This window comes from Neorhizobium tomejilense (assembly GCF_964254135.1).
Lineage (GTDB): Bacteria > Pseudomonadota > Alphaproteobacteria > Rhizobiales > Rhizobiaceae > Neorhizobium > Neorhizobium tomejilense.
Map to the genome: position 1 here is coordinate 1,814,633 of NZ_CAXUSO020000002.1, position 55,794 is coordinate 1,870,426.

The 55,794-nt window shown below is 62.9% G+C and carries 52 protein-coding genes and 1 riboswitch (2 of these 53 only partly in view); of the genes, 32 read left to right on the forward strand and 20 right to left on the reverse strand.

Going from position 1 to position 55,794, the window contains the following annotated elements; genetic code table 11:
* Both ACSQ3G_RS31350 and ACSQ3G_RS31355 read left to right on the forward strand, forming a co-directional pair.
* On the forward strand, positions 1-1,001 hold the 3' portion of the coding sequence (locus ACSQ3G_RS31350; RefSeq protein WP_037086004.1) for a galactarate dehydratase. The gene continues 187 nt to the left of window position 1, outside the view; 1,001 of the gene's 1,188 nt are visible here — the last part of the coding sequence; its start codon lies off the left edge, out of view; its stop codon occupies positions 999-1,001.
* On the forward strand, positions 988-1,881 hold the full coding sequence (locus tag ACSQ3G_RS31355) for an aldose epimerase family protein (protein ID WP_436113117.1): 894 nt from the start codon (positions 988-990) through the stop codon (positions 1,879-1,881). Before ACSQ3G_RS31350 ends, ACSQ3G_RS31355 begins: the two co-directional genes overlap by 14 nt.
* 27 nt (positions 1,882-1,908) lie before the next feature.
* On the opposite strand, the gene ACSQ3G_RS31360 is transcribed toward ACSQ3G_RS31355, so the two are convergent.
* Positions 1,909-2,487 (reverse strand): GntR family transcriptional regulator, encoded by a 579-nt coding sequence (locus ACSQ3G_RS31360; RefSeq protein ID WP_436113118.1) that lies wholly within the window; start codon positions 2,485-2,487, stop codon positions 1,909-1,911.
* Between ACSQ3G_RS31360 and ACSQ3G_RS31365 the strand changes: the two genes are divergently transcribed.
* Positions 2,431-2,946: a ferritin-like domain-containing protein gene (locus tag ACSQ3G_RS31365; protein ID WP_436113119.1), complete on the forward strand. Its 516-nt coding sequence runs from the start codon at positions 2,431-2,433 to the stop codon at positions 2,944-2,946. The genes ACSQ3G_RS31360 and ACSQ3G_RS31365 overlap by 57 nt on opposite strands.
* A gap of 127 nt (positions 2,947-3,073) precedes the next feature.
* On the opposite strand, the gene ACSQ3G_RS31370 is transcribed toward ACSQ3G_RS31365, so the two are convergent.
* The 7 genes from ACSQ3G_RS31370 to ACSQ3G_RS31400 form a co-directional block, all read right to left on the reverse strand.
* The gene (locus ACSQ3G_RS31370; RefSeq protein WP_436113120.1) at positions 3,074-4,069 is read right to left on the reverse strand and encodes a Gfo/Idh/MocA family protein; all 996 of its coding nucleotides are present in this window, start codon (positions 4,067-4,069) and stop codon (positions 3,074-3,076) included.
* The gene (locus ACSQ3G_RS31375) at positions 4,066-4,947 is read right to left on the reverse strand and encodes a sugar phosphate isomerase/epimerase family protein (protein WP_436113121.1); all 882 of its coding nucleotides are present in this window, start codon (positions 4,945-4,947) and stop codon (positions 4,066-4,068) included. Before ACSQ3G_RS31375 ends, ACSQ3G_RS31370 begins: the two co-directional genes overlap by 4 nt.
* Positions 4,948-5,002: 55 nt before the next feature.
* The gene (locus ACSQ3G_RS31380; protein ID WP_105401751.1) at positions 5,003-5,833 is read right to left on the reverse strand and encodes a carbohydrate ABC transporter permease; all 831 of its coding nucleotides are present in this window, start codon (positions 5,831-5,833) and stop codon (positions 5,003-5,005) included.
* Entirely contained in the window at positions 5,830-6,753 is a 924-nt protein-coding gene (locus ACSQ3G_RS31385; protein WP_436113122.1) for a carbohydrate ABC transporter permease, read from the reverse strand. The genes ACSQ3G_RS31380 and ACSQ3G_RS31385 overlap by 4 nt, the downstream gene beginning before the upstream one ends.
* Positions 6,754-6,819: 66 nt before the next feature.
* Complete coding sequence (locus ACSQ3G_RS31390) at positions 6,820-8,019, reverse strand: ABC transporter substrate-binding protein (protein ID WP_046665517.1); 1,200 nt, start codon at positions 8,017-8,019, stop codon at positions 6,820-6,822.
* A 26-nt stretch (positions 8,020-8,045) separates the two neighbouring features.
* On the reverse strand, positions 8,046-9,029 hold the full coding sequence (locus tag ACSQ3G_RS31395) for an alpha/beta hydrolase (RefSeq protein ID WP_436113123.1): 984 nt from the start codon (positions 9,027-9,029) through the stop codon (positions 8,046-8,048).
* Positions 9,026-9,703, reverse strand: a complete 678-nt coding sequence (locus tag ACSQ3G_RS31400; protein WP_046665516.1) for a GntR family transcriptional regulator — start codon at positions 9,701-9,703, stop codon at positions 9,026-9,028. Before ACSQ3G_RS31400 ends, ACSQ3G_RS31395 begins: the two co-directional genes overlap by 4 nt.
* Before the next feature lie 96 nt (positions 9,704-9,799).
* Between ACSQ3G_RS31400 and ACSQ3G_RS31405 the strand changes: the two genes are divergently transcribed.
* Together ACSQ3G_RS31405 and ACSQ3G_RS31410 are read left to right on the forward strand one after the other, a co-directional pair.
* Positions 9,800-10,873: an ABC transporter ATP-binding protein gene (locus ACSQ3G_RS31405; protein WP_105401748.1), complete on the forward strand. Its 1,074-nt coding sequence runs from the start codon at positions 9,800-9,802 to the stop codon at positions 10,871-10,873.
* A gap of 237 nt (positions 10,874-11,110) precedes the next feature.
* The gene (locus ACSQ3G_RS31410; protein WP_436113124.1) at positions 11,111-11,434 is read left to right on the forward strand and encodes a hypothetical protein; all 324 of its coding nucleotides are present in this window, start codon (positions 11,111-11,113) and stop codon (positions 11,432-11,434) included.
* Positions 11,435-11,567: 133 nt separating this feature from the next.
* Here the strand turns inward: ACSQ3G_RS31410 and ACSQ3G_RS31415 are convergent, their stop codons facing one another.
* The gene (locus ACSQ3G_RS31415; RefSeq protein WP_436113125.1) at positions 11,568-11,861 is read right to left on the reverse strand and encodes a DUF982 domain-containing protein; all 294 of its coding nucleotides are present in this window, start codon (positions 11,859-11,861) and stop codon (positions 11,568-11,570) included.
* Positions 11,862-12,129: 268 nt separating this feature from the next.
* Here ACSQ3G_RS31415 and ACSQ3G_RS31420 point away from each other — a divergent pair, with 268 nt between their 5' ends.
* The 5 genes from ACSQ3G_RS31420 to ACSQ3G_RS31440 are packed head-to-tail and all read left to right on the forward strand — an operon-like array spanning position 12,130 to position 17,175.
* On the forward strand, positions 12,130-12,960 hold the full coding sequence (locus ACSQ3G_RS31420; protein ID WP_436113126.1) for a metallophosphoesterase family protein: 831 nt from the start codon (positions 12,130-12,132) through the stop codon (positions 12,958-12,960).
* A complete protein-coding gene (locus tag ACSQ3G_RS31425) occupies positions 12,957-14,126 on the forward strand; it encodes an ABC transporter ATP-binding protein (RefSeq protein WP_436113127.1) in 1,170 nt (389 codons plus the stop codon). The genes ACSQ3G_RS31420 and ACSQ3G_RS31425 overlap by 4 nt, the downstream gene beginning before the upstream one ends.
* Entirely contained in the window at positions 14,119-15,051 is a 933-nt protein-coding gene (locus tag ACSQ3G_RS31430) for a carbohydrate ABC transporter permease (RefSeq protein ID WP_436113128.1), read from the forward strand. The genes ACSQ3G_RS31425 and ACSQ3G_RS31430 overlap by 8 nt, the downstream gene beginning before the upstream one ends.
* On the forward strand, positions 15,048-15,884 hold the full coding sequence (locus ACSQ3G_RS31435; protein ID WP_436113129.1) for a carbohydrate ABC transporter permease: 837 nt from the start codon (positions 15,048-15,050) through the stop codon (positions 15,882-15,884). The genes ACSQ3G_RS31430 and ACSQ3G_RS31435 overlap by 4 nt, the downstream gene beginning before the upstream one ends.
* A gap of 25 nt (positions 15,885-15,909) precedes the next feature.
* Positions 15,910-17,175: an ABC transporter substrate-binding protein gene (locus tag ACSQ3G_RS31440; RefSeq protein ID WP_436113130.1), complete on the forward strand. Its 1,266-nt coding sequence runs from the start codon at positions 15,910-15,912 to the stop codon at positions 17,173-17,175.
* A 75-nt stretch (positions 17,176-17,250) separates the two neighbouring features.
* Here ACSQ3G_RS31440 and ACSQ3G_RS31445 read toward each other — a convergent pair whose 3' ends face one another.
* Positions 17,251-18,234, reverse strand: coding sequence for a substrate-binding domain-containing protein (locus tag ACSQ3G_RS31445; RefSeq protein WP_436113131.1), 984 nt, complete (start codon positions 18,232-18,234; stop codon positions 17,251-17,253).
* 330 nt (positions 18,235-18,564) lie between these two features.
* On the opposite strand from ACSQ3G_RS31445, the gene aztD reads away from it, so the two are divergent.
* From aztD to ACSQ3G_RS31470, 5 genes are all read left to right on the forward strand, one after another.
* Positions 18,565-19,803: a zinc metallochaperone AztD gene (gene aztD / locus ACSQ3G_RS31450; RefSeq protein ID WP_436113132.1), complete on the forward strand. Its 1,239-nt coding sequence runs from the start codon at positions 18,565-18,567 to the stop codon at positions 19,801-19,803.
* 48 nt (positions 19,804-19,851) lie between these two features.
* Positions 19,852-20,045, forward strand: a riboswitch (cobalamin riboswitch).
* Positions 20,046-20,142: 97 nt separating this feature from the next.
* The gene (locus tag ACSQ3G_RS31455; RefSeq protein WP_436113133.1) at positions 20,143-20,952 is read left to right on the forward strand and encodes a (2Fe-2S) ferredoxin domain-containing protein; all 810 of its coding nucleotides are present in this window, start codon (positions 20,143-20,145) and stop codon (positions 20,950-20,952) included.
* Positions 20,949-22,445, forward strand: a complete 1,497-nt coding sequence (locus ACSQ3G_RS31460) for an ABC transporter substrate-binding protein (protein WP_436113134.1) — start codon at positions 20,949-20,951, stop codon at positions 22,443-22,445. Before ACSQ3G_RS31455 ends, ACSQ3G_RS31460 begins: the two co-directional genes overlap by 4 nt.
* 8 nt (positions 22,446-22,453) lie before the next feature.
* Positions 22,454-23,368 carry an ABC transporter permease gene (locus ACSQ3G_RS31465; protein WP_436113248.1) on the forward strand — a complete coding sequence of 305 codons (915 nt, stop codon included), beginning with the start codon at positions 22,454-22,456 and terminating at the stop codon, positions 23,366-23,368.
* Positions 23,368-24,132, forward strand: a complete 765-nt coding sequence (locus ACSQ3G_RS31470; RefSeq protein ID WP_436113135.1) for an ABC transporter permease — start codon at positions 23,368-23,370, stop codon at positions 24,130-24,132. Before ACSQ3G_RS31465 ends, ACSQ3G_RS31470 begins: the two co-directional genes overlap by 1 nt.
* Positions 24,133-24,208: 76 nt before the next feature.
* On the opposite strand, the gene ACSQ3G_RS31475 is transcribed toward ACSQ3G_RS31470, so the two are convergent.
* Both ACSQ3G_RS31475 and ACSQ3G_RS31480 read right to left on the reverse strand, forming a co-directional pair.
* Positions 24,209-24,763, reverse strand: a complete 555-nt coding sequence (locus tag ACSQ3G_RS31475; protein ID WP_436113136.1) for a DUF3299 domain-containing protein — start codon at positions 24,761-24,763, stop codon at positions 24,209-24,211.
* 112 nt (positions 24,764-24,875) lie between these two features.
* Positions 24,876-25,922 (reverse strand): GNAT family N-acetyltransferase, encoded by a 1,047-nt coding sequence (locus ACSQ3G_RS31480; protein WP_436113137.1) that lies wholly within the window; start codon positions 25,920-25,922, stop codon positions 24,876-24,878.
* Positions 25,923-26,028: 106 nt separating this feature from the next.
* Between ACSQ3G_RS31480 and argE the strand changes: the two genes are divergently transcribed.
* From argE to ACSQ3G_RS31510, 6 genes are all read left to right on the forward strand, one after another.
* Positions 26,029-27,162 (forward strand): acetylornithine deacetylase, encoded by a 1,134-nt coding sequence (gene argE, locus ACSQ3G_RS31485; RefSeq protein ID WP_436113138.1) that lies wholly within the window; start codon positions 26,029-26,031, stop codon positions 27,160-27,162.
* Between the two features lie 19 nt (positions 27,163-27,181).
* Complete coding sequence (locus ACSQ3G_RS31490) at positions 27,182-28,105, forward strand: 2-hydroxyacid dehydrogenase (protein WP_436113249.1); 924 nt, start codon at positions 27,182-27,184, stop codon at positions 28,103-28,105.
* A gap of 24 nt (positions 28,106-28,129) precedes the next feature.
* Positions 28,130-28,486 carry a cupin domain-containing protein gene (locus tag ACSQ3G_RS31495; protein WP_436113139.1) on the forward strand — a complete coding sequence of 119 codons (357 nt, stop codon included), beginning with the start codon at positions 28,130-28,132 and terminating at the stop codon, positions 28,484-28,486.
* Positions 28,487-28,645: 159 nt separating this feature from the next.
* Positions 28,646-30,109 (forward strand): aldehyde dehydrogenase family protein, encoded by a 1,464-nt coding sequence (locus ACSQ3G_RS31500; RefSeq protein WP_436113140.1) that lies wholly within the window; start codon positions 28,646-28,648, stop codon positions 30,107-30,109.
* A gap of 11 nt (positions 30,110-30,120) precedes the next feature.
* Positions 30,121-31,161: a tartrate dehydrogenase gene (locus ACSQ3G_RS31505; protein ID WP_436113141.1), complete on the forward strand. Its 1,041-nt coding sequence runs from the start codon at positions 30,121-30,123 to the stop codon at positions 31,159-31,161.
* A 23-nt stretch (positions 31,162-31,184) separates the two neighbouring features.
* A complete protein-coding gene (locus ACSQ3G_RS31510; protein WP_436113142.1) occupies positions 31,185-32,642 on the forward strand; it encodes an NAD-dependent succinate-semialdehyde dehydrogenase in 1,458 nt (485 codons plus the stop codon).
* Positions 32,643-32,734: 92 nt separating this feature from the next.
* Here ACSQ3G_RS31510 and ACSQ3G_RS31515 read toward each other — a convergent pair whose 3' ends face one another.
* The gene (locus ACSQ3G_RS31515) at positions 32,735-34,009 is read right to left on the reverse strand and encodes an NAD(P)/FAD-dependent oxidoreductase (protein ID WP_436113143.1); all 1,275 of its coding nucleotides are present in this window, start codon (positions 34,007-34,009) and stop codon (positions 32,735-32,737) included.
* 13 nt (positions 34,010-34,022) lie between these two features.
* Entirely contained in the window at positions 34,023-34,691 is a 669-nt protein-coding gene (locus tag ACSQ3G_RS31520) for a haloacid dehalogenase type II (protein ID WP_046636055.1), read from the reverse strand.
* A 326-nt stretch (positions 34,692-35,017) separates the two neighbouring features.
* Here ACSQ3G_RS31520 and ACSQ3G_RS31525 point away from each other — a divergent pair, with 326 nt between their 5' ends.
* The 7 genes from ACSQ3G_RS31525 (at position 35,018) to ACSQ3G_RS31555 (ending at position 43,460) form a co-directional block, all read left to right on the forward strand.
* The gene (locus tag ACSQ3G_RS31525; RefSeq protein ID WP_436113144.1) at positions 35,018-35,854 is read left to right on the forward strand and encodes a GNAT family N-acetyltransferase; all 837 of its coding nucleotides are present in this window, start codon (positions 35,018-35,020) and stop codon (positions 35,852-35,854) included.
* Between the two features lie 13 nt (positions 35,855-35,867).
* Positions 35,868-37,244: an aspartate aminotransferase family protein gene (locus ACSQ3G_RS31530; RefSeq protein ID WP_436113145.1), complete on the forward strand. Its 1,377-nt coding sequence runs from the start codon at positions 35,868-35,870 to the stop codon at positions 37,242-37,244.
* A 234-nt stretch (positions 37,245-37,478) separates the two neighbouring features.
* A complete protein-coding gene (locus ACSQ3G_RS31535) occupies positions 37,479-38,195 on the forward strand; it encodes an HAD-IA family hydrolase (protein ID WP_436113146.1) in 717 nt (238 codons plus the stop codon).
* A 78-nt stretch (positions 38,196-38,273) separates the two neighbouring features.
* Positions 38,274-39,884 carry an ABC transporter substrate-binding protein gene (locus ACSQ3G_RS31540; RefSeq protein ID WP_436113147.1) on the forward strand — a complete coding sequence of 537 codons (1,611 nt, stop codon included), beginning with the start codon at positions 38,274-38,276 and terminating at the stop codon, positions 39,882-39,884.
* A gap of 79 nt (positions 39,885-39,963) precedes the next feature.
* Positions 39,964-40,956, forward strand: a complete 993-nt coding sequence (locus ACSQ3G_RS31545) for an ABC transporter permease (protein WP_436113250.1) — start codon at positions 39,964-39,966, stop codon at positions 40,954-40,956.
* Positions 40,953-41,801 carry an ABC transporter permease gene (locus tag ACSQ3G_RS31550; protein WP_105435418.1) on the forward strand — a complete coding sequence of 283 codons (849 nt, stop codon included), beginning with the start codon at positions 40,953-40,955 and terminating at the stop codon, positions 41,799-41,801. Before ACSQ3G_RS31545 ends, ACSQ3G_RS31550 begins: the two co-directional genes overlap by 4 nt.
* A complete protein-coding gene (locus tag ACSQ3G_RS31555; RefSeq protein WP_436113148.1) occupies positions 41,802-43,460 on the forward strand; it encodes an ABC transporter ATP-binding protein in 1,659 nt (552 codons plus the stop codon).
* 54 nt (positions 43,461-43,514) lie between these two features.
* On the opposite strand, the gene ACSQ3G_RS31560 is transcribed toward ACSQ3G_RS31555, so the two are convergent.
* A complete protein-coding gene (locus ACSQ3G_RS31560; RefSeq protein ID WP_037086105.1) occupies positions 43,515-43,991 on the reverse strand; it encodes an Lrp/AsnC family transcriptional regulator in 477 nt (158 codons plus the stop codon).
* A 235-nt stretch (positions 43,992-44,226) separates the two neighbouring features.
* Between ACSQ3G_RS31560 and ACSQ3G_RS31565 the strand changes: the two genes are divergently transcribed.
* Both ACSQ3G_RS31565 and ACSQ3G_RS31570 read left to right on the forward strand, forming a co-directional pair.
* The gene (locus tag ACSQ3G_RS31565; protein WP_436113149.1) at positions 44,227-45,552 is read left to right on the forward strand and encodes an NAD(P)/FAD-dependent oxidoreductase; all 1,326 of its coding nucleotides are present in this window, start codon (positions 44,227-44,229) and stop codon (positions 45,550-45,552) included.
* A 56-nt stretch (positions 45,553-45,608) separates the two neighbouring features.
* Positions 45,609-46,514 (forward strand): LysR family transcriptional regulator, encoded by a 906-nt coding sequence (locus tag ACSQ3G_RS31570; protein WP_436113150.1) that lies wholly within the window; start codon positions 45,609-45,611, stop codon positions 46,512-46,514.
* A gap of 18 nt (positions 46,515-46,532) precedes the next feature.
* Here the strand turns inward: ACSQ3G_RS31570 and ACSQ3G_RS31575 are convergent, their stop codons facing one another.
* Genes ACSQ3G_RS31575 through ACSQ3G_RS31590 form a run of 4 tightly spaced genes read right to left on the reverse strand, consistent with a single transcriptional unit; the run spans position 46,533 to position 52,296 of the window.
* The gene (locus ACSQ3G_RS31575) at positions 46,533-47,900 is read right to left on the reverse strand and encodes an FAD/NAD(P)-dependent oxidoreductase (RefSeq protein ID WP_436113151.1); all 1,368 of its coding nucleotides are present in this window, start codon (positions 47,898-47,900) and stop codon (positions 46,533-46,535) included.
* Positions 47,897-48,220, reverse strand: coding sequence for a (2Fe-2S)-binding protein (locus ACSQ3G_RS31580; RefSeq protein WP_436113152.1), 324 nt, complete (start codon positions 48,218-48,220; stop codon positions 47,897-47,899). The genes ACSQ3G_RS31575 and ACSQ3G_RS31580 overlap by 4 nt, the downstream gene beginning before the upstream one ends.
* Positions 48,217-50,205 carry a hydantoinase B/oxoprolinase family protein gene (locus ACSQ3G_RS31585; protein WP_436113153.1) on the reverse strand — a complete coding sequence of 663 codons (1,989 nt, stop codon included), beginning with the start codon at positions 50,203-50,205 and terminating at the stop codon, positions 48,217-48,219. Before ACSQ3G_RS31585 ends, ACSQ3G_RS31580 begins: the two co-directional genes overlap by 4 nt.
* Positions 50,206-50,211: 6 nt before the next feature.
* Positions 50,212-52,296 carry a hydantoinase/oxoprolinase family protein gene (locus ACSQ3G_RS31590; protein WP_436113154.1) on the reverse strand — a complete coding sequence of 695 codons (2,085 nt, stop codon included), beginning with the start codon at positions 52,294-52,296 and terminating at the stop codon, positions 50,212-50,214.
* Between the two features lie 215 nt (positions 52,297-52,511).
* Here ACSQ3G_RS31590 and ACSQ3G_RS31595 point away from each other — a divergent pair, with 215 nt between their 5' ends.
* Entirely contained in the window at positions 52,512-53,645 is a 1,134-nt protein-coding gene (locus ACSQ3G_RS31595) for an NAD(P)/FAD-dependent oxidoreductase (protein ID WP_436113155.1), read from the forward strand.
* Here ACSQ3G_RS31595 and ACSQ3G_RS31600 read toward each other — a convergent pair.
* A complete protein-coding gene (locus ACSQ3G_RS31600; RefSeq protein WP_436113156.1) occupies positions 53,613-54,536 on the reverse strand; it encodes a helix-turn-helix domain-containing protein in 924 nt (307 codons plus the stop codon). The two genes, ACSQ3G_RS31595 and ACSQ3G_RS31600, sit on opposite strands and share 33 nt — an antisense overlap.
* 142 nt (positions 54,537-54,678) lie before the next feature.
* Here ACSQ3G_RS31600 and ACSQ3G_RS31605 point away from each other — a divergent pair, with 142 nt between their 5' ends.
* On the forward strand, positions 54,679-55,794 hold the 5' portion of the coding sequence (locus ACSQ3G_RS31605) for an aldehyde dehydrogenase family protein (protein WP_436113157.1). 330 nt of this gene lie beyond the right edge of the window; only the first 1,116 of its 1,446 coding nucleotides appear in the window; the start codon lies at positions 54,679-54,681; its stop codon lies beyond the right edge, outside the window.

A 55,794-nucleotide genomic window follows, 5' to 3' on the forward strand; every position in this document is an offset into this window, starting at 1 on the left:
TAGACTACCTCGTCAATCTGATGATCCAGCAGAGCCGGTTTCCTCCCGGCGCCATGGGGCTTGCGGCGATCGCCGGCCTCGACCATTGCCTCTGGGACCTGGCTGCGAAAGCTGCGGGCCTGCCCGTCTACAAGCTTCTCGGCGGCGAGGTGCGCGACAAGATCAAGGTTTATGCCGGCGTCTACACCGCGCCGGACGCACCGGCGGCGCGCGACGAATTCGACCGGCTGAACGAAGGCTGGGGGTTCACCGCGTTCAAGCTCAGCCCCTGGCGGATCGATATGCATACCAACCGCTGGGGCAACGTCGTGAAGGCCTCCGCCGATTATTTTCGCCAGCTCCGCGAGACGGTTCGCGACGACTACGAGATCGCCTTCGACGCGCATGCCAAAATCTACGAGCCCGCCGCCGCCCGGCAGCTTGGCAACGCACTCGCACCTTACGACCCGCTGTTCTACGAGGAGCCGCTCCGGCCGGAAAACATCGAGGCATGGGGCGAACTCAAGCAGGGGCTCGAATGCACGCTGGCAACGGGCGAAAGCCTCTACAGCCGCTACGAATTCCTGCGTCTGCTGCAGGTGAAGGGTGCGGATCTGATCCAGCCGGACATCTGTGTCGTCGGCGGGCTTTCGGAAATGCGCCGCATCGCGACGCTTGCCGAGGCGTTTTATGTCGGCGTGGCCCCGCACAACCCGATGGGACCTCTGGCAACCGCGGTCAACGTGCATTTCTCCGCCGCCCAGCAGAATTTCAAGATCCTCGAATACCGCCTGCCGACGGGTCAGGCCTACGTCTATGGCGGGACCGAAGTCGAGACCCGGGAAGCGTCGGCACGCTACGTCGCCGATCCCTACCTGCCGAAGGACGGTTATCTCGAGCTTCGCCCGGACCGTCCCGGCTGGGGTGTCGAGATGGACGAAAAGGCGATGCAGGAGGACGGCTATGTCCATTGGCAGCGTCGCGTGCCGAAGCGGCCGGACGGGTCCTATGCCTTCGCCTGACATGACGGAGAAGGATTGGCCAAGCATTCGAAGCGGGCCGCTTGAGGCTCGCTTCCTGCCTGAAAACGGCGGCCGGATGACCCATCTCGTCCATGACCGGCTGGGTGATATCCTGGTGCCGACCGCCGGTCCGGAGTTCGAGCCGCTGAACTGGCCGAAGGCCGGCGCCTACCCGCTGTTTCCCTATCACAACAAGCTCGTCGGTGCGGCTTTCATGCATGACGGCAAGCGCCATGAAGTTCTACCGCACCCGGCGCTTCGGACCGATGCCCAGCATGGCCCGGCCCATCGCCGCGCCTGGCAGGTGGCCTCGCTCGGCACCGATCGGATCGAACTGGTGCTGGACTACCGGGCCGATCCGGACTGGCCCTTCGATTTCCGCGCTGTACAGCGCTTCGTGCTCGGCAACGACCGGCTCGATATCGAGCTTTCAATGGCCAATACAGGACAGGCCTCCATGCCGGGCGGATTGGGCTGGCATCCGTATTTTGCGGCTGATCTCGGCAGGCCGGCATCCTGCGATGCCGGCAAGATTTGGCCGCCAGGTAACGCGGGCGTTCCAGACGGAACCCGATCTGAAGCGCGCAGTGCGGAAATCCTGCTGAACGAGGCCCATACCCTTTTTCTTTCGGACTGGCAGCGGGCCACGGTTGTCACCAACGGAGGCATCGAGGCCACGTTGACGGCTGGGCCGGAACTGAAACACCTCGTCGCTCATCGCACCGCGAACTATGTCTGCCTCGAACCCGTATCGCACGTTGCCGGCGCCTTTGGTTTTCCTCCTGGCAGTGATTCCGGACTTTTCGTGCTGCGAGCGGGGGAACAGCGCTCGGCAAGCTTTGCCTTTTCTTTCAGGGTCTTCGAAAACCCAGCGCAATAGTCGCGACAGGTTTTTATGGTACAAAATTCAGTTTTTCGTCTTCGAGGTCCCGCGGGCGCCGGTCAGATGCTTGCGCATGAGAGCCGCCGCGACTTCGTTATCGCCCGCCTCGAGCCGCTCGAGTATTTCCAGATGCTCTCGACAGGTAACGGCTACGCGATCAGCGCCACGCTGCCAGTTGTAGTTGGATAGACGACGAAGCTGGTTCTGGCGGTTCATCGCTTCCTCGATATAGCGGTTTCCAGACGCTGCGCTGATGCCGAGGTGGAATTCCGCGTTCATTTCGAACAGGGTGCCGCTGGATGCGTCGGTCCAGGCCGCACTCAGCATTGCCTCGTGCCGTGATCGCATCGACCTGATCCAATCGGCGGAAAGCGAAAAATCCGGCGACAGGATGGCTGCGCATTCGATGAGCAGCCGAAAATCATAGCTTTCTTCCCGAGCACGCCCCCGGAGCTGGATCCCCGGATACTCTCCGGGCCTGAGCGGCCTGGAACTATCGCTCCTTCTCTCAGTTAGTGGGTCCCACACAACCAAAGAGGAAATGCGATGGCAGATACATCCGAAACCCGCTCCATCTTCGTGACCGGCCTCAAGAACGCGCACGCCATGGAAAACCAGGCCCTGTCGATCATGAAGCCGCAGGTCTCGCGGATCGAAAACTATCCGGAAGTGGCGGCGCGGCTCGAGCAGCATATCCGTGAAACGGACGGTCAGATCGCCAGGATCGAAGACGTTCTCAAGAGTCTTTCGGAAGATCATTCCAGCTTGAAGGACATGGCATTGTCCTTTACTGGCAGCATTGCGGCGATGGGACACAGCGTTGCCGGCGACGAAATCATCAAGAACTCGCTCGCCAATTTCGCTTTCGAGAATTACGAGATCGCCGCCTACAAGTCGCTCATCACCATCGCCGAACATGGCGGCTTTCCGGGACTGGCGCCGGCGCTGAAAAGCAATCTCGAGGAAGAGATCGCCATGGCCAAGTGGCTGGACGACAATCTCAAGAGCGTGACGATGAAATTCGCCTCACTCAAGGAAGCGGGCGAAAGTGCCAAGATTTGACCAACGCCGTTCCGTTACCGGTCGATCCTGCGGGCACCCCCGCAGGATGGACTTTGCGGCCCGACTGCCGGTATCCATGAAGTAGCGGAAACATGCCTGACGACGGCAGACAGGGGCCGGATCCCCCTCAAAGCGCGAGCTCGCGTCGAACCGTTTCCAGACGCTCCATGGCAATCACGCCATCGGCGATCGTCGGCGCGGGAGTCGTCGCTCCCCCGAGCGCGGGAACCACATCGGCCAGCAACGAATGGTAACCCTTCGGATCCTCGTTGGCTGCGGCGGTGAAGTTCGGCTTCCACGTCAGCGTGTCGCAGTCTTCCTTCAGCGTTGCGCCCAGGTCGTTGATCTTGAAGGGTGGATTGCGATGCCAGCGGATTTCGATCACGTCCTCCACCTCGATACGCTGGTGGTCGCCCATCAGTTCGATCCGCTCGACCGGCGTGCCGCGTGACTGGATCGTACCCATGGCAATGTTGCCGATCGCTCCGCATTCGAACTCGAAGGCGACATGGAACAGCAGCCGGCCCGGCGCTTTCTCCGCCTTGCGCGTCGAGATCGAACGAACGGGTGACACCAGAAAGGACGCCAGGTCCATGTAATGCACGCAGTGATGCAGGAAAAAGCCGGTATAATCGACATTGCCGGCGAAATAGCCCGGTGCCGTCATGTAATAACCGGTCAAGCCGAACACCTCCCCGAAGCGGCCGGACTTGACGATATTCGCCGCCATGCGGTTGCCGATCGAATAGCGCTTCATGAAGCCGAGCAGCAGCGGCTTGTTCGCCTTTTCCGAAGCGGCCAGAAGTTCCCGCGCGCCGGCGGCGGAACCCGATGGCGGCTTTTCCATGAAGACAGGCAAGCCTCGTTCGAGCGCCGCCTTGCCGAAGGCGAGGTGCTGATCCGGGCCGACGGCCATCCCGACCGCATCGATGCCGCGGGTCGAAAGCAGGGTCTGCGCGTCCGTCGTCAGGTTGGCGACGCCAAATTGCCGGCCGGCGTCCTTCAGGCGTTTGCCATCGATATCGCACAGCGCGACGATCTCGACGTCATGGCGCACGAGTTGGGGAAGCAGCATCTGAGTTGCGTGAACGCCGCAACCGATCCAACCGATTTTCAAAGTCATCGACGATATTCCGTAAGCAGGAGATGGGATTTCATGAATGCGCTCGAGGCCGCGAGGCGATCGCTCTCATCCTCGTGCGGCGGACGCCATTGGGCGAACGGCACGCCGAAGCGGTCGTCGTTGCGCCGGAACGGCTCCAGCGAAACCGGCCCCTTGTAGCCGATCTCGTGCAGCGCCCGGCAGACATCGACCCAATCGGTGGAACCCGTGCCTGGGAAGCCGCGGTGGTTTTCGTTGGCCTGGAAATGCACCAGCCGGTCACCGGCAAGCCGGATGGCCTCGGCGATTGAGCTTTCCTCCATGTGCATGTGGAAGGTGTCGAGCATCAGCTTGACGGCTGGATGATCGACGGCATCCAGCAGTTCCATCGCCTGCTGCGTGGTGCAAAGAACGTCGCTTTCGAAGCGGTTGAGCGGCTCGACGGCCAGCAAAACACCCATTTTGGCAGCGTGGTCTCCGGCTTCCTTCAGGCCTTTGACGCAACGCTCCTTGCGGGCCAGCCGTTCGGCCTCGTCGACCGGCTGCGGGGCACGACCGGCGAATACGAGCGGATTGCCCGTCAGCGGCCCACCGACGATCTTCGAACCGAGGCCTGCCGCGCAATCGGCCGTATATTTCAGGTATTCGACACCGGCGCGATGGGCTTCGACATCGGCCGACGCAAGATTGCGCTGCAGGTTGACGCGAGCGGCGAGCACGACGCCGAGACCGGCATCGTCGAGCGCTTTCTTCGTTTCCCGGATGTCGAGTTCGCCGGCTTCCGGGACCAGAAGCTCCACGAAGTCAAAACCGTGCTGACGCATCTTTGCAAACAGCGGAAAATGCTCGGCCGCGAAGGGCCTTGCATACTGCATGGAAATCAACCCGATGGGGTTCATTGTTACATCCTCTTTTACATTCCGTTTCGTCGGCTACGCCGACCATTCCTTGGCCTCATCCCTTGACCGCGCCCTGGGTCAGCCCGCCGATCAGGCGCCGCTGCACGAGAAGGAAAAGGATGGTCGCGGGCATTGCGCCGACCACTGCGCCTGCCGCCAGCAGTCCCCATTCGATCTGGTATTCGCCGATCAGCGTCTGGATCGCGACCGTGACCGGGCGCACGTTCCGCCCGCCGAGCGTCAGCGCGTAGAGATATTCGTTCCAGGCGGTGATGAAGATGTAGATGCCGGTCGAGATGATGCCCGGCATGGTCAGCGGCAGGACTATCCTGCGCAGCGCCGTCAGGCGCGAGCATCCGTCGGTCATGGCCGCTTCGTCGAGGCTCTTCGGAATGGCGCCGATATAGCTCGTCAGCATCCACACCGCGAATGGGATCGCCACCGTCGCATTGGCGAGGATCAGACCGAAATGGGTGTCGAGGATGTTGAAACGGCGCATCAGCACGAAGAGCGGCAGGATGAGCAGCACGATCGGGAACATGTTGATCAGAAGGAACTGCAGCATCAGCAGCTTGCGGCCCGGAAACCGGAAGCGCGAAAAGGCATAGGCCGCCGTGACCGAGACGATCAGCCCGACGACAACCGTGCCGGCGGCGATGATCAGGCTGTCCAGCATGTTCTTGAGGAAGGATGTCTGCTCGATGAGCCGCACGTAGTTGTCGAGGCTCCAGCCGAGCGGCGAAAGCGACACGCCCGTGGCATTCAACACCGCGGTCGGCGTCAGCGATGTCAGGATCATCCAGGCGAAGGGCGCCATGGCGAAGAGGACGATCAGCAGGACCGGAAGGTCGGTGGTGATGATCCGGCGAAGTGCACTTTGTTTCATCGTTCCACCTCGCGCATCGTGCGGGAGAGATAGAGAACCACGAAGGCGCCGAGCAGGATCGTGAAGGTGACGGCGATCGCGGTGCCGTAGCCGAAATCGAGGTTCTGGCGCGCCTTGATGAAGGCATAAAGCGGCAGGGTGTGCGTGGCATAACCGGGGCCGCCGCCGGTCATGACGAAGATGACGTCCATGGAATTGGCGACCCAGATCACCCGCAGCAAACCGGCGGTCGCGAGCACCGGCGCGATGCCCGGCAGCGTGATATGGACGAACTGCCGCCAGGTGGAAGCGCCATCGATCGACGCCGCTTCATATTGGCTGCGCGGAATGCCCTGAAGGCCGGCAAGGATCATCACCGCGAAGAAGGGAAAGCCCTGCCAGGTCAGGGTGGCGATGATCGCATAGATCGCCACGTTGGGATCGGCGAGCCACGGAACTGCGGACTGGATGATCGACAGGTAGATGAGGATATCATTGAGCACGCCCGTGTTCGGGTCATAGATCCAGCGCCACATCAGCGCGATCACAACGCTCGGGAGCGCCCAGGGAATGATGATGAGCGCCCGTGCCAACCCACGCCAGGGAAACTCGCGATTGAGGAGCAGGGCCGCGACAAGCCCGAGCCCCATCTGCAATGGCACGGTCAATCCGATCCAGATGACGGTGTTCCACAACGCCGTCCAGAAGACCGGATCGTTGAACAGCTTGATGTAGTTGCCGAAGCCCACGAACTTGCTGGCATTGGGGCGAAACAGGATCAAGTCATAGAAGCTCGTGAAGACGGCCTGCACCATCGGCATGAAGACGATGACGACGGTCACCACGACAGCCGGTGCAAGCAGCCAGTACGGCAGAAGCCGCTCAGAATGCCATTGGAACAGCGTGCGGCGCTCCACGGTAGAATGGTTCGATCGGGACATGCGGATCCAGCCTCGAGGCGGGGAAAGAGGCCCCGACACAGGACGTGCCGGGACCGGAGGCGACTTTTACTGGGCAAACAGCGTCTGCAACTGTTCCATCATCTGCTTGGGCGTGATCTGGCCGGTCAACGCCCGCTGCATGTTGGTCTGCCAGGCCGTGTTGACGAATTCCGAGACCGCGGAGTTCTGCGGCAGCACCCTGGCGAACGGCAGGGATTGGACGGTCGCTTCGACGAAACGGCGCTCATGGAGCTTCCAGTCGGCAGAGCCGCTCTTCGTGACGGTCAGCTGGCCCGTCGCGCCGTTGAAGGCGACGTTGTTCTGGCCCTCGGCCAGGAAGGAGATCCACTTCCAGGCAGCGTCCTTGACCGAGGACGAGGAGAAGATCGCAAGCGACTCATCGCCGTAAGACGTCCATTGACCATTGCCGCATTTCGGAACCGGCACGGCGGACACCTTGTCGCCGAGAGCCGCAACGAGATCCTTGGACGAACCGATATGGTGGATGGTCATGGCCGTCTTGCCGGATTTGAACGCGGCGACGATCTCCTGGAAACCGTCATTCGGCGCGGACGGCGGAATGACCTTGTCCTTCTGAAAGAGGTCGACCAGCCATTGGTTGGCGGCGATCGCCTCGGGCTTGGTCAGGCCACCCGGCTTCAGCTCGGCGCCCTGGGAGAGCACGAAAGCGCCCCATTGGTCCCAGCCACCCTTGCCGCCGCGCAAGCCGAAGCCGTAGGTCTGCGGCGCATTGGTGAGCTTGATCGCCGCATTGCGGAAATCTTCGCAGGTCTTGGGCGGCTGCAGACCGGCCGCCTGGAAGAGATCGGTCCGGTAATAGAGATAAAGGACCACGTACTGGATAGGCAGGTAATACTGCTTTCCATCCGGACCCTTGTTCAGGTCGAGCAGGTTGTCCAGCAGGTCGGCCTTGCCCTTCCACGCGTCCAGCTGCTTGCCGATCGGCTCCAGCGCTCCCATTTCCGCAAGCCGGGGCTGGGCGAAGAGCTTCACCATCGCCGCATCCGGCGCATTGCCGCCAACCAGCGCAGTGTAAAGATTGTCGTAGTAGCTGTTCCACGGCACGTTCTCGGCTTCGATCTTGATGCCGGGATTGGCTGTCTCGAACTTCTTGACCAGGTCCGACATCGGGTTTGCCGGGTTGTCGAAATGGTACCAGAAGCGGACGGTTTCCGCTTTCGCCTGACCGAATGCGGCCGAAGCCGCAAGAGCGGCGCTAAGCGCGAGTGTCTTCAGAAATTTCATAGTCTCCTCCTCTTGATCCGTTCACGTCATCGACGTTGTGTCAGTCGCCTTGCTGCACTGCCTGCGGCCGCCAACGCCTCCCGCGCGGCCGAAAGTTCATTGGTGTTCTGCAGGAAACCGTGGATGACGCCCGGCACGACGTGCAGCTCGTCGTCCCGGCCGAGAGCCCTGAGACGCTGGCTCAGGCTCACGGTGTCGGAAAGCAGCGGGTCCACCGCCGCCGCCATCAGATAAAGCGGCGGCAGCGCCACCAAGGCCGCATCGGACGCCGCAAGGGGGCAGGCAAGCGGATCATCCTCGACTGCGCGCTGACCGGCATAGAACGACCAGTAGCGCTGCATCTTGCCGCGCGTAAGTGCCGGGCCTTCGGCGAAACGGACATAAGATGCCGTTTCGAAAGAGCGCGCATAAGTGCCGTAAAAGAGCAGCGCGGCATCCGGCAGCCGTCGGCCCTCGGCCTGTTCATGCAGTATCGCTGCCAGAGCAATGTTGGCTCCCGCCGAGTCGCCGGAGATGACCAGGGGACCAGGGCGGACGCCTTCGCCGGCGGTCGCCTCGAAAAGACCTCGGAGCGTCGCAACGACATCCATGAGCCCGGCCGGATAGGGCGCTTCCGGGGCCAGCCGGTAATCGGGCATCACGACCGGCATGCCGCTTTCCAGCGCAAGAACCCGCGCGCAACGCTCATGGGTTTCCGGCGAGCAGAAGGCGAAGCCGCCGCCATGCACGAACAGAATGGCGCCATCCGCGGCATCCGGCGGCACGAACACCTTGAGGCGACAGTGGGCCGAACCAAGGCGCGCATCTTCCGCTACCCAAACCTCCCCGACGTTTGCCATGGCTGGCAGATTGACATTCCATCGCACATTGGCGGCAAGCGTCTGTACACGACCTTCCGCCGGCGGAAGGGTCGTCGGATCCGGCAGAGGTCCGAGATCCGCCGCAACCCGCTGCGTCAGCGCCAGCATTTCGTCCGAAAGCGTGTCCGACAGTTGAGAGAGGTCGTTCACTGTGTCGCCTCCGGGAAAACTTCAGGCCCGAGATCGACGATGGTCGCGATATGATGACGCATGGCGGCGGTCGCCCGCCCGGCATCACCGCTTTCGATCGCGTCGATGATGCTGCGATGCCGCAATGCCGTCGCCTCGAGATCCCGCGCCATCGGGCTGCGGGAAATCTTGAACCGGTGATTATGCACGAGGCAACGGTGAAGGATGGGATCAAGCGCCGGCAGGTTGGCATCCTCGAAGATGCGCCGATGGAAATCGCGGTCGAAGGCCGCAAGCTCCAACTCGTCACCCGCCGCAGCCGCAAGCAGCATCTTGTCGAGCAGGCTCTCGAGTTCCTTGACCAGCGTGCGGCTGCGAGCGCGCATGACGCGCGCCATGCCGTTGCCCTCTATCTGCTGACGCAGCCGGAACATCTCGATTGCCTCGTCTTCCGTGCACTCGGAAACCTGCGTCCCACGATGCCCGCGACGACGGACCAGCCCTTCCTCCTGAAGTTGCAGGAGCGCTTCCCGGACGGTGCCCTGGCTGCACTGGAAGTGGGCCGCCAGTTCCAATTCCGTAAGGCCGGTCCCCGGCGCCAGCGTCCCGAGCATGATGTCGCGCTTCAACGCATTGAAGGCGGCGCCCGCCTTGGGCGATCTGACCGATGTCGATCTAGCGGAAAAATAGGCCATCTCACTCATCCAGCCGGTTGCACATTTCCAAAGTTATCATTATCGATATTGATATCGATAAGTGGCGTCAAGCTTGAAAATGTTTGGGAGGACCTCGTGGCTGGCATAGCGTTGAAGAAGATCCGGAAGTCGTATGGCGCCCTGCAGGTCATCCACGACATCAATATCGAGATCCAAAGCGGCGAATTCCTGGTTCTCGTCGGCCCTTCCGGATGCGGGAAATCGACGCTGCTGCGCATGATCGCCGGGCTGGAGGAGATCTCGGGCGGCGAACTGGATATCGAAGGCCGCACGGTCAACCTGCTTCCACCGGCCGAGCGCAACATCGCCATGGTCTTTCAGGACTATGCTCTTTACCCGCATATGAGCGTGCGGGAAAACATGTCGTTCGGCCTCAAAATGCGCGGCGGCGACGACCGTGAAATCGAAAGCCGCGTCGGTCAGGCTGCCGATGTCCTGAAGATCAGGGATTATCTTGATCGCCGGCCGGCACAATTGTCGGGCGGCCAGCGCCAGCGGGTCGCCATGGGCCGTGCGATTGTCCGCGAGCCGGCGGCTTTCCTGTTCGACGAACCGCTTTCCAATCTCGACGCTGCGCTGCGCGTCGAGATGCGCCTGGAAATCGCAAAACTGCACAACCGCATGAAGGCGACCACGGTCTATGTCACGCACGATCAGGTGGAGGCCATGACGCTGGCCGACCGCATCGTGGTGATGAACGGCGGCGTGGTGGAGCAGATCGGCAAGCCGCTCGATCTCTATCACAACCCGTCGAGCCTGTTCGTCGCCCGCTTCATCGGCAGCCCGACCATGAACACCCTGCCAGCGGAGATCGCCTCCGATGGAGAAAGCCTGAAACTTCTGGGAAAGACGGCGGCCGGCAGCATTCCAGGCGCAAGGACGCTTGCCGGCGAGGAAGTCACGCTCGGAATTCGGCCCGAAGAGCTGACCCCCTGTTCCCCCGAACAGGCCTGGTTCAGCGGCGAACTGATGGTGGCCGAACGGCTCGGCAGCCAGACCTACGGCTATGTCGAAGTCGGCCATTCGAAAATGCTGACCGTCGAGTTCCCCCGAGACCGCGACATCGCCGTCGGCGAAATGATACATGTGAAGGGCAATCCCGAGAGGGCGCACCTGTTCGACGCCGAGACCGGCAAAAGGCTGAACTAAGCCCGGAGCCGTTGGTGATCGTGTGGCGATGCCATCGAAGACGACCATCGTAGAGGTACAGGCCGGGAGGACTGAAGTCGTGGCGGCGGTTTCGAGCGCTTTGGGTAAAATGCAGTGCCTTGCAGGCAAACTTGTTGGCGGGTGAATTTGTCCCAGATTGAACGACTGTACTATCCGGTACGAGTGGCCCTGTGGCGGATTTCCGCCCTCCGCGGGCAGAGCGCTCCAGCGTGGCCCATGACGGTGGAGGTCTCGCATCATATCGATGCGTCCGAACCTGACAGCGACGGGTTCTACGACTACCACTACGAATACGATGTCTACGCGTTTTCAGACGGAGTTTTGACGCTCCTGGTGCGGGCATACAGTGACGAACCGGAAAAGGCCGCCCTGATGGGGTGGTACAGGGGCAAAGCAAGGAATTGGCTGAAAAAACAGGATTTGCGTCATCCGCTTGTCCTCAAGGCAGCCGCCTATCTCCGAGCGTCCGGTAAATCCAGGCTCGATTGGCTGGACCGAAAAAGCCGTGGCTACGTGCCGTTGAATAATCCGGACGCATAGGTTCTCGTCTCCAGCACCAGCGCTTGCCCACGGCTCCGATAGCGGAGGCGGCGTATGGTGCGCCTGACACGACCGGGCAACTTCGTTCGTCTAAAGCCCCGTAACCCGAACCGGCCGCGGGGCTTTATCTGTCTCATGAGCCGAGATTGCGGTCGGTCGTGGTTCTTGCGAACAGAGGCACCTCCTCGATGTTCGCCAACACGCGCTCCTTCAGCAGGAACCGGCGCACGTTCTCTCGGATTGCTGGCAAGGGGAAGATGCCCTGAGCGGCCATCCGACAAGCCTTCGACAACACCTCGTATGTGTCGCCTCTTTTGTCGATCGGCCACTCGTCGAGAAAGTCGAAGACGTCTTCCAGGCTGGCAAGCTCTTGAACATAGCGAGATGTTTTCACAAACAGCGGTTTGTCAAACAACGTATTAGCCATCGCGACCTCCTTTCCTTTTCGCCGTGGACCGCAGATTGATTTAGGAAATGAGGCCGTGGGTTCAAGACAGCGACGTTGTTCGCCCGAGAGCATTTTGAATGCGCGATGAAGCGATCCGCCAGGCGGAAACCGGCCTGTTTTACAGTCCTATGACAGAAATGAAAGAACGCTGGAAAACTCTGTAACCGGCCTGACACGATAGCGCTCTAAGGAACCGTAAACGCCTTCCCCCACCTGTGGAGGGCACTTGCGAGACCGGAGAGCTGCCGTGAAGATCATCCAGATTACCGACACCCATTTCAGCCCGGAGAAGTCGCATTTCAACGGCAACTGGGCGCCGCTGCTGACCTGGATCGAGGATACCCGCGCCGATCTCATCATCCATACCGGGGATCTGACCGTCGATGGCGCCGACAAGCCGGGCGATATCACCTTCTGCATGGACCTGATGCGGCAGACTTCGATCCCAATGCTGATCCTGCCGGGCAATCACGATGTCGGCCACCTGCCGGGGTCCGAGCAGCCGGTCAATGCCGAGCGCCTCAACCGCTGGCGGGACCTCGTCGGAGAGGACCGTTGGTTCGAAGACACCAACGGCTGGCGTTTCGTCGGCCTAAATTCGCTCCTGCTCGGTCATGAGGACGACGAGGAGGAAGCCCAGTTCGAATGGCTCCGCGAAACCCTCGAAGAGCGTCGCGGCCGCCGCATCGCGCTGTTTGCCCACAAGCCGCTGTTCGTCGACGAGCCGCATGAGGGCGACACGGGCTACTGGAGCGTCCGCCCGGCGCAACGCAAGCGTCTCTACGAACTGATCGCCGCCCATGACGTGGCGCTTTTCGCGAGCGGTCACCTGCACTGGGCCTGGCAGGGCCGTTTCGAGAACACCGCCCTCACCTGGGCTCCGTCGGCCGCCTTCATCCTCGACAAGCTGGTGCGCGAAATGCCGGGCGAGCGGCTGGTCGGCGCGGTCGTGCATGAATTCGGCGACGACGTTGAAAGCGATATCGTCGCCGTGCCCGGAATGACCGCCTATGTCCTCGACGACGTCATCGAGGAAGTCTATCCGACCAGTGCCAAGCAAACGGAGAGCGCCGAATGACCGCTCTTTCGCTTCGCGGTATCGAAAAATCCTTCTCCGGCAATCCGATCCTCAAGGGCGTCAGCTTTGACGCCGGTCCCGGCGAGTTCATCGCCCTCGTCGGCCCCTCCGGCTGCGGCAAGAGCACGCTGCTACGCATCCTTGCCGGCCTCGAAAGCGCTGACGCCGGCGAGATCATGCTCGGCGACCGCGACCTGTCGCCGGTGCCGGCGGCCGACCGCAACGTCGCCATGGTGTTCCAGTCCTACGCGCTTTATCCGCACCTGACGGCGGCGCAGAACATCGCCGTGCCGATGGTCATGCGCAAGCTGACACGGGCGCAGCGCCTGCCGCTGGTCGGCCCGCTGATGCCCGGCCAGCGGCAGGCGGTGGCGGCGATCAAGCGCGACGTGCGCGAGATGGCGGTGTCGCTGAAGATCGACCACCTGCTCGATCGCAAGCCCGGCCAGATGTCCGGCGGCCAACGCCAGCGCGTCGCGCTCGGCCGCGCCATGGTGCGGCGCCCCTCCGTCTTCCTGATGGACGAACCGCTTTCCAACCTGGATGCCAACCTGCGCGTCCATGCCCGTGGCGAGATCGTCGAACTGCACCGCCGCGCCGGCGTGCCGACACTCTATGTCACCCATGACCAGGCGGAAGCGCTGTCCATGGCCGATCGCGTTGCAGTGATGATCGGCGGTTCGCTGCTGCAGCTCGCCTCGCCGCAGGTGATCTATGACGATCCGGCGCATGTCGAAGTTGCTCGTTTCATCGGCCAGCCGCGCATCAACCTTTTTCCGTCGCAGGTCGGGGCCGATGGCACGATAGCGTTCGGCGATATCCGGGTCGGATTACATCGTGAGACGGTTGCTGCGGGCGCATCTGTAACGATCGGCATTCGGCCGGAATTCATCCGCGTCTCCCGTAGCGGCCAGCAGGGCCTGCCGGCACGCATCGACCGCATCGAGTTCCTGGGCTCCGAGATTATCCTCTATTGCCGCCTGGATGCGATCGGCGAACCCGTGGTCGCCAAGCTTTCACCCGCCGAAGGTGCCGGTCTTGCCGCCGGCATGCCGGTGCGTCTCGACTTCTCCGCCGACCGTCTCTTCGTCTTTGCCGAGGAGGGCCATCGCCTGCCCTCGACACCGGTCGATGCTGCTGTCCGGTTGGAGACGGCCCATGGCTGACGCGGTCTCTGCTGCACTCCCCCTCATCAGAAAACCTGCCCGTTCGGCTGCGGAGCGGCAGGAGGCGCGCGCTGCGCTCGTGCTGTCGCTGCCGGCTATGGTTCTCCTGTTCGTCTTCATCCTGCTGCCGGTCGCGGTGGTGATCCTGTTCGGATTTACCGACTACGAGCTCGGTTATGCGGGTTTCCGGTTCGTCGGCTTCGACAATTACACAGAGCTCTTTACCGACCGCACCTTCCGCCGCTCGCTGTGGAACACGACGGTCTATGCCGCGATCGTCGCGCCGATCTCGATCTTCACGGCGCTCGGCCTGGCGATGCTGATCGAAAGCGAGAATATCGGCCGTTCCTTCTTTCGAACCGCCTATTTCCTGCCGGTCGCCTCGCTGCTCGTCGCGATGGCGACGGTCTGGCAATATCTCTTCCACCCGACGATCGGCCCGATCAACGCGCTTCTGGCGCTTGGCGGCCTGCCGCGTCCCAACTGGCTGGGCGCCTCGACATCCGTCCTCTACAGCCTGTCGATCATCGGCATCTGGCAATCGGTCGGCTTCAATCTCGTCCTGTTCCTGGCCGGCCTCACCGCAATCCCCCGCGAGCTCTATCACGCCGCGCATGTCGATGGCGCCCGCTCCGCCTTCGACCGGTTCCGGCTGGTCACCTGGCCGATGCTCGGACCGACGACGCTGTTCGTCACGACGATCAGCATCATCAATGCGGTCAAGGTCTTCGAGACGGTCAAGACGCTGACCGAGGGCGGGCCGAACAAGGCTTCCGAAGTGCTGCTTTTCACCATCTACCAGGAAGGGTTCGTCTACCTGAAGGTCGGCTACGCCTCGGCGATGACGGTCGTCTTCCTGGCCATCCTGGTAGTGCTGATGTTCCTGCAATACCGCGTCCAGGACAAGCAGGTGCATTACTCATGAGTGCTTCAGCCTTCACCCTCGGGCGCGCCGTCCGCCTGTCGATCCTGATCTTCGGGGCGGCGATATTTCTCGCCCCTTACGTCTTCATGATTTCCACCGCCGGCAAGGCACAGAGCGACATCTTCTCCTCGTCGCTGTCGCTCATCCCGCAGCACTGGTCCTACGTCCAGAACTTCGCCAAGGCGCTGACGCGCGTCTCGATGACGCGGCTGCTTTTCAACGGCGTCGCCGTCTGCGCGCTGATCTTCGTTTTCCAGGTGATGATCGCCATTCCCTGCGCCTACGCCATGGCGAAGCTGAAGTTCCGCGCGGCAAGGCTGATGGTGGTGCTGGTCATGCTCGGCCTGCTGGTGCCGATCCACGCGACCGCCCTGCCGCTCTATGTCGCCTTCGACCGCATGGCCGTGCTCAACAGCTATTTCGCGCTGGTCGCCCCCTTCACCATCTCCGTTTTCGGCATCTTCCTGTTTCTGCAGTTCTTCCGCGCGATACCGGACGACCTGATACATGCCGCCCGGCTCGACGGCATGTCGGAACTCGGCATTATCGGCCGCGTGATCGTGCCGAATGCCTGGCCGGCGATCACCGCGTTCGCGATCTTCTCGGTCGTCGCCCACTGGAACGACCTCTACTGGCCGTTGATCGTGGTTTCCAACCAGACCTATGCGACGCCGCCGCTTGGCCTCCTCTATTTCCGCGCCGCCGAGGCCGGCGACGACTACGGCGCCCTGATGGCCGCCACGCTGATCATCACCACTCCCCTCGTTGCGGCTTTTCTTCTGGCACAGAAGCGCTTCGTCGAGGGCATCACCATGACCGGTCTCAAAGGCTGACCGGCATCAACCAGGAGACTATGCGATGAAGCATCTCACCAACATCCTCGCCGCCGCGGCGATTGCCATGACGGTGTCGCTTCCGGCCCATGCCGAAACGACATTGACCGTGCATTATCCGATGCCGGGTTTCTTCAAGGACGTGATGGACACGATCTCGAAGAAGTTCATGGAAGAAAATCCGGACATCAAGATCCAGTTCGCCAATCCGTCGGCGACCTATGAAGAGGGCATCCAGCTGATCATGCGCCAGGCCGGCACGGCGGAAATGCCGGACCTGACCTTTATCGGCCTCAACCGCCTGCGCATGGTTCAGGAGCGCGACCTGCCCGTCGATCTCGCTCCATTCATCGCCAAGGAAGGCGACATGGGCAAGCTCGGCTTCTCCGACAACATCCTGAAGCTCGCCCAGGTCAAGGGCAAGCAGGTCGGCCTCGCCTTCGCAACGTCGAACCCGATCATGTACTACAATGCCGACCTGGTGAAGGCTGCCGGCGGCAATCCGGACGTTCCGCCGAAGACCTGGGACGAAGTCATCGCGCTCGGCGCCAAGATCAAGGCGCTCGGCAACGGCGTCGAAGGCATCGACTTCCGCTGGCAGGGCGACGACTGGATGTTCTCCGCACTGCTGTTCGGCGCCGGCGGCCAGATGCTGGGCGCCGACGAAAAGTCCGTCGCTTTCGCCGGACCGGAAGGCCTGAAGGCTGTCGAGACGCTCGACCGCATGGTCAAGCAGGGCGGCCTGCCGGTCTTCACGGCCCAGGCCGGTGAACAGGCCTTCTTCGCCGGCAAGGTCGGCATCGAGTTCAAGACGACCGGCGCCCTGCGCAACACGATCAAGAGCGTCGGCGACAAGTTCGACCTGCGCACCGCGCAGATCCCGCTGATCGATCCGGTCAAGGGCAAGCTGCCGACCGGCGGCAATGCCGTCGTCATCCTCGCCCGCAATGCCGAAAAACAGCAGGCCGCCTGGAAGTTCGCCAAGTTCGCCGCCGGTCCGTATGGCGCCTCCGTCGTCGTTCCGGGCACCGGCTACGTTCCCAACAACGAGCTTGCCGCCAAGTCGCCGGACTACCTCGGCAATTTCTACAAGGAAAACCCGCTCTTCGTCGCCGGCCTCAGCCAGATGGACCGCATGGTTCCCTGGTACGCCTTCCCGGGCACCAACGGCGTCAAGGTCACCCAGGCGATCGTCGAGAACCTGTCGCGCATCGTCGAACAGCAGGCCACCCCGAAGCAAGCGCTGGAGGATGCCGCTTCCGAAGTGAAGGGCTTGTTGCCGCGCAGCTAAGCGCCACTCCGGCCCAACCGCACCACGAGCCGCCGTTTCCGATCGGAAGCGGCAGTTTTCCTTTTGCATGAAGCGTTAGTGGATTGCCCGCACCGTGCCGCCCCGGCGCAGCATATAGGCGACGTCGAGATGCCGGGCGGGCGCCGCATTCTCGGCGATGTCCAGCAGCAGCGAGGCCGCAGCCGCCCCCATGCTCGCATCCGGCATCTCCACCGTTGTCAGCGGCGGGTCCACCAGCCGCCCAATGGCGATCCCGTCGAAACCGGCGACGGAGATATCGCGGGGTACGGAAAGTCCTTCGCGCCGCAGCGCGCTGATGACGCCGAGTGCAAGAAGATCGTTGGAGGCGATGATCGCCGTCGGCGATACGGTCGCGAGCGCCGCGCTGAGATCGAGCTGGTCGTAGCCGTCGAGGAAGGAAATCTCGACCGCTTCCAAGGGTTCAACGCCATTCTTGATCATCGCATCGCGATAACCCTCATGCCGGCGACGCGCGCGGTCGGAAGCCGCGAAATTTCCGGAGACGAACAGGATGCGTCGATGGCCGAGACCGATCAGCATCTGCGTCAGCTCCCGGCCGGCACCGCGATTGTCCACGGTCACGGCGGCGGGAAACAGCGAGGTCGGCATGTTGTTGAGAAGCACGGTTGGCGGCAGCGAGGACGTGAGGGCAACGCTTGTGGCGGGATCGCAGACGGTCAGGATCAGCCCGGTCGGCCGGTCGTTGAGAAGCGAGGCGACTGCGTCCGCCTCGCGTGCAGGGTCGTAGTTCGACTGGGCGATCAGCACCCCATGGCCGGCAACCAGCATGCGGTTCTGGATGCTGGAAAGCGACGAGGCGAAGACGGGATTGGTGATGCTGGGGATCAGCACGCCGACGATCGGCCGTTGCCCGGGCCTGCCGGCCGCTGAATTGATCGGCCGGTAACCGAGCTCTGCCGCCGCGCGGCGGACCCTGCGGGCCATGCGATCGCTGACATTGCCGTTGCGATTGAGCGCCCGGCTCGCCGTCGCCAGCGAACATCCGGCTCGTGTCGCCACCTGCTGCAATGTCGTCATCGGAGAAGGTCCTCTTCCGTTCGGCAGGTCCCACGGCCCGCCAACGGCAGATTTCCTCCCGATATGTAAGAGTTTTATGTCAGCAACGACGGATTTTTCTCAAACGGCAAGGCCGACTGCCGCCAGGCAGTCCTTGAGCGTGAAACAGGCAAATGTCGTCATCACAGGGATTGACAACGGTCGCTTATGTAATGTTATTACAATCATCAATTGGATGTAACGATATAACATAATTTAGTTCGCGATCGAAACAACCGTAAATCGGTAGGCCGGTCATGTGTTGGATAGCCACTCGGCGCGGAAAAGTTCAAACAATAAGGAAGGAACCTCATGAATTTGTCCCTCACTCCAAATCGTCTGCTAGCTGCTGTCGCATCAGGTCTTATCTTCGCGGCGTCCGGAGCGTTTGCCGATGAAGATCATGAGACGAAGGAGGCATGGCGCCTGTTTGTCGGCGATCACACGAACCCCGTCGTGCGTGCCATCAACTTCGAGAACGGCAAGGAACTCGGCCGCTATGACGTCAAGGGTCCCGCGGCCCTGACCGCTAGTGCCTCCGGCCAGACCGTATTCGCTACCCAGTCAGATCATGACATCGTGCACGTCATCAGGACTGGCATCGATTTCTCCGATCACGGGGAGCATCGGGATCTGGAGGTTTCCGAGGTCGGGTTGCTGCCCGTGACTTTCGAAGGCAAGCGTCCTTTCCACGTCGTCCCGCATGACGACCATGCGGTCCTCTTTTACGATCGAGGCGGCAAGGCGGATATCATCGACGAAACAGCTCTTCTCGAAGGCAGGGCCGACGTGAAGACAGTCGACACGACGAAGCCGCATCACGGCGTAGCGGTAACGATGGGTCGTTTCGTGCTCGTGTCGGTCCCGAACACTGAAATCCAAACCAAGCCCGACGAACTGCCGCCGAGGGTCGGCCTTCGCGTCGTCGATGAAGCGGGCAAGCAGCTCGGTGACGTCGCGAAATGCACCGATCTTCACGGCGAGGCCACCTCGGCCCGGCTGGTTGCCTTCGGTTGCAAGGAAGGCGTTCTCGTTGCCGGCCCGGGGGGCATTGATGGCCCGAAGCTGGAAATGCTCGCTTACCCGGCGGACCTGCCAAAGGGCAGCACCGGGACCTTGCTTGGTGGCAAGGCGATGCAGTTCTTCCTCGGCAACTACGGCGAAGACAAAATCGTCCTGATCGATCCGGACGCCGAGGAGCATTTCCGGCTGATCGCCCTGCCCACCCGCCGCGTCGACTTCCTGCTGGACCCGGCAACGCCGCGCAATGCCTACATCCTGACGGAGGACGGCGATCTTCATGTGCTGGACGTGATCAAGGGCGAGATCGCTCGCAAGGTCAAGGTCACCGAGCCCTACAGCAAGGACGGCCATTGGCGTGATCCGCGGCCGCGCCTTGCCGTTGCGGACGGTCATATCGTCATTGCCGATCCGCGGCACTCGCTGGTTCGCGTTGTCGATGCGGAAAGCCTGAAGGAGGTCCGGACGATTCCCGTCGAAGGAAAACCCTTTACGATCGTTGCCGTCGGTGGCTCCGGCGCATCGCATTGATGCGATGATTCTGCATGAAGCGGCGCTGTTGACAGTCGGCAGAGGGAGTGTAAGTTCGCGGCGTCAAGGTTCTTCCGTCCCGCGATGGAAGCTAAGAGGGAATCCGGTAAAAACCGGAGCTGTCCCGCAACTGTGAGCGGTGAGCCGTTCGTCCAACATGTCACTGGCAACAATGCCGGGAAGACGGACGATGAAGGCTTTGACCCGCAAGCCAGGAGACCTGCCTGACGATAGAAGTTCCGTGGTCGGGGTGTGCCACAGGAATGACGGTTCCGTCGGGCCATCGTGCCTGCCGCAACCTTCATTTTTGCTGCCTCCTCCTTGAGTGAGACGAAGGCAGTGAAAACACAGGGATTATCTTCCCAGAACGTATCCGGGCGCGCCGTCCTCCTGATCGCCAAATCCGCCTTTGCGGCGTCGCCGCATCTGGAAATGCAGCGGCTCGCGGAGCTTGCGGCCGGCATGACCGGGGCCGGAATCGTCCGGTTCGCCTTTACCGAGCAGGGAACCCCCTCGCTGCGCCAAGCGCTGTCCAATCTGCTCGACGAGGATGTCGAAACCGTCATCATCGTGCCGCTCGTCCTGCCCATGGAGCCGAGCTTTCATATCTGGCTGACGAAATCGCTGACACGCTGGAAGGCCGCCGACAGCCGCCCCTGGCCGGCCTTGTCCATCGCCAGGGATATCGCCTCCAGCACGCTGATGGCGCAGCTTCTCGGCGAGCTGCTGGAGACGGCCGAGGAGCTGGATGTCCCGAAAACCGAAAACCCACCCGTCATCGAAGGTTCACTCGTGCCAGCCCAGAAACGCCGCGCACTCGTCTGCCAGGGCGGCCCCTGCAACGCGGCCGGAGCCGATGTGATCTGGGGACATCTGCGCAACCAGCAGGAGCGGCAGAAATTGCGCGCTGCCGGCGACGGCACGATGACCGCAAAATCCACCTGTCTCGGTCCCTGCAGTCTGGCGCCCGTGCTGCAGGTGTTTCCGGAAGGCACCTATTACGGCGGCGTCACCGAAGATGCGATCGACCGGATCGTCGGCGAGCACCTGCTTGGCGGCCGGATCGTCGAGAACTTCGCCTATCACCCAACGGGCCGCAAGCAGCGGCTTCGCACCCCATCCGAACAGAACAACAGGAGAGAGAATTGACGTCACAGACGCTATCGCGCTTGGCCGCCGCCTGGTTCACCGCCGCCACCTTTGCCGCCGCAGGCACTGTCTTCGCAGGCGAGCCGCTTCGCGTCGGAGCCACCTACATCACCAGCGGCACGGACCCGGCCAAGGGGTCGAACGGCTGGGCGCTGGTCAGCCATGGCGTCGGCGAGAACCTCTTCACCGTCGATCGGGACGGCAAGCTCGTGCCGGAGCTGGCCGCGAAGGCCGAGCGCGTCGCAGACCTGACCTGGACCGTGACCCTGAAACCCGGCCGCCTGTTCTCCGATGGCACGCCCGTCACCGCCAGGGCACTGGCAGCCGGTTTCGATACCACGTTCGCCAATAACAAGGCGGCGCTCGCGACCGGCGGCAAGCTGAGCTTCGAGGCGGTCGACGACCTGACGCTGAAGGTGACGACCGAAAAGCCGGTGCCGTTCATTCAGGCACTCTTCGCCGAATGGCCGCTGATTGCCTACAAACCCACCGAGGCCGGCAATGCCGTCTTCAGCGGTCCTTACCGGATCTCCGCCTTCAAGACGGATGCCTCGATCACGCTGGAGCCCAACGTGCATTTCGCTGGCGCCGACCAGCGTTCGCCGGTCAATTTCCGCAAGTTCGGTGATGCCCAGACCCTGACGCTGGCGCTCGAAGCAGGCGAACTCGACATGGCTTTCGGCTTGCCGTCGGAGGTCGTTACCCGGCTCAAGACCAACCCGGACCTGACGATCAAGTCGTTCCCGGTCGGGTACCAGTATCTCGCTTTCTTCAATACCGCCCGGCCGCTGATGGCTGACGTGAAGGTGCGCCGGGCGATCGATCTGGCCTTCGACCGCAAGGAGCTTGCAGCCGCGATCAACGGCGGCGAACCGGCGACCGGTGCCTACGCCGCCTATTTCCCCTTTGCCGGCCGGGAGGCACGCCCCACCGATCTTGCCAGGGCTGGCGCGCTGCTCGACGAAGCCGGCTGGGCAAGAGGCAGCGGCGGCATGCGCGAAAGGGGCGGCACGCCGCTGCGCCTGCTGGTCATCACCTATCCGCAGCGCCCGGATCTCGTCACCATGCTGCCGGTGGTCAAGGCGGAACTCGCCAAGATCGGCATCGGGGTCGATACGCAGGTGGTGGAGAACATCCAGCAGGTAGCTTCGGCCGGCGACTTTGACATCGCGCTCTGGGCGCAGCACACGGCCCCGAGCGGCGACGCCGCCTTTTTCCTGAACTCGATGCTGAGAAGCGGCGCTTCGCTGAACTATGCGAAATATGCCTCGCCGGATTTCGACGCGATCCTCGACCGGTTTGCGACCGAGGGTGATCCGGCAAAGCGGGTGGCGATCGCGCTGGATGCCCAGCAGAAACTCTTCGCCGATGCGCCCGTCTCCTTCCTGGTATCGCCCGTCTGGTATGTCGGCCTGTCGAAGCGGCTGAAGAACTACGAGCCGTGGGGATCCGACTACCACGTCCTGCGCGCCGATATCGGCGAGGCGGAGTAGGCCACGTGATGCGACTGGCCCGGTTCGGCATACAATCGATAACGGGGTTGCTGGCGGTTTCGCTCGCCTCTTTCTCGGTCATCACCTTGATGCCGGCCGATCCGGTCGCGATCGCCATTCGTGTCTGGAACCTGCCGGCGACGGAGGAAACCGTCGCCGCGTTGAGGGCGCAGTGGGGGCTCGATCAGCCGCTGCCGGTCAGGTATCTGCATTGGCTGGCGGATTTCCTCAGCGGCGACTGGGGCCGCTCCTTCCGGACCGGAGAGCCGGTGCTTGCCGAGTTTGCCGAGCGGTTGCCGGTTTCGCTGTCGCTCGGTCTCGCCGGCCTGGCGCTGGCGATCGTGCTGGCGGTTCCGCTCGGGTTTTTCGCGGCGGCCTATCCCGGGGGCACTGCCGATCGGATGAGCCGGGCTCTGTCGATCTTCGTCCAGGCGGTGCCGGCCTTCTGGCTTGGCCTTGTTCTTCTCTGGGTGCTCGGCGTGCAGCTGCGCTGGCTCAGACCCTTCGCCAATGATTGGACCACGATCGTCCTGCCGGTCCTGCTGATCGCGCTGCATTCGGTTGCCGTTCTCTCCCGCGTCTATCGGCGCGACCTGAAGGAGACCGCCGGCCAGCCGCATTTCCGCACGGCGCTTGCCAAGGGCCTGTCGGAAAAGCAGGCTCTCTGGCGGCATAGCCACCGCAGCGCGCTCTATGCCCTCCTGTCGGCAGTCCGTTCCGAAGCCGGCTGGGTGATCGGCAGCACCGCGACCATGGAAATCCTCTTCGGCCTTGCCGGCATCAGCCAGTTCCTGGTGCAGAGCATCGCGGCGCGCGACCAGATGGTGCTGCAGGCCTATGTCATGGTCATCGCCATCTGGATGCTTGTGATGAATGCCGGCGCCAATCTCGCCATGCGCCTTCTCGATCCGCGTCTCGCCTGATGCCCCGGCTGATCATGCTCGCGGCGCTCGCCGGTTTTCTCTGCGTCGGCGGTTTTTGGCAGCCACATGACCCCGATGCGGTGGACATGCTTGCCCGTCATTCCGGCATGACCGCCAGCCACCTGCTCGGTACCGATCATCTCGGTCGCGACCTTCTGTCGCGCATCATGGCCGGCGGATGGCGGACGGCCTGCGTCGTCCTCTCGGTCGGTGCCATCGGTTTTTTCTCTGGCACCCTGCTGGGCACCGCCGCCGCCGTCCTTGGCGGCTGGCGCGAAACGGTGATCCTGCGCTTCTGCGAGTTCTTCGTCATGGTGCCGACGCTCATCGTCGCACTGACGGCAGCGGCGGTTTTTGGCCTTTCGCCGCTCAGCGCCGGACTGGCGCTGGGTCTGGCCGGCATCGGTCCGCATGCGCTGCTTGCGCATTCGCTGAGCCGGCGGGTGCTTGGCCAGCCGTTCATCCTGGCGGCGAGGAGCCTGGGCGTTGCACCCTTGCGGATGATCGCCCGGCATCTACTGCCCAACACCCTGCCCCTGATGTTCGCCTATGTCGGCAACCAGGCGGGACTTGCGGCAGTCGCCTATGCCTCGCTCGCCTTCATCGGTCTCGGCGCCGATCCGTCGAAACCGGATTGGGGATCGATGCTGTTTGAATACCGCATGTTCATTTTCGACCACCCAATGCTGATGATCTGGCCAGGCGCCGCGATCGCCCTGGTCACCGTCTTGCTTAACGGTTTTTTCGATGACGGCCGAGCGTGACGCTCGTCGAAGGCCCGGCTTTCACATCCATTCGGGAGAATGGAGGACCCTGCCGCCGTTGGCTGTGGCGGTTCGCTTATCGTGCAAGAACCCCGAGTGGCGAGATGGTCTTCAGGTCCGGGTCCACCAAGCCGGTCGCCTTTGCCACCTGGGCCTGGCTCATGCTGTAGCCGTAGTCGAGGACGCGGACCCCGTCCATGATGAAGAGCTGGGCCTTGTCCAAACCGGGCCGCAGATTTCCTGTCACGGTGACGACTTCATAGACACGCGAAAGATGGAAAGGCTCGGCAGCGACCACATGCACCAGCTGGTTTGGCGGCGGCGCAGCACTGTGGCTGCAGGCTCCCGCCCAGGGGACCAGCATGAACTCGTAGACGTTCTCGCCGTCCTGATCGACCGGCAGGATGAACCCGGTCAGCTCCACCGCACGGGCTTCGTCACGCCAGGCAAGCGTTTCCCCTTGAGGCCGGCTGGACGCCATGCCCGGCAGGGCAGCATCCAACCTCGATTGCTCCGCAGGCCGCAGGGCGCTCCAAAGAACCGGCTGAGCACCTGCAAAGACGCCGGATGCCGGACAAACCGTCCCGATCATCATGGTCGTGAATTTCAGGAGGAAAAGCGCGCGCCTCATCTGCATCTCCGTTCACAGGGCGTTCCCCAGCCGACAGGCCGCCGCCGCTGTCCCGGATGTTAGCTCTATTTCTCGATTGAGGTCAAAGCCAGGATGCGCGACAGACGAAGGCTCATCCCAGGGAATGCGAAGCCAGGGCATAAACCTTCGCATTGCCATTTTGTCCGGCGCCGTAGCTGGCTGCCTCCTCGGTCACCATCGTCGTCAGGGTGGCGTAGATGCTGAGCCCGCACTGCTGGATGAGCGTGGCAAACGGGCCGCTATCGAAATGTGTATCTACACGCAGGAACCCGTCGGCATGGGCGGCAATATGCGGGTGGGTCACCGTGATGGCGTCCTCGTCGTTGCCGGCGACCACCGGCCCGATCACATGTCCCCGCCCAAAGCGCCGGCGCATCGAAAAGGCGCGCAACCGCTCGCCCTGGTAAAGACCGTAGCAGATCGAACTCTCGAACAATCGCAGGAGATGCAGGCGTCGATCAGCGCCGAAGGCAGGAGCGTCGAGGGCGATGACCGTGTCCAGATCGCCGCGATCCAGCCGCCTCAAAAAAAGCCCCTTCTCCGGAGGAGGAAGCGCCATCGGCGTGGTCGCTGTACCCTGATACTGATAAACCGTCTGCTTCGGCTTGAACCCCAGCGAAGCATAAAGCCGCTGGGCTTCCTGCGTCGAGTTGAGACGAATGCGGTTGCGGCCACAGTCCGTCATGATCCGTTTCATCAGCCACCTGGCAGCGCCGTTGGTCTGCAGCCTCGGGGAGGTAATCAGCATCCCGAACGTGGCGAAGCCGTCGCCATGAGGAAACCACATGCCCGAGGCTCCCACGCGGCCGATCTCGTCAAGCGCGACATATCCTTTCCCGATGTCGAGCAGATGCTGCCAGTCGGCTGCCCGGTGGGGCCAGCCCACCGAGATCGACAAAGCCTGCAGCTTGGAGATTTCGACACTCGAGATATCCGCAAAGCGCATCTCGAAATTATCGACATTCAAAGTTCCTGGTAATTCACTATCCATCATTATCCAGCCGAGACGTATATCTCCTTGGGCGAACCGCTCGGATATCCCCGCAGTCACGTTAGTCGAGATCCCGCGAAACATTTCACTGCTGAAGCGAAACCGAACACAAGATTTGACCGTATCGCGTCCACTTTCGGCAGCCATTGGTTTCTTCTGCCTCTAACCTTGCCTGCCAGGATTGGTTCGCATGCTTTGCAAAAGCAAGGTGTGGCGGCCACGAGGTCATGGCTTTGAGAGGCGGGAACAGTCGATGCGCGCTTTGGACATCCTGGAGAAGCTGGTCGGCTTTCCCTCGGTCGTCGGCACGCCCAACGGCAATATCGTCGAATGGATTGCGGACTATCTCAAATCCTTCGGGATCGTCGCGCATATCCTGCCGGGGCCTGAAGGTGACCGGGCCAATCTTTTTGCCACGATCGGTCCTGCCGGCCAGCCGGGCTACATCCTGTCCGGCCATATGGACGTGGTCCCGGCCACCGAGGCCGGCTGGGGCAGCGATCCCTTTTCGTTGAGGAACGAGAAAGGCCGGCTCTACGGACGCGGAACAAGCGATATGAAGGGTTTTTTGTCGGCCGCTCTGGCAGCCGTGCCCGCGCTTCTCGCAAGTCCGCTTTCCCGCCCGGTCCACCTTGCCTTTTCCTACGACGAGGAAGCCGGTTGCCGGGGCGTGCCGCATCTTCTTGCCCGGTTGCGGGACCTGTGTGCCCCGCCGCTGGGCGCTATCATCGGGGAGCCGAGCGGAATGCGCGCCATTCTGGCCCACAAGGGAAAGGCGGCAGCCCGGGTGACGCTCAAGGGCCGCTCGGGCCACTCCTCCCGGCCGGATCTCGGCCTCAACGCGATCCATGCCATGACGGACGTGCAGCAGGCAGCGGTTGCCGCCGCCGTCGATCTTTCCCGCGGACCGTTCGAGGCAGAATTCGAGCCACCCTATTCCTCTCTGTCGATCGGCACGATCCGTGGCGGTCAGGCGGTCAACATCATTCCCGAAATCTGCAGCCTTGAACTGGAAGCACGCGCCATCTCTTCGGTCGATCCCGAAGCACTGCTTGCCCCGGTGCGGGCGGTTGCCGAAGCCTTGGCCATGAAGGGCTTCGATGTCGACTGGCAGGTTCTCAGCACCTACCCGGCGCTGCTCCTGGCGCCAACCTCTCCCCTCGCCGGTCTTCTGCAAGATCTGACGGAGATCGAGCCGCTGGCGGCTGTCAGCTACGGGACGGAGGCAGGTCTCTACCAGCGCGCCGGCATCGATGCGATCATCTGCGGGCCTGGCGACATTGCCCGCGCCCATAAACCCAATGAATTCATTCTGGCGAGCGAACTCGACGACTGCCAGGCGATGATTGAGGCGCTTGGCCGGCATTGCCGTGCAGAACTCCAATGAGCAGGAACGTATCGCGACCATGACATTCCTCTTCAATTCCGATGCGGCCCGCGGCCGGATTTTCCAGGACGCCTTTGCTCGGGAAATCCCGGACCTGCCATTCTCCATGGATCCGGCGACGGTGGATCCCGAACGGGTGCGCTATCTCATGACCTGGACGGTGCCGGAAAATCTGGCGTGTTACCGCAATCTCGAAGTGCTGTTTTCGACCGGCGCCGGTATCGACCAGTTCCGCGCCGCCAGCGTGCCTGACAACGTGAAGATCGTGCGCATGGTCGAGGAAGGCATCGTGCGGATGATGCAGGAATATGTGGTCCTCGGCGTCCTGTCGCTCCACCGCAACCTGGCGGCCTATCTGGCGCAGCAGCAGGCGGAGGTCTGGAAGGTCCTGCCGCAGGCTCAGGCCGGAGAGCGCCGTATCGGCGTCCTGGGGCTTGGCAATCTCGGCCAGGCCGTGCTTGAGCGGCTGAAACCCTTCGGCTTTCCGTTGTCCGGCTGGAGTAGGTCCGCGCGAGAGATTGAAGGGGTCAGGTGTTTCTCCGGCGAGGATGGTCTGAAGACCATGGTTGCCGAGACCGATGTGCTGATCTGCCTCCTGCCGCTGACCGACGAGACCCGCGGTTTTCTCGACGCGGAGCTTTTCGCCAGGTTGCCGGCGGGCGCTGGACTGGTTCATGTCGGGCGTGGTCCCCAGCTCGACCAGGACGCGCTTCTCGCGGCACTCGACAGCGGGCACCTATCCGGCGCCGTGATCGACGTCACCGATCCGGAACCCCTGCCGCCCGGCCATCCCATCTGGCATCACCCACGCATCCTGCTGACCCCGCATATTGCCAGCATCACCCAGCCGCATACCGCCGCGCGCGCCGTCATCGACAATATCAAGCGGCTTCGCGCCGGGCTCGACCCGGTCGGCTTGATCGATCGGCAGCGCGGTTACTGAACCTTCAACCTCGAAAGGAATACCATGTCGTTTCTCAAAACCATCGAACCTCACCCGTCCTTTGCACCGCGCGAAAACGTTCCCGCACCGGACCGGCTGATCTCCGGCGATCCACAGTTCAAGACCTGGGCGCAGGACGACGCCCATGGCGAACTGGTACATACCGGCGTCTGGGAAGCGACGCCCGGCGTCACACATTCGATCAAGGGCAAGACCTTCGAATTCTGCCACATCCTGTCGGGCGTCGTCGAACTCACCCCCGAAGGCGGCCAGCCCGTTGTCTACAAGGCGGGCGACAGTTTCGTCATGAAGCCGGGTTTCGTCGGCACCTGGAAGACCATCGAGACCGTCCGCAAGGTCTACGTCACCGTCACTCCTTGATAGGTGCGGCCGCGGCGCGGCAACCGCTTCCGGGCCGCTCCGCAGAATACGCCGTGATTGACCGCCAAAACGGATTTTTCCGCTGCGGCCCTTCGCTCTACCGGATCAAGCGGTTCCACCGATCCGGTAATATGCCGTCCAGTGACCGGAGATAAGCCGATGAGCCTGAGTTTCGATCCCGACAGCCTGGCCCTGCCGATGGGACATTTCATCGGCGATCGCCTCGTGGCGGCCGAAGGCGTCATTGCAATGCACCGGCCGTCCGACGGCAAGGCTTATGCCGAGTGCCCCGTCGCCGATGCGGATCTTGTCGACCAGGCGGTGCAGACGGCGAAGGCGGCTCTGAAGCAAAGCAATTGGGGCGGCATCCGCCCGCGCGAGCGTGTGAAGGTGCTGCATCGCTGGGCCGATCTCATCGAACAGGACGCCGTGGCGCTTGCAAGGCTGGAAGCCGTCTCTTCCACCCGCCCGGTCGGCCACCTGGTCGAGGGTGACATCGCCGTGTCGGCCGAGCAGATCCGCTTCTTCGCCGAATTCGCCGACAAGGAAGGCAGCGACCTGGTGCCGACCGACGACGGCAATCTCGGCATGATCATGACGGAACCCTATGGCGTCGTCGGCGCCATCACGCCCTGGAACTTCCCGATCAACATGGCCGTATGGAAACTCGGTCCCGCGCTTGCCGCCGGCAATGCCGTCGTGCTGAAGCCGTCCGAGATGACGCCGTTTTCGACCATCCGGCTGGCGGAGCTTGCCGTGCTGGCCGGCATCCCGCCCGGATTGATCAACATCGTGCTCGGCGACGGCATGACCACCGGCAACGCCATCACCGGCCATCCCGATATCGCCAAGGTAAGCTTTACAGGTTCCACCCGCGCCGGCGCGGCGATCATGGGAAACATCGCCCGCACCGGCATCAAGCCGATGACGCTGGAACTAGGCGGCAAGAGCCCGCAGCTGGTCTTCGCGGATGCCGATATCGACCGGGCAGCGGCCGCGGTGACCGCCAGCATCACCAGCAATGCCGGCCAGGCATGTGTCGCCGGATCGCGCCTGATCGTCGAAAAGAGCGTCGCTGCGCCGCTGATCGAGGCGATCTTGAAGAAAATGCAGGGGATCGTGCCCGGCCCGACCTGGGATGCGGCGAGCCAGTATTCGCCGATCATCTCCGACAGGCAGCGCCGGCGCATCGACGACATCATCGCGGCCTCCGTTGCAGCCGGGGCGGAATGCCTGACGGGCGGGCGGCCCATGGACGGGGCGGGATATTTCTACTCTCCGACCCTGATCACCGGCGTCGACCAGACGTCGCCGGCGGTGATCGAGGAGATCTTCGGGCCTGTTCTGACGCTGCAGACGTTCGAGGATGAGGAAGAAGCCATGATGCTTGCCGATCATCCGAGCTACGGGCTTGCCGCCGGCCTGTTTACCAGCGACCTTTCGCGGGCGATCCGCCTTACCCGCCGGCTGCAGGCCGGCACCGTCTGGGTCAACCGCTACGGCCGCTCGCGCGACCACATCCTGCCGACCGGCGGCTACAAGCAGTCCGGCATCGGCAAGGATCTCGGCCGGGAAGCCTTCCACGCCAATCGCAAGAGCAAGAGCGTCTTGATCAGTCTTTGAGGACGAAGAACATGAAATCATACCGGATTGCCCTGATCCCCGGCGACGGCATCGGCCGCGACATGACAGCGGCCGCATGGTCGGTGCTGCAGAAGGCGGCCAAAGCGCACGGCTTTGCGTTTGAGGCTACGGAATTTCCCTGGTCCTGCGCCTTCTACAAGGAGACCGGCGCAATGATGCCGGCAGACGGGATCGAAACGTTGCGCAGCTTCGACGCGATCCTGCTTGGCGCCGTCGGCTGGCCGGCAGAAGTGCCGGATTCGGTGTCGCTGCATGGCCTGCTACTGCCAATCCGCAAGAGTTTCGTGCAATATGCCAACATCCGCCCTCACCGCCTGCTGGCCGGCGTCGAAGGACCGCTGAAGGCGACCGCCTTCGACATTCTCTGCATCCGCGAGAACACCGAGGGCGAATATTCGGGCGCAGGCGGGCGTATCCATCAGGGCACGGCCGATGAAGTTGCCGTCGAGACGTCGATCTTTACCCGCAAGGGCGTTGAGCGCATCCTGCGCTTTGCCTTCGAACAGGCCCGGTCGCGGCGCGGCAAGCTGGCCTCGGTGACCAAGTCGAACGCCCAGAAATATTCGATGGTGTTCTGGGACGACGTCACCCGGCAGCTTTCGGCGGAATATCCTGACGTCGAGGTCACCAGCTATCACATCGACGCCATGGCGGCGCGCATGGTGATGGCCCCGGAAACGCTCGACGTCGTGGTTGCTTCCAACCTGTTCGGCGATATCCTGACCGATCTCGGTGCGGCTATCCAGGGCGGCCTCGGTTTTGCCGCCTCGGCCAATATCAACCCGGAGCGCAATGCGCCTTCGATGTTCGAACCGGTGCATGGCTCGGCGCCCGACATCGCCCATCTCGGGATCGCCAACCCGATCGCCACGGTCTGGTCCGGCGCAATGATGCTTGATCATCTGGGTGAAAAGGATGCGGCGAACGCCGTCATGACGGCGATCGAAGCGGTCACGGCCAATGGCATCGGCACGGTTCCCGGCAGGGACCGGACGGACACCATCACTGCGGCGCTGCTCGCCGCACTTTAAACATCGTATCGAGGATTGGACATATGCGGAATTTGAAGCTCCCCTCCCTGTTTCGGCAAGAAGGTTTGATCGGCGGCATCTGGGTCGGCGCCCGCTCCGGCAAGACCGTCGACGTCTTCGATCCGGCGAGCCAAGAGGTGATCGGCACCGTTCCCGACATGGGAGGCGACGAGACACGCGCGGCGATCGAGGCTGCCGAGAAGGCCTATCCGGCCTGGAAGAAGCGTACCCATGCAGAGCGCGCCGCCTTGCTTGAAACCTGGTACGGCCTGATGATCGAACATCTCGAAGATCTGGCGCTGATGCTGACCACCGAACAGGGCAAACCGCTCGACGAGGCGCGCGGTGAAATCCGTTACGGCGCCTCTTTCGTCAAGTGGTTTGCGGAAGAGGCGCGCCGCATCGGCGGCCAGACCATTCCCTCACCGACGCCTGACCGCCGCATCATCGTCCTGAAGGAGCCGGTCGGCGTCTGCGGCATCATCACGCCCTGGAATTTTCCGAACGCAATGATCACCCGCAAGATCGCGCCGGCGCTCGCGGCCGGCTGTACCGTCGTGGTGAAACCTTCGGAATTCACCCCTTATTCGGCACTTGCGCTCGGGGTTCTCGCGGAAATGGCCGGCATTCCGGCAGGCGTCGTCAACATCGTCACCGGCATGCCGAAGGAAATCGGCACCGAGATCATGGCCAACACGACCGTGCGGAAAATCTCGTTTACCGGCTCCACGCCGGTCGGTTCGCTGCTGATGCGCGGCGCGGCCGACAGCATCAAGCGGCTGTCGCTCGAACTGGGCGGCAACGCTCCCTTCATCGTCTTCGACGATGCGGATATCGACCTTGCCATCGAAGGGGCAATCATTTCGAAATTCCGCAATGGCGGCCAGACCTGCGTCTGCGCCAACCGCATTCTCGTGCAGGCGGGCGTCTACGATCGCTTCGCCGAGAAGCTCGCCGCCCGGGTGAATGCCATGAAGGTCGGCCCTGGAACCGAGCCAGGCGTTTCGATCGGCCCGATGATCAACGATGCCGCAATCGCCAAGATCAACCGCCATGTCGAGGATGCGCTCGCCAAAGGCGCGACGATCGTCACGGCCAAGGCCGATCTGCCGGCGGGTGGCCAATACACGGCTCCGATCGTGCTGACCGGAGCCACAACCGACATGCAGCTTGCCGGCGAAGAGACGTTTGGCCCGGTCGCGCCGCTCTTCCGTTTCGAGACCGAGGAGGAAGCGATCGCCATTGCCAACGGCACGCCCTTCGGGCTCGCCGCCTATTTCTATACGGAAAGCCTCAAGCGGGCTTGGCGTGTCGGCGAGGCTCTGGAATTCGGGATGGTCGGGCTGAATACCGGCCTGATCTCGACCGAGGTCGCCCCGTTCGGCGGCGTCAAGCAGTCGGGCCTGGGGCGCGAGGGTTCGCAGCTCGGGATCGAGGAATATCTGGAAGTGAAGGCCTTCCATATCGGCGGACTCAACTGAGCCCATTTCCGCGCCCGCATCGCTTGTCGAAAAAAGGTGGGGTTGCGATCGCAACCCCACCTTTTTTGTTCTCGACGATGGCAAGAGTTCCGTTACTGGACCTTGTCGAGCATCTTGTAATAAAGCCCGACCAGCGGCAGGAACCATGGTTTGCCGAAATGACCCGGAACTGCCGGCCAGTCGAGCCCCTTGACGGGGTTTCTGTCAGGCCGGCCGAGGATGGCGTCGGCGACCGTCATGCCGAGATGGGTTGCCAGCTGCGCACCGTGGCCGGAATAACCCATGGCGTACCATAACCCATCATGGAAGCCCGCCCGCGGGTAACGATCCTTGGTGATGTCCACCAGACCGCCCCAGCAATAGTCGATCTCCACATGGGATAGCTGCGGAAAGATGCGGGTCAGGCTATCGCGAAGGATTGCACCGCTCCTGGCATCCGAACGCTGATCGGAGGTCGCCGAAAATCGAGCGCGGCCGCCGAAGATCAGCCGATTGTCCGGCGACAGGCGCCAGTAGTTGCCGATATTCATGCTGTTGACGCAGGTGCGGTTGCCCGGCATCGTTGAGGAGACTTCCTGCTCCGAAAGCGGCCGCGTGGCGATGATGAAACTGCCGACAGCCATGATCCGCCGGCGGAAATAACCGAAATTCGGTGTCGTGTAGGCGCCGCTTGCCATCAGGACATTGTCGGCGGTGACCGAGCCTTTGGCCGTCTTCAGCAGATGTCGACCGCCCGATTTCGAAACATTGGTGACCGTCGTCTTCTCAACGATGATGGCACCGCGCCTTTTTGCCGCCTCAGCGAGGCCGACGACGTAGCGTCCCATATGCATCATGGCGCTCTTCTTCGACAGCATGGCGCCGTGGAAAGGTGAACCGATCTCTTGGGCGAGGTCTTCGGGCGACAGCAATGCCGTATCCGGATCGACCTCCGCGTGAACCGCCTCGAAATTCCTGGCGAGCCCTTCGAAATGCTTCGGCTTGGAAGCAAGCTTCAGTTTGCCGGCGCGGCGGAAGTTGCAGTCGATGCCTTCCTCGGCGATGATTGCTTCCAAGGTGTCGATCGAGCTGTCGAGCGCCTTGTAAAGCGCGATCGCCCGCTCCTTGCCGAGCTCCTGCTTGGCCGAAAGATAGCTGTGGGCAAGGCCGTTGTTCAGGTGGCCGCCGTTACGGCCGGACGCTCCGAAACCGACCGTCTCCGCCTCCAGCACGATAACCTTCGCACCGGCCATGGCGAGCTGCCGCGCCGCGCCGAGCCCGGTAAAGCCGCCGCCGACCACGGCAACGTCGTAGTGACCTTCGATCGGCCCTTCGACGGCGCCTGTAAATCGGGGCGCCGTGTCATGCCAGTAGGAGACATATTTCATCGTTTCGGCTTCCTTAGAGACCGACCACGCCCGGCAGGCCGGAAATGTCGGAGATTTCCACATAGCCATAGAAAGGGTTGGCCGGCTCGTGACCACGGTTGACCCAGACCTTGTTCTTGATGCCGAGGTCATGCGCCGACATCAGGTCGTAACGGAAGGACGAGGAGCAATGAAGAATGTCCTCCGGGCCGCAGCCGAGCATATCGAACATGTATTCGAATGCCTGAAAGCGCGGCTTGTAGGCGTTTGCCTGTTCCGCCGTATAGACGGCGTGGAACGGCGCGCCGAGCTTTGCGACGTTTGAGTGGATCTGGTCGTTCATCGCGTTCGAGAGGATGACGAGCGGGATTTCTCTGGCGACCTTGGCAAGACCGGCAGGAACATCCGCATGGGGACCCCATGTCGGCACGCGCTCATAGACCATCCTGGCGTCTTCATCCTTGAATGCGACGCCGTTCGCCTTGCAGCTGCGCTCCAGCGAGTTGTGGACGACGTCTGCATAAGGTTTCCAGTCGCCCAGGATTTCGTCCAACCGGTAGGCTGCGAAATTCTTGATGAACTTCACCATGCGCGGCTCGTCGAGACGATCACCATAGAGGTCACGCGCAGCTTCGGCCATCTGGAAGTTGGTCAGCGTGCCGTAGCAGTCGAAGGTGATGTATTTCGGGCGGAAGGTAGTCATGCGCTTGGTCCTTGCGTGATGGCCCATCGAGCCTTTCGGTTGACGACATCATCATACGGCCGCTTCGGGCAGCCGAGCCGACTGATTTCCCCCAATCCGAAGCAGAAAGTTTCGTATCGTGGCGCCGGTTTGGCATTTGGTTGCAGATCGTGGCCGGCGTGGCGGCCAACGACCAGGCTTTTTTCGACCCTGATTGCGGACCCGCGGCATAAGATGCGGTCCCGTGCCGCCGGTTTGGCGAAAGATACCGCCGCCGGCCCCGCCTTCGGATAATCGTCCGGCCCCTTCCCCTCGAAACTCGAAGCTCAAAATGGAGAGAATTGTCGATGCAAGTCGGACACATCGAAACCATACCTTTCGGGATCGAGCACCTGGATCGCGCCACCCAGCTTTCGCGCGAAGCCGGCTGGCCACACCGCCTGCAGGACTGGCAGGTCGCCCTGCATCTGAGCCAGGGCGTGGTCGCGTTGGACGAGACCGGCGAAGTGGTCGGCACGGCATTGATGACCCCCTACGGCGATGACTGCGCCACCATCAACATGGTGATCGTCGGCGCCAACCTGCGTGGCCGTGGCGTCGGACGCCGCCTGATGGACGCTGTCCTCGGACTTGGTGGCGAGCGCCCGCTTCGGCTGATTGCCACCTCCGACGGCCTGCCGCTTTACGAAAAGCTGGGTTTCCGGAAGACCGGCGCCGTTTTCCAGCATCAGGGCACTGTCGGCGAAGTGCCGGCGCCCACCGACACCGGGACCGCCACGGCTGTCGATCTCTCCGAGATTACCGCCATCGATCGCGACGCCTTTGGCGCCACCCGTTCGGCGCTGATCGAAAAACTTGCCGAAATCGGCGAGTTCGCCGTGATCCGCCGCAATGGCAAGATCGCAGGGTTTGCCTGCATCAGGGCGTTCGGTCGCGGCGAGGTCGTCGGACCCGTCGTCGCGACGGATCTCGAGAATGCCAAGGCGCTCGTCAGCCATTTCATGAGCCGCAGGTCTGGTGTCTTCCTCAGGGTCGATACCGGCGATGCCGGCCTCGCCGCCTGGCTGGCCGAGCATTCGCTCACCCATGCGGGCGGCGGCATCGCAATGGCACGCCCGGTCGTTGCCCGTCCCGCCACCTCGACATTCACCACCTTTGCCCTGGCCAACCAAGCCCTCGGCTGATCCGGAGACGACCATGCTCAGCAATTCCCTCATCGAACTCGATCGCGCCCATCTCGTCCATCCTGTCGCGTCTTATCGCGGCCATGAAAAACAGGGCGTGCGGGTGCTCGCCTCGGGCAAGGGCGCGACCGTCACCGACGCGCAAGGGCACCAGCTGATCGACGGCTTTGCCGGCCTCTGGTGCGTCAATGCCGGTTACGGACATGAGTCGATCGTCGAGGCCGCGGCCCGTCAGATGCGCGAGCTTCCCTATGCGACCGCCTATTTCGGCCTCGGTTCCGAGCCGGCCATCCGGCTTGCCGCCGAGCTTGCCGACCGGGCGCCGGGCGATCTCGATCATGTCTACTTCACGCTCGGCGGCTCGGATGCCGTCGACAGCACGATCCGCTTCATCCGTTATTACTGGATTGCCAAGGGTCAGCCACAGCGCGACCAGTTCATTTCGATCGAGCAGGGTTATCACGGTTCCTCCACGGTCGGCGCAGGCCTGACGGCACTGCCGAACTTCCATGCGGGCTTCGGCATTCCCTTCGACTGGCAGCACAAAATCCCGTCGCCTTACCCCTATCGTAATCCGGTCGGCGAGGACGCGAACTCGATCATCGAAGCCTCGCTTGCTGCGCTGAAAGCGAAGATCGAGGCGGTCGGCGCCGATCGCGTGGCGGCCTTTTATGCAGAGCCGATCCAGGGCTCCGGCGGCGTCATCGTTCCGCCCAAGGGCTGGATGAAGGCGATCCGCAACCTCTGCAAGGAATACGGCATCTTGTTCGTCGCCGACGAGGTGATTACCGGCTTCGGCCGCACCGGACCACTGTTTGCCTGCAGCGAGGATGACATCGTCCCGGATTTCATGACGACAGCCAAGGGCCTGACCTCGGGTTATGTTCCGATGGGCGCCGTGCTCATGGCGGATCATGTCTACCAGGTAATCGCCGATGGTGCCGGTACCTCGGCGGTCGGGCACGGTTACACCTATTCGGCCCACCCTGTCAGCGCCGCCGTGGGTCTGGAAGTGCTGAAGCTCTACGAAGGCGGGCTGCTCGAAAACGGCATCAAGGCCGGCGCGCGGCTTATGGCAGGTCTCGAAAGCCTCAAGTCCCACCCGCTGGTCGGCGATGTCCGGGGTCGCGGCATGCTGGCGGCCATCGAGCTGGTGACCGACAAGGCCGCCAAAACGCCGCTTCCGGCCGAAGCCGCGCCGGCCCGCCGAGTATTCGACCGCGCCTGGGACAATGGCTTGGTGATCCGGGCCTTTGCGAACGGCGTCATTGGATATGCCCCGCCGCTCTGCTGCACGGAGGCGGATATCGACGCGATTATCGAACGCACCGCAAAGACACTGGATCAGACCCTGGAAGATCCCGATGTCCGCCGCGCGGTGAAGGGTTGACCCGGCCTCGGTGCTGCCGGCCGAAATATCGTCGGCAGCCCGTTTTCGAAATTTTGTGCCGAGCGTCCCTGTCGATTCGGTGAAAACGGTTCCGTCAAACTGTCACTATTGTCGCTAACGAGGGCCTTGAAGCCCCTAAAATCCGGGATTTTTGATAGAAAAAGGTCCAGGTTGGGAACAGCATATTCTTTCGCAGACGGCGCTCCGCCAGCAGCATCAACTGGGGATATGGAATTGACGAAAGCTCTTCCGGAATTCATGTACATGACCTTCGACGTGGTCGGCACGCTCATCGATTTCGAGGGCGGCCTGACGTCCTGCCTGCAGGGCATCGCCGCCGAAGCCAATGTCGCCATCGACAGCGAAGAGGCGCTTTCTCTCTATCGCGCCGCCCGGTATTCCGGAGACGCCGATCTTTTCCCCGACGACTTGGTGCGCGTCTATCTTGCGATTGCGCCGAAGCTCGGGCTGCCGGCCGAGGAGGCCTATGGCATTCGTCTTCGGGATTCCGCCAAGATCTGGAAGGCTTTCCCCGACAGTGCCGCGGCGATGGCACAGCTTGGCCGGCGTTATCGCCTGATCGCCATGACCAATGCGCGCCGCTGGGCTTTCGACTATTTCGCGGTGGCGCTGGGCAATCCATTTTATGCCGCATTTACTGCCGACGACACCGGTACGGAAAAGCCCGATCCGGCCTTCTTCCACAAGGTGTTCGACTTCGTTGCCGAGGATGGGGGCGACAAGAGCGACATCCTGCATGTCGCCCAGAGCCAGTATCACGACATTGGCGTTTCCCGCGATCTCGGCATGACGAATTGCTGGATTCAGCGTCGACATGCGCAGCCTGGCTACGGCGGCACGATCGAACCGTCGCAGTTCACCGAACCCGACTATCATTTCACGTCCATGGCCGGACTGGCCGAAGCCGTGAGGACCGCGCACGGCAACTGACGGAATTCACGATTTTCAAGCATCGGGCCGAAACCACGGAAGATGGGTTGCCCGCCAACCAGCGAAAAGGGGAATGACATGAACGACAAGATCACGAACTGGACGACGTCCGACGACGCTATGATCGAGAACGCCATCCGCCGGGGCGCGAGCCGCCGCGAACTGCTGACGATGATGTTGGCAGGTGGCGTTGCGCTTTCCGCAGGTGGCCTGATCCTCGGTCGCGCTTCCAGCGCGGCGGCTGCCACCCCGAAGTCGGGCGGGCATTTGAAGGCGGCCGGTTGGTCGTCGTCGACCGCAGATACACTCGACCCGGCCAAGGCGTCGCTGTCGACCGACTACGTCCGCTGTTGCGCAATCTACAATCGCCTGACCTTCCTTGATAAGGCTGGCAGCGTTCAGATGGAACTCGCCGAAAGCATCAAGAGCGGAGACGCCAAGGTCTGGACCGTCAAGCTTCGCTCCGGCGTCACCTTCCACGACGGCAAGTCGCTGTCGTCGAAAGACGTCGTCTTCTCGCTGAAGCGGCATCTCGATCCTGCCGTCGGCTCCAAGGTCAATGCGATCGCCAAGCAGATCACCGACGTCAAGGATCTCGACTCGCTGACGGTCGAGATTACCCTGGCCAGCCCGAATGCCGACTTGCCGACCATCCTGTCGCAGCACCATTTCATGATCGTGCAGGACGGGACGACCGACTTTTCGAAGGGCATCGGTACCGGCGCGTTCAAAATGGAGACCTTCCAGCCGGGCGTCAAATCGATCTTCACCAAGAACCCCAACTACTTCAAGGCTGGCGGCGCCAACGTGGATTCGTTCGAGTTCTTCGCCATCAGCGACGACAACGCGCGGGTCAACGCCCTGCTTTCGGGAGATATCCATCTCGCGGCGTCGATCAAGCCGCGCACGATGAAGCTGGTCGAAAGCCAGCCCGGCTTCGTGCTGTCGCAGACCACGTCGGGCAACTATACCAACCTCAACATCCGTCTCGATCTCGCCCCCGGCAACAAGGCCGATTTCGCTGCCGGCATGAAGTATCTGATCAACCGGCAGCAGATTCAGAAATCCGTGTTGCGCGGCCTTGCCGAAATCGCAAACGACCAGCCGGTCTCCCCGGCCAGCGTCTATCATAATGCGGAACTGAAACCGAAAGCCTACGATCCGGACAAGGCCAAGTTCCATTTCCAGAAGGCCGGCCTGCTCGGCCAGTCCATCCCGATGATCACGTCGGAAGCGCCGAACGCGGCGGTTGAAATGGCGACGCTCCTCCAGCAGTCGGGTTCCGAGATCGGCATGAAGTTCGACGTTCAGCGCGTTCCTTCCGATGGCTATTGGTCGAATTACTGGCTGAAGGCACCGGTTCACTTCGGCAATATCAACCCGCGGCCGACGCCGGACATCCTGTTTTCGCTTCTCTATGCCTCCAACGCACCGTGGAATGAAAGCCAGTACAAGTCGGAGAAATTCGATAATATGCTCGTCGAGGCGCGCGGTCTTCTCGACGAGGCCAAGCGCAAGGAAATCTACGGCCAGATGCAGGTGATGATTTCCGAGGAAGCCGGTACGGTCATCCCGGTCTACATTTCGAATGTGGATGCGATCTCGGGGAAATTGAAGGGCCTTGAAGCCAATCCGCTCGGCGGCATGATGGGTTACGCCTTTGCCGAATACGTCTGGCTCGACGCCTGAGGCTTGATCCTTGGCGGCAGGGGAAGCTTCTTCTGCCGCCGTGGTTGCGCCTGATAGCGCTGTCCTGGTTCGTCCATGGATGGTGCCGGCTATCTCGAACTTTTCAGGCAAGGAAACCCCATTGCGCACCTATGTCCTTGGACTCATCACGAACCGGCTCGGCAGTTCCGCCCTGACGCTGCTGATCGTGTCCTTCGCGGTCTTTTTCGCAACGGCAATGCTGCCGGGCGATACCGCCACGATCCTGCTCGGTCAGGCCGCGACTCCGGAAGCCGTTGCCGGCCTAAGGGCTGCGATGCATCTCGACGAACCCGCCTTCCTCCGCTTCGGGCGATGGCTCATCGGATTGCTGCAGGGCGATCTGGGGATATCCTATGTCAACAATCTACCGGTCGCACAGCTGATCGGGGCGCGGTTCGTCAACACGATGCGCCTTGCCGGCATCGTCACGCTTTTTGCGGTTCCCCTGTCGCTGACGCTTGGCATCACTGCCGCCATGTTTCGCGGCTCGGTCTACGATCGTATCGTGACAATCCTGACGATCGGCATCATCTCGGTGCCCGAGTTCATGATTGCGACCTCGGCCGTGCTCCTGTTCTCCGTCTATCTCAAATGGCTGCCGGCGCTTTCCTTCGCCAGCGATGTCGCGTCCTTCTGGCAGGTGCTGAGAATCTACGCCATGCCGGTCATCACGCTCACCTTCGTCGTCTCGGCCCAGATGATCCGCATGACCCGCGCCGCCGTCATCGATACGATCAACACGCCCTATGTGGAGGCCGCGATCCTCAAAGGTGCGTCACGCTGGCGCGCAGTCCTGCTGCACGCACTGCCGAACGCGGTCGGCCCGATCGCCAATGCGATTGCTCTCTCGCTCTCCTATCTGGTCGGCGGCGTCATCATCGTCGAGACGATCTTCAACTACCCCGGCGTCGCAAAGCTGATGGTCGATGGTGTTTCCACCCGGGATCTGCCGCTCATTCAATCCTGCGCCATCATTTTCTGCGTCGGCTACCTCTCACTCATCACGTTCGCCGACATTGTTGCAATCCTGGCCAATCCGAGGGTGCGCTGACCATGACTACGTCCACGACGCTGCCCCGCAGAGTGAGTTATCGTTTCAGCTGGGTTGGAATGATCGGCTTCACGATCATTCTCTTCTGGGCGGTGATCGCCCTTCTCGCGCCCCATATCATCCCCTATCCCGTCGGCGAGATCATCGACGAAGATTATTTCGGCCCGATGAGCAGCAAACTGCTTCTCGGCTCCGACTATCTGGGCCGGGACATGTTGTCGCGCATCATCATGGGCGCCCGCTATACGGTCGGCATCTCGCTTGCCGCCGTCTGTCTCGCGTGTTTCAGCGGTGCGGCGCTCGGCATGGCAGCTGCCGTCATCGGTGGCTGGTTCGATACGCTGCTGAGCCGCCTGCTCGATGCCCTCAACTCGATTCCGAGCAAGCTTTCGGGGCTGGTCGTCGCTGCCGCAGTCGGGTCCTCGCTCCCCGTTCTGATCCTCATGCTCGCCGTGATCTACACGCCCGGCGCCTATCGGTTTGCCCGGTCGCTGGCCGTAAACGTCAATACGATGGATTACATCACGGTTGCCCGGACCCGTGGCGAGGGCATTCCTTATGTCGTCTTTTCGGAAATCCTGCCGAACATCACGGGGCCGCTGCTTGCCGATTTCGGCATCCGCTTCGTATTCGTCGTCCTCCTTCTCTCCGGGCTTTCCTTCCTCGGTCTCGGCGTCCAGCCACCCTATGCGGATTGGGGAGCACTGGTTCACGAGAATATCGGCGGCCTGCCATTCGGGGCGCCCGCAGTCATCGTTCCCTCGCTGGCAATTGCGAGCCTCACCATCAGCGTCAATCTGCTGATCGACAATTTGCCCAAGAAGATACGCGATCGGAGCACGTGAATGGAAAATCTCGTTGAAATTCGCGATCTGAGGGTAGAGGCAACGACCGATGCGGGCCGCCGCATCGAGATTATCAAGGGCATCGACCTCGATGTCGCGCCGGGCGAAATCGTCGCCCTGATCGGAGAAAGCGGATCGGGAAAGACGACGATCGCGCTGACGATCATGGGCTATGCCCGTCCCGGCTGTCGGATTTCGAGCGGCAGCGTCACAGTGGCCGGCAAGGACATGGTGACGCTGAGCGAGCGTCAGCGCGCACGTGTGCGTGGTCTCGAGGTCTCCTACGTGCCGCAGTCCGCCGCGGCCGCGTTCAACCCGTCGAAGCGCATCATCGACCAGGTCGTCGAAGTTACGCGCATTCATCGGCTGATGCCGCTAGCGCAGGCCCGAGAGAAGGCGATTTCCCTGTTCAGGGCACTTTCGCTGCCCAATCCCGAGGAGATCGGCAACCGTTACCCGCATCAGGTCTCCGGTGGCCAGTTGCAGCGTCTTGCCGCCGCGATGGCGCTTATCGCCGATCCGAAGCTCGTCATCTTCGACGAGCCGACCACCGCGCTCGACGTGACAACCCAGATCGAGGTGTTGCGGGCCTTCAAGGCGGTGATGAAGAAAAGCGGCATCGCCGGCGTCTATGTATCCCACGATCTCGCGGTCGTCGCACAGATCGCCGATCGCATCGTCGTACTGCGTGGCGGCGATGTGCAGGAAGTCGGCAGCACCGCCGATATCCTGTCCGATGCCAAACATCCTTATACGCGCGAGCTGCTGTCGGCTTTTGAACCGAAGTCTCGCGGCGACAGTGTCGTTGTTGCAGCAACGGAACATGCGCCGCTCCTGAAGGTCAATGGCCTGATCGCCGGGTACGGCCCGGTCCAAGCCGACGGTCTGCCGCTCGTCAAGGCCGTGCAGGAGGCAAGCCTTTCCCTGGAACGAGGCCGCAATCTCGGCATCATCGGTGAATCCGGCTGCGGCAAGTCCACGCTTGCTCGCTCGATTGCCGGTATCCTGCCCGCATCAGCCGGTCAACTGACCCTCGACGGGCGTGAACTTGCCCGTTCCGCCCGGCAGAGAAGCCGGGAGCAATTGCGCGAGTTGCAGATCGTCTTCCAGCATGCAGACACCTCGCTCAATCCGGCGAAAACGATCGAGGAAATTCTCGGACGGCCGCTGAAATTCTACCACGGCATGAAAGGCAAGGTCCGGGATGCCCGGATCGACGCGCTTCTCGACATGGTCCGCCTGCCGAAAACGCTTCGCAGCCGAACCCCCGCCGAGCTTTCGGGCGGTCAGAAACAGCGCGTCAATTTTGCCCGGGCGCTCGCCGCCGAGCCGAAACTGATCGTCTGCGACGAGATCACCTCTGCCCTCGACACCGTCGTTGCGGCGGCGGTCATCGATCTCCTGAAGGAAATGCAGCGGGAACTTTCCCTCTCCTACATCTTCATCAGCCACGATCTGTCGGTTGTCGAAGCGATCTGCGACGAGATCGTCGTGATGTATAACGGCCGCAAGGTCGAGGAAATCACGCCTGCGATCTCGAAGGTCCCGCAGCACCCCTATTCGAAACTGCTGTTTTCGTCCGTGCCGAAGCTCGATCCGAGCTGGCTCGATCGCCTGGAGCGTGATCCGGAACTCGTCAAAACCTATGTGCACGGCTGAGGCGGCAATTGCCGTCTCACGTCCGTGGACAATTCGGCTTGGACCGTACGGCGGCTATACCCGGAACAGGCTGATGAGCGGCATATGGGCTTTGACGATCGGTGACTTCAGGACAACGAAGCTGAAATATTTGTCGATGCCGATATCCATATCGGTCAGCCGTTCCATGATCGTCTGATATTCGCCGATACCGGCGGTGACGAATTTGAGCATATAGTCGTACCCGCCCGACACCAGGTGACATTCGATCACCTGATCGACTTTTTCCACGGCTGCGAGAAAACGCGCGAAGTCGATCTGCCGATGGTTTTTGAGCGTGACCTCGGTGAAGACCGTCAGGGTCTGGCCAAGCTTGCCGATGTTGATCTGGGCTGAATAGCCCTCGATATACCCTTCTTGCTGAAGCTTCTTGACGCGCATCAGGCAGGGGCTGGGTGAAAGATTGACCAGCTCGGCAAGCTCGACGTTGGTGATGCGGCCGTTCTTCTGCAACTCGTAGAGGATCTTGATGTCGATACGATCGAGCTTCACGTGAGGACACCTCCCAAGGGCAGCGGCATTTTATGCCGCAGATTTCCGAGATCGACTTTAACGCATTGGCTTGTCTTGTCTATTCCATTCTGCGCACGAACGGTCAGCACAATAAGTTGCATCACCGGCCGTGAGCGGAATCTTGTGCGGTTCAAGGGGCGTGTGCAGTAACCTCGACGCGGGCTGTACCATTATGCTGGCGCACCGACCCGTTTGCGCCAGGAGTTTGATTATCATGCCAGCACCGCTCACGCTCGTCGAAACCGACGCCCGACTGCCGACTGCCGCCGACGCGGTCGTCATCGGTGCCGGTATCGTCGGCGTCTTCACGGCTTATTATCTCGCCGGACGCGGCCTGAAGGTGGTGCTCATCGAAAAGGGGCGTGTCGGCGCCGAGCAGTCGAGCCGCAATTGGGGCTGGTGCCGGCAGCAGAACCGCGATGCGCGCGAACTTCCGATGGCGACCAAAAGCCTCGACCTGTGGGAACGCTTTGCCGCCGAGACCGGCGAGGAGACCGGCTTTCGGCGCTGCGGTCTCCTCTATCTCAGCGACAACGAAGAAGAGCTGGCAGGCTGGGCCCGCTGGCGGGATTTCGCCCGCACGGTGGGCGTCACCACCCACATGCTCGACAGTGCCGAGGCAACCGAGCGCGGCAAGGCGACGCGACGTAGCTGGAAAGGCGGCGTGTACTCGCCGACGGACGGGACCGCCGACCCCGCCAACGCGGCCCCGGCAGTCGCCCGCGCGATCGTAAAACTGGGCGGGGCGGTGCTCCAGAACTGCGCGGCGCGCGGCATCGAGACGGAAGGCGGCAGGCTCTCGGGCGTCGTGACCGAACACGGCACGATCCGGACCAAGGTCGCAATCCTTTCCGGCGGTGCCTGGGCGTCGTCCTTCTGCCGCCAGCTCGGCATTCGTTTCCCGCAGGCCTCGACCCGCTCCTCCATTCTCTCCGTCGGTCCCGGTAACGGGAACCTGCCGGATGCGCTCCACACAACCCGCGTCTCGGTGACCCGCCGGGGTGACGGCGGCCACACGCTCGCCATCAGCGGGCGCGGACGGATCGACCTGACGGCTCAGAACATGCGTTTCGCGGCGCAGTTCCTGCCGATGTTCATGCGCCGCTGGCGCAGCCTGTCACCCGGCGGCCTTGAAGGTCTCCGCAGCGGTCATGAAAGCCTGGCCCGCTGGCGGCTGGACCGGCCGACGCCGATGGAGCATATGCGCATCCTCGATCCGGCCGTCGACGCCAGCACGATCAAGCTGACATATGAGCGCGCAGCCGAATTGCTGCCGGCGATCGGCGGGCGCCGCATCACTGCGAGTTGGGCCGGCTATATCGATTCGACCCCGGACGGGGTTCCGGCGATCGGCGAAGTCGCGAGTGTTCCGGGTTTCATCCTGGCCGCGGGGTTCAGCGGCCACGGTTTTGGTATCGGACCTGGCGCCGGCCACCTGATCGCCGACATCGTCACCGCCGCCACTCCGATCGTCGACCCGCTACCCTATCATCCGAAACGTTTTCAAACCTCCGCCTGGGGCAAGGTGGCGGATTTCTGATCTTGGGGCCTATGGACTAGAGTGAAACCCGCGAACCAAAGGACACGGTGAACCGCATGCAGGCACGCCAGCTCGAGGTCTTTTGCATGCTCATGCGGACCGGGACGGTGACCGGCGCTGCAGCGATGCTCAACATATCGCAGCCGGCGCTCAGCCAGATCCTGCTGCATGCCGAGGACCAGCTGGGCTTCAAGCTTTTCAACCGCGTCCGCGGGAAGCTGGTTCCGACCCGGGAGGCCGAAGAGCTTTATCCGGAGTGCGAACGGATTTTCTCCGAACTCGGCGCCCTCCGACGCCGCACCACGGACATGCGTTTCGGCCGCACCGGACTGATCCGGGTCGCCGCGTCGGCGCCGCCGGCGATGGCGATCGTCCCCAAAGCGCTTCTGTCGTTCCGTGCGGCCCATCCCGATATCGTCGTGCGCTCGCTGATCGCCCCGCTGGTCAACGTCGTCGACATGATCCGCGACGGTGACGCGCCGCTCGGAATCGTGATGAACAACACCGCCCGCCCGGGCATCGAAGTCGAGACACTCGGGCACACGCAGCTTGTCTGCATCGTCCCTGAACACCATCGGCTGGCCGAATTGGATCAAATCGGCTTTGCCGACCTGCAGGACGAGACTTTGATCTCCTACCGGGCCGGCACACTGCCGGGCCGCCTACTGGTCAGCGCCGCGGCCGCGGAAATGCAGATATTCAATCCGGCGATCGAGATCGATATCTCGATTACCGCCCTCCCCTTCGTCCGCGACGGCTTTGGTGTCGCAATCGTCGATGGGCTCCTGCCATGGCAGCAGTTCCCCGGCCTTGTCCTCAGGCGGCTGCGGCAGAAGATTTCCGTGCCGATCGCCCTGCTCACCAGCCGGGACCGGCCTTTGACGGGGAGCCATCTCGCCATGCGCGACGATCTGCGCGAAGCCTGTGCCAGCGTCCTGAAGGCAAGCGGCCTGGAATCGTAAACCTCCTAGCCGAACCGGTCAGGCATCGCGAACCCAGAGGCCGATCGGCAGGGGCCTGGCGGGCGCCTGTTCGCGAAGCCGTCCCGCATCGCAAACCTTCATGCCGGCCTTTTCGGCGATCAGTTCGGCACCGGCGAGCTGACAGTAGCGCCCCTGGCAGCGGCCCATTCCGACGCGCGCCAGCGATTTGACCCGGTTGGCTTCGCCCCCGCCATAAAGGACGCTTTCCCGCAACTGACCTGCCGTCACCCCTTCGCAACGGCAGACGATCGTATCGTCCGGAACGGCGCGGACCATTTCACCCGGCCAGGGAAAGGCGCGCGCGATGGCGCGGGCAAACCGTTCGTAGCGGCCCAACCGGCGCAGATCCGATCTCGCGTCCGGCGAAAGAAGACCCATATCGGCAAGGCAGGCGGTCGCGGCAAGCCGACCGGCGACCTCCGCCCCGTCCGCACCGAGAATTCTCAGACCATCACCGGCCAGATAAAGTCCCTCGGCCGCCCTGCCCATCCGGTCGGACCGGGGCAGCCATTGCGACCAGCTTTCGTCGTAGTCGAACGTGCAGCCTGCCAGGCCCGCGAGCTGCGTTTCGGCGCGCAGGTGCCAGCCAAGGCCGACCATGTCGCATGCCGTCACATGCGCCTGGCCGCGAGCATCCCGCCAGCACAGGCCGACGGGACCGCGTTCGTCTGTTTCGATCCGGTCCAAGGTCACGCCGGCATGATAAAGCCGGCCGAGCTTTGCCCGCATCAGCAGGCCACGCAGGACCAGGCCCGGCCTTGCCAGCATGCCCGGAAGACCCGCCGCCTGGTTGCGGATGGAAGACGTGTCGAGGATCGCGGCGATTTTGGCGCCGGCTTTCAGCAACTGGGTCGCGACGAGTGTCAGTAGCGGCCCCGAACCGGCAAGAACGATCCGGCTGCCGAGGGCGACGCCCTGCGCCTTCAGGGCGATCTGTGCCGCCCCGAGGCTGTAGACACCCGGCGCCTGCCAGCCGGGGATCGGCGCCAGACGATCCATGGCGCCGGTGGCAAGGATCAGGCGGTCGTATGTGAAGTCCTTGCGGCCGGCGGGCGTCAGCGCCTGCAGGAAATCGCCGGCGATCGTCAGGACCGAGCTTTGCGGATGATAGTCGATCTGTCCGGCGGCAACCATGCAGTCGAACACCGTATGAAGTGCCACGGCCTTGCGGGCTTCCGATCCGTAGAGCTGTCTCGGCGGTCGTGCGAAGCCTTGGGGCGGCCGTCGATAGATCTGGCCGCCGGCCTTGATGCCCTCGTCGATGACGATGGGTCTGATCCCGGCCTGGACCAGACGCTCGGCGGCGCGGATACCGGCCGGGCCGGCGCCGACGATCATCACCTTTTCAGCGCCCGGCGCCGTCATGGCCATGTTTCCGGCGGCACGGTCCGCAATTGCATACCCTCGGCGACCACTGTCGAACAGGCCCGCAGCCGGCCGCCGTCTTCCTGCCATAACCAGCAATCCTGGCAGGCTCCCATCAGACAGAAACCGGCACGTTTCTCTCGGCCGAATTCCGACTGCCGCACGGCGGGCGCGCAGACCAGGACGGCGGTGAGCACCGTGTCGCCGGCCAGTGCCTGGCAATCGGCGCCATCCAGCCGGAACCGAACCTGCGGCCTGCCCTTTTCGGCAAGGCGCACAATTCGGCCCCCGAGAGCGCCAGGCTGCAATCCGGATGTCATTCGGCAGCCTCTTTCCGTGCCTCGGCGGGGCTTGGCATGTTCGTGAAGCGTGCGCGCACATCTGCGAACGCGGCGGCCACGCCTTCGGCCCCGGCCCGCCCCTTCATCCGGCGGAAAATCTCCGTCTTGGTGAAGAAGCGCCAATGGATGGGAAGGCCTTGCAGCAGGTCGGTCAGCAGGTCGTAGGCCTGCGGCGTCCATTGCGCCTCATAGCCCTCGCGCTCGGGACCATAGTGGAAGTATCCGGTCGGCGCGGTCCGAGCGGCTCTCACCTTTTCGGTTTCGGCCTCGTCCACCATGCCGCCGCGGATGACGACGCCGTAGTCACGTTCGGCAGCCACGGAAGAAACATAACCGCGTGCGACGTCCTGCGCCACGCGCCACGTCTCGCGCTCGACAGGGTTGCCGCGCCCGCCGCCGCCGGCTGACCGGATCTCCAGGACATCGCCCGGCTGCAGAACCGCGGTATCGATATTGCCGAGCCGCTGGAAGTCGTCACGGCCCGGGTTCAGCACCATGTCGGAGAGGCCGGCAGCCCTGCCGCCCAGCGTGCCCCAGGGTCGGAAGAAGCTGCGGTCGCGGTTGCGGGCGGTGATCCGGCTGCCGGGCGAGAAGACCCGGAAGGCCATTTCGGTCGCCAGCCCGCCGCGCCAGCGTCCGGCCCCGCCGCTGTCCCTTGCCAGGCCATATTTGACGAACTCGATCGGCACTTCCGTCTCGGTGATCTCGATCGGCGTATTCTTGAGATAGGCGGCATCGGCGCCGGAGCCGTTGGTACCATCGCGGTGAGGCATGCCGCCGCCACCGCCGACCACCGGATTGACGGCAGCGATCACGGTGCGGCCGTTCCGTTCGTCGGTCGTCATGACGTTGACGATGCAATTGTTGCCGGCCGGTGCTGCCGGCAGCTTTTCAGGCACGGCCTGGCAGAAGGCGCCGAATATGACCGAGCGCAGCCGCGCGCAGGTCAGCGAGCGCATGCCGACAGCAGCTGGCGCGATCGGATTGAGGACACTGCCCTTTGGCGTGATGCAGGTGAACGGTCTCGTCAGGCCGGTATTGAGGAGGATCTTCGGGTTCAGCGTGTAAAGTACGTAATAGACGCCGACCAGAAGCATCGTATGGCGCGGATCGCCCCCCGAGGGCACGTTGAGCGACGAGCCGAGCTGCGGGTCAGAACCGGTGAAATCGAGGATTGCCTCGTCGCCCCGGATCGTCAGCGTCAGCTTCAGGCGGCACGGGTTGGCTTCGACCGAATCTTCGTCGGCATAATCGACGAATTCCCAGGTCCCGTCCGGCATCGCGCGCAGAAGATCGCGGGCCTGCGCTTCGGCATGGTCGAGCAGGACCTCGGTGCCCTCGAGAAAGGCTTCAATGCCGAATTTCTCGACCATGGCGAGGATCTTGCGTTCGCCCGTGTTGAGCGCCCCGACCAGGGCTTTCATGTCGCCGATATTGAGATCGGGCTTGCGGACATTGATGGTCATGATCTTCAGAATGTCTTCGTCGAAAACACCCTCGTTGACCAGTTTCATCGGCGGGAAGCGGATGCCCTCCTGATGGATTTCCGTCAACGCTCGCGACAGGGAGGCCGGCACCGCGCCGCCCATGTCGGTGTTGTGGATATGACCGCCGGTCCAGGCGATGATCTCGCCATCGTAGAAGACCGGTTTCCACAGATGGGTGTCCGGCGCGTGCGTCGCCACGAAGCAGGAATAGGGATCGTTGGTGAATGCCACGTCGCCGGGCTTGTAATCGTCGATCATCGCGATCGCGCGGCTATAGGTGAGACCCGGATACCAGGTCGCGCCCAGTCCCATCGGCACGCCGAACGTCTCGCCTTTGCGGTTGACCAGCATGACCGTGAAGTCTTCCGTCTCCTTGACGAAAGCGGAATGCGCGGTCCGCTGCAGCGTATAAGCCATGTTTTCGGCGGCAGCGCGGGTGTGATTGGCAAACACCTGAAGGTTCAAGGGATCGAACATGGGCCATTACTCCGAAAAGGTGAGATGCAGGTTCAGTTGACGATCGACCTCGACATGTGTGCCGCTCGGGATTGCAAAGGTCGTATCTTCCTGGGCAACGACCGCCGGTCCGGCGAAGCGGCTGCCGGGACGCAGGTGATCACGCCGATAGAGGCCGATCCACTCGAAACTCTTGCCGGTAAAGACCGGGATCTCGCGCTCGGGGGTAACCGCCTCACCGTCCTCTCGGGCATCGACCGGGATTTCCAGTGCCGGGCCGGCGCCGATGGCCGAGAGACGCAGGTTGACGATCTCGATCGCTCCGTCCGGATCATGGAAGTCGTAGAGCCGGGCATGCATGGCATGGAAGGCTTCCTCGATCGAACCGAGCTTGCCCTCAGCGATCCAGGTTGGCTGGATCGGCACTTCGATCTCGAAGCTTTGGCCGACATAACGCATGTCCGCGGAGACATTGAGCGTCGCGGCGCCGACATGCCCCTGCTTGGCGAGCCAGTTGCGTCCTTCGACGGCAAGCGCGTCCAGCGCCTCGCGCAATTGCGGTGCCGCCTGGTCGGAGAGGTGGGTAAACACGGTGCGGATGAAGTCGCCGCGCAGATCTGCCACCAGACCCCCGAGCGCCGAGACAACACCCGGACGCGGTGCGCCGATCACCTTCGCCATATGAAATTCGCGGGCGAGGAACGCGCCGAGCATCGGGCCGCCGCCGCCGAACGGCATCAGCGTGAATTCCCTGAGATCGACGCCGGCGCGCGATGCGAGTTTCTCGACCTCCACGAACATTTCCGAGATGGCGACGTCGAGGATGGCCTGGGCGGCCTCCTCCGCGGTCCGGCCGATCTTTTCAGCGAGCCGCGTGACGGCCGCGCGGGCAAGGCCGACGTCGATCTGTAGCTGCCCGTAGGCCATCTGGCTGTGACCGAGCCAGCCGCAGACGGCCATGGCGTCGGTCACGGTCGCCTGCTCTCCGCCGCGTCCGTAACAGGCTGGTCCGGGTGTCGAGCCAGCCGATTCCGGTCCGACCCGCAACACGCCCTGCGCGTCGACGCTGGCGATCGAACCGCCGCCGATGCCGATCGAGCTGACAGAAACGGACGGGATATGCAGCGGGAACTCGCCGACCAGTTCACCGGTGCCGAATTGCGGTTCGCCGTCGATGATCAGGGCAAAGTCGGCCGAGGTGCCGCCGATATCGAGGGTAAGGATATGCTTTTCGCCGGCACGACGGGCGAGCCAGGCGGCGCCTATGACACCGGAGGCCGTGCCGGATAACAGCATCTGCACGCAGGACCGTTTGCCTTCGTCGGCATTCATCACGCCGCCGTTCGACTTGGTCAGCAGCGCCGGCGCCGTGACGCCACGCGACAACAGCTTTTCCTCGAGTGCGGTCAGATAACCGGAGACACGCGGATGGACGTAACCGTTGAGGATAGAAGTGGTGGTCCGCTCGTATTCGCGGATCACCGGCCAGACCTCGGATGACGTGAAGACGAAGAGTTCGGGGGCGAGCCTTGCGATTTCCCGGCTGACCGCCACCTCATGGATGTCGGTGCGCCACGAATGCAGGAAGGAGACGATGATACCGGCGGCGCCGTTGGCCTTCGCCTTTGCGACCGCTGCCGCAACCGCCTCCAGATCCGGCGCCTCGACCTCGCTGCCATCCGCCCGCAAGCGAGCGGGGATGCCGAAGATCATGTCGCGGGCGATGAGCTGGTCCGGCCGGGAGCAGAACAGGGAATAGACGTCCGGCATCCGCAACCGCGCCAGCTCGATCACGTCTTCGAAACCGGCATTGGTCATCAGCGCCAGCGACACGCCGCGACGCTGGATCACGGTGTTGATGCCGACGGTCGTTCCATGGACAAAACGGCTGACGGCTGCCGGTTCGAGCCCTTCCCGTTCGGCCAGAAGCGACAGTCCCGTCATCAGTTCCGCACCCGGATCGTCCGGTGTCGTCAGAACCTTGAGCGAGGCAACCCGGCCGGATCGCGTTTCCAGTGCACAGAAGTCGATGAAGGTCCCGCCGATGTCGACGCCGATCTTCCAGTCCTGCTGATCGCTGGTTCCCTTGCCTGGCGCGGCCGCACTGTCCATGTCGCTCAATCCTTTCCTGCTGCTTGGCATGAAGCTGGCACGAACGAGCAAAGGCGGTCCAAGAGCGAAAAAGCTGCTGCCCATAAGTGCCGCTTATGCCTCGCCAGGGGACGTCCCATAGGTCCGGCTTATGGGATGATGAAAACCTCGACTTTGACACCGGCCGGCCGCACCGGAATGGTGGCGGGGATGAAAGACATTGCGGAAACGGCCTTATGGATGTGATCGTGCTGGGTGGTGGCCTGATGGGGGCCGCATCGACCTATTTTCTCGCCCGGCGTGGTCTGCGCGTGACGCTCATCGAGCGGAACCGGGTGGGCAGCGGCGCGACGGTCGCTTCCTTCGGCAATATCCGCCGCAGCGGCCGCTACCTGCCGCAACTTCCCCTCGCCCGGCGATCCCTGACGCTTTGGAGCAAGGCGGCGGCGATGCTGGATCGGGACGTCGAGTTTCGGGCGACCGGCCATGTCCGGCTGGCGTTCAGCCAGGCGGGTCTCGAGGAGATGCGCAGCTTCGCGACAGCCGCCAGACCTTGGGGTCTCAACCTTGAGGAGTTTACCGCGACGGAGCTCCATGCGCGTTTTCCGGGGCTCGGGCCCGAGGCGATCGCTGCCTCCTTTTCCCCGGAGGACGGAAGCGGCAATCCGCGCCTGATCGCCCCGGCTTTCGCGGATGCCGCGAGACGTATCGGTGCCGAGATCGTCGAGAACGTGGAGGTGAAAGCAATCCGGCGAAGCGCCTACGGCTTCGAGGTAGAAACCTCGAACGGCGTCCATGCCGCTGCTTGCCTGCTCAACACCGCCGGCGCCTGGGGCGCCCGAATCTCCGCGCAGTTCGGGGAAGCCGTCCCGATCGTCGCGAAGGGGCCGCAGATGGGAGTGACCGAGCCGCTGCCGCACCGCATCCTGCCGGTCGTCGGCGTCTGGGCCCATGACCATGGCGGTGGTTACCTGCGCCAGGTGGAGCGCGGAAACATCGTCTTCGGCGGCGGCGCGGAACGTACCGATGTTTCGCTCGATACCGGCCATGCCAAGGCCGACCCCGCCCGGCTTCCCGGCCAGCTGCGCGCCCTCCTGCCGATCCTGCCGGCGCTTGCCAATGTCTCGGTGATCCGCACCTGGTCCGGCTGCGAAGGTTATGTCGGCGACGGCCTTCCCGTCATGGGACGATCGGCAACGACGCCGGGGCTGTTCCATGCCTTCGGTTTTTGCGGCCACGGCTTCCAGCTCGGCCCCGGCGTCGGCGACGTGATGGCGGAATTGATCTCGACCGGCGCGACCGAGACGCCCATCCACGACTTCCGGATAGAGCGGTTTTCACGGCCAGGCGTGAAGAGCGTTCTGGCTTGACGCATCGACCTGGCTGAAGCGGCGCAGATCGAGGCGGTAGCGCGCCGGGGATTGGCCCTGTAGCGACTTGAAAAACCGGCTGAACTGAGCGGCTCCGGCAAAACCGAGGACACCTGCGACCTGCCCCAGCGACAGGGGCGAGCTCGCAAGATAGATGCGGGCTTCCATCAGCTGCCGTTCGCGGATGAGCCGCGCCGGCGGCCGGCCATAGGCGCGCAGGCAGATGTCGTTCAGCCGGTCGCGCGAAATGCCGAGTTCGCCGGCATAACGGGCGACTGTCCAGTGCTTGCGGAAATGGCTTTCGACCAGTGCGGTGAACTGGCTGGAAAGCGTCTTGGGGGCGCCGGGTTGCGCGCCCGCGCCATGACCGGCCGGCAGGTTGCGATGAAGGTGGACGAGCAGAATGTGCAGCAGCGATTCCACCACCGCCGCCGACATCGGGCCAGGACGCAGGGTTTCAGCCAATATGCCGGTAAAGCAGGCGGCGACCGCATCGCTGGCACTGTTGCCGGCACCCAGCCGCATGAACGAGGACCGCTCCACCATGAAGCGCAGCTGGGATGCTTCCGCCCGGCGCTGCAGGACCCGGTCGAGCGTCGAAGCGCCCAGCAGCAGATGGGTCCCCTGCGCGCCGGCACCCAATTCCAGCCGCATGCCGTCCCGCCACGGTATCCAGCCCATGACCGGACCGGACAGGGGAAGAACCAGCTCATCCCCGTCGCGCAGAGCCGCCTCCCCCTTTTCGAGGATCAGCGCCCGGAAGTTTTCCGCGTCGCCGAGGCCCGCCCGGCCGAGCACGCGCGTCTGCAGCGCTGCCCGGAACCGCTCCGCGCGAACAGGTGCTTCCGGTCGCGGGGCGGGGCTGGGCGAAAGCCGTTTACGGTCGGGCATCTAAAATCCCACAACGAGGAAATACATTCCCACAGAACGTCATTTACTCTGCGGCGATGTCAATCAAAATAGGGCTCGTAACCCTGAAAAAATAACAAGACGGGCTGCGGGAGGATCAACGAACGGCCGTTTGGGAGGACGCATGTTCGTAGCGAGGGGTATCGTCGGTGGAGCGTCCGTTTCCGCGCTGGATGAGCGCAGTTTCGAACGCCGCGACATGGCCACGGGAACGGTGTTGACGCAGGCCGCGGCCTTCGGTGCGACGGAAGCGGAAGCAGCCGCCGATGCTGCTGCCGGAGCTTTTCCGGCATGGTCCGGCCTTCGACCGCAGGAACGCTCGGCACTGCTCCTGCGCGGGGCGGACCTGCTGATGGAACGCGTCGACAGCTTGTGCGCGATCGCTCATCTCGAGGTCGGCGCAACCCCCGAATGGGTCCGCTTCAATGTCGAGGTTGCCCAGGCAACCCTGCGTCAGGCTGCGAGCCTCGTCGATGCCATCCGCGACGACGAGGTGGAAGGCGGGCCGCCGGGCGTGCGCTACCGCCTGATCCGTCGGCCGGCCGGCGTGGTCCTGGGGCTTGCGCCATGGAATGCCGCGGTGGCTCTGGCCGTCCGGGCGGTTGCAGCGCCGATGGCGCTCGGCAACACGGTGGTGCTGAAGGGTTCGGAGCTTTGCCCCAAGGTGCACGAGACCGTGGCACAGATCCTGATCGACGCGGGCCTGCCGGACGGCGTACTGAACTATGTGAGCAGCGCGCCCGAGGATGCCCATGACGTGGTCGAGGCGCTGATTGCCCATCCAGCCGTGCGGCGCGTGAATTTCACCGGCTCGACGCGGGTCGGAAGGCAGATCGCCGAGATGGCGGCGCGGCATCTCAAGCGTTGCCTGCTGGAGCTCTCCGGCAAGGCATCGTCGGTCGTACTCGCCGATGCCGATCTGGACGGAGCCGCCAAGGCGGTCGCCCACGGCGCTTTCTTCAATCAGGGCCAGGTCTGCATGTCGACGGACCGGATCATCGTCGAGGAAAGCCTGGCCGACAGCTTCATTGCCCGGCTGAAAGTGGAGGCCGACCGGCTGTGCGGCGATCCGGCCACCGGCCAGCCGCTCTACGGCCACGTCATCAGTCCGGAGGCGGCGGCGCGCCTCCACGGTCTGGTCGACGATGCCCTGGCCAAGGGTGCGGTGCTGGTCACGGGCGGCAAGAATGCCGGCACGCTGATACAGCCGACCATACTCGACCATGTCGCCTACGGCATG

What these genes read in the sequence shown, in the direction of transcription:
- ACSQ3G_RS31595 (WP_436113155.1), top strand. Translation starts at nt 52,512, where the DNA reads ATGGATGTGATCGTGCTGGGTGGTGGCCTGATGGGGGCCGCATCGACC.
- ACSQ3G_RS31505 (WP_436113141.1), top strand. Translation starts at nt 30,121, where the DNA reads ATGAAATCATACCGGATTGCCCTGATCCCCGGCGACGGCATCGGCCGC.
- ACSQ3G_RS31425 (WP_436113127.1), top strand. Translation starts at nt 12,957, where the DNA reads ATGACCGCTCTTTCGCTTCGCGGTATCGAAAAATCCTTCTCCGGCAAT.
- ACSQ3G_RS31510 (WP_436113142.1), top strand. Translation starts at nt 31,185, where the DNA reads ATGCGGAATTTGAAGCTCCCCTCCCTGTTTCGGCAAGAAGGTTTGATC.
- ACSQ3G_RS31585 (WP_436113153.1), bottom strand. Translation starts at nt 50,205, where the DNA reads ATGTTCGATCCCTTGAACCTTCAGGTGTTTGCCAATCACACCCGCGCT.
- ACSQ3G_RS31575 (WP_436113151.1), bottom strand. Translation starts at nt 47,900, where the DNA reads ATGACGGCGCCGGGCGCTGAAAAGGTGATGATCGTCGGCGCCGGCCCG.
- ACSQ3G_RS31480 (WP_436113137.1), bottom strand. Translation starts at nt 25,922, where the DNA reads ATGGCTGCCGAAAGTGGACGCGATACGGTCAAATCTTGTGTTCGGTTT.
- ACSQ3G_RS31540 (WP_436113147.1), top strand. Translation starts at nt 38,274, where the DNA reads ATGAACGACAAGATCACGAACTGGACGACGTCCGACGACGCTATGATC.
- ACSQ3G_RS31370 (WP_436113120.1), bottom strand. Translation starts at nt 4,069, where the DNA reads ATGACTTTGAAAATCGGTTGGATCGGTTGCGGCGTTCACGCAACTCAG.
- ACSQ3G_RS31530 (WP_436113145.1), top strand. Translation starts at nt 35,868, where the DNA reads ATGCTCAGCAATTCCCTCATCGAACTCGATCGCGCCCATCTCGTCCAT.
- ACSQ3G_RS31515 (WP_436113143.1), bottom strand. Translation starts at nt 34,009, where the DNA reads ATGAAATATGTCTCCTACTGGCATGACACGGCGCCCCGATTTACAGGC.
- ACSQ3G_RS31555 (WP_436113148.1), top strand. Translation starts at nt 41,802, where the DNA reads ATGGAAAATCTCGTTGAAATTCGCGATCTGAGGGTAGAGGCAACGACC.
- ACSQ3G_RS31365 (WP_436113119.1), top strand. Translation starts at nt 2,431, where the DNA reads ATGGCAGATACATCCGAAACCCGCTCCATCTTCGTGACCGGCCTCAAG.
- ACSQ3G_RS31390 (WP_046665517.1), bottom strand. Translation starts at nt 8,019, where the DNA reads ATGAAATTTCTGAAGACACTCGCGCTTAGCGCCGCTCTTGCGGCTTCG.
- ACSQ3G_RS31410 (WP_436113124.1), top strand. Translation starts at nt 11,111, where the DNA reads ATGACGGTGGAGGTCTCGCATCATATCGATGCGTCCGAACCTGACAGC.
- argE (WP_436113138.1), top strand. Translation starts at nt 26,029, where the DNA reads ATGCGCGCTTTGGACATCCTGGAGAAGCTGGTCGGCTTTCCCTCGGTC.
- ACSQ3G_RS31440 (WP_436113130.1), top strand. Translation starts at nt 15,910, where the DNA reads ATGAAGCATCTCACCAACATCCTCGCCGCCGCGGCGATTGCCATGACG.
- ACSQ3G_RS31380 (WP_105401751.1), bottom strand. Translation starts at nt 5,833, where the DNA reads ATGAAACAAAGTGCACTTCGCCGGATCATCACCACCGACCTTCCGGTC.
- ACSQ3G_RS31590 (WP_436113154.1), bottom strand. Translation starts at nt 52,296, where the DNA reads ATGGACAGTGCGGCCGCGCCAGGCAAGGGAACCAGCGATCAGCAGGAC.
- ACSQ3G_RS31580 (WP_436113152.1), bottom strand. Translation starts at nt 48,220, where the DNA reads ATGACATCCGGATTGCAGCCTGGCGCTCTCGGGGGCCGAATTGTGCGC.
- ACSQ3G_RS31435 (WP_436113129.1), top strand. Translation starts at nt 15,048, where the DNA reads ATGAGTGCTTCAGCCTTCACCCTCGGGCGCGCCGTCCGCCTGTCGATC.
- ACSQ3G_RS31520 (WP_046636055.1), bottom strand. Translation starts at nt 34,691, where the DNA reads ATGACTACCTTCCGCCCGAAATACATCACCTTCGACTGCTACGGCACG.
- ACSQ3G_RS31430 (WP_436113128.1), top strand. Translation starts at nt 14,119, where the DNA reads ATGGCTGACGCGGTCTCTGCTGCACTCCCCCTCATCAGAAAACCTGCC.
- ACSQ3G_RS31490 (WP_436113249.1), top strand. Translation starts at nt 27,182, where the DNA reads ATGACATTCCTCTTCAATTCCGATGCGGCCCGCGGCCGGATTTTCCAG.
- ACSQ3G_RS31500 (WP_436113140.1), top strand. Translation starts at nt 28,646, where the DNA reads ATGAGCCTGAGTTTCGATCCCGACAGCCTGGCCCTGCCGATGGGACAT.
- ACSQ3G_RS31565 (WP_436113149.1), top strand. Translation starts at nt 44,227, where the DNA reads ATGCCAGCACCGCTCACGCTCGTCGAAACCGACGCCCGACTGCCGACT.
- ACSQ3G_RS31475 (WP_436113136.1), bottom strand. Translation starts at nt 24,763, where the DNA reads ATGAGGCGCGCGCTTTTCCTCCTGAAATTCACGACCATGATGATCGGG.
- ACSQ3G_RS31525 (WP_436113144.1), top strand. Translation starts at nt 35,018, where the DNA reads ATGCAAGTCGGACACATCGAAACCATACCTTTCGGGATCGAGCACCTG.
- ACSQ3G_RS31495 (WP_436113139.1), top strand. Translation starts at nt 28,130, where the DNA reads ATGTCGTTTCTCAAAACCATCGAACCTCACCCGTCCTTTGCACCGCGC.
- ACSQ3G_RS31385 (WP_436113122.1), bottom strand. Translation starts at nt 6,753, where the DNA reads ATGTCCCGATCGAACCATTCTACCGTGGAGCGCCGCACGCTGTTCCAA.
- ACSQ3G_RS31465 (WP_436113248.1), top strand. Translation starts at nt 22,454, where the DNA reads ATGCGACTGGCCCGGTTCGGCATACAATCGATAACGGGGTTGCTGGCG.
- ACSQ3G_RS31415 (WP_436113125.1), bottom strand. Translation starts at nt 11,861, where the DNA reads ATGGCTAATACGTTGTTTGACAAACCGCTGTTTGTGAAAACATCTCGC.
- ACSQ3G_RS31355 (WP_436113117.1), top strand. Translation starts at nt 988, where the DNA reads ATGCCTTCGCCTGACATGACGGAGAAGGATTGGCCAAGCATTCGAAGC.
- ACSQ3G_RS31375 (WP_436113121.1), bottom strand. Translation starts at nt 4,947, where the DNA reads ATGAACCCCATCGGGTTGATTTCCATGCAGTATGCAAGGCCCTTCGCG.
- ACSQ3G_RS31445 (WP_436113131.1), bottom strand. Translation starts at nt 18,234, where the DNA reads ATGACGACATTGCAGCAGGTGGCGACACGAGCCGGATGTTCGCTGGCG.
- ACSQ3G_RS31545 (WP_436113250.1), top strand. Translation starts at nt 39,964, where the DNA reads ATGGTGCCGGCTATCTCGAACTTTTCAGGCAAGGAAACCCCATTGCGC.
- ACSQ3G_RS31570 (WP_436113150.1), top strand. Translation starts at nt 45,609, where the DNA reads ATGCAGGCACGCCAGCTCGAGGTCTTTTGCATGCTCATGCGGACCGGG.
- ACSQ3G_RS31400 (WP_046665516.1), bottom strand. Translation starts at nt 9,703, where the DNA reads ATGGCCTATTTTTCCGCTAGATCGACATCGGTCAGATCGCCCAAGGCG.
- ACSQ3G_RS31600 (WP_436113156.1), bottom strand. Translation starts at nt 54,536, where the DNA reads ATGCCCGACCGTAAACGGCTTTCGCCCAGCCCCGCCCCGCGACCGGAA.
- ACSQ3G_RS31470 (WP_436113135.1), top strand. Translation starts at nt 23,368, where the DNA reads ATGCCCCGGCTGATCATGCTCGCGGCGCTCGCCGGTTTTCTCTGCGTC.
- aztD (WP_436113132.1), top strand. Translation starts at nt 18,565, where the DNA reads ATGAATTTGTCCCTCACTCCAAATCGTCTGCTAGCTGCTGTCGCATCA.